This window comes from Sphingomonas sp. (assembly GCF_004799495.1).
Lineage (GTDB): Bacteria > Pseudomonadota > Alphaproteobacteria > Sphingomonadales > Sphingomonadaceae > Sphingomonas.
Map to the genome: position 1 here is coordinate 110,922 of NZ_SSMY01000011.1, position 55,699 is coordinate 166,620.

A 55,699-nucleotide genomic window follows, 5' to 3' on the forward strand; every position below is an offset into this window, starting at 1 on the left:
ACGCGGACATACCGTGACTTTCGTGACCTTCGGCGAGCGCCCCGCCCCTGTCCCCGGCTAGCATAGCGTGGGACCGCCGTGCTACGCCGCGCGGCGATAGAAAGGCCGCACGTCCCGCTATGCTGAAGAACCTGTTTTCGAAGGGCGCTCCCCCCGCCGAGGCCGAGTCGGAAGCCGCTGCGCCCGCCCCGGCCGAATCCCGCGCGATCACGATCGGCTGGCTGCTCAACACCGAACAGTCCAGCATCATCTGGGACACGCCTCGACCGGTGCGGATCGAATCGCAGTCCAGCGACCCGCGCTCGGTCGGGCAATGCCCCTCCGCGCTCGATTTCGACCGGCGGCATTACGCGATCAACTGCCCGATCGACGTCCACTTGCGGCTCGACATGTCGGGCGGCGCGATGGACGTGAAGAACATGCTCGCGGACAAGAGCCCGATCCGGTCGGACGCGCTGCAACGCTGGATCGTGTTCCAGCCGCGCCACGAATGGCGCCACCCGCAGCGCCCAGTGCTGCAGATGCTGACGCCGTTCGTGTTCGTCACGGACGACCCGGTGTACATCAACCAATATCCCCCGATCTTCCATTATTCGGGGGACAGCCGGCCGGGCATTCCGATCAGCGGGCGCTTCCCGATCGACATCTGGCCGCGCGCCTTGATGTGGGCGTTCGAATGGCACGACACGTCGAAGGATTTGATCCTGCGGCGCGGCGAGCCGCTGTTCTACGTCCGCTTCGAAGGGACCGACCCGGCGGCACCGATCCGGCTGATCGAGGCGAAGAAGACGCCCGAGCTGGAAAGCTTCATGGCGTCGATCTCGGGCGTGACCGAGTTCGTCGGGCAGACCTATTCGCTATTCAAGACCGCGCGCGAGCGCCGGCCGGCGAAGCTGCTCTTCCCGAAGGACTAGCGGCGGCGTATCGCCGGCACGATCATCGTCGATAGCGAAGGGAAGCATGCGTTGAAGTACATCCGGGTGGTCGAATGCGTGGTGATGGACGACCGCGTCCGCGTCGAACTGCTCCGCGAGGATCAGCAGACGCACCGGTTCGAAGTCGGCGCCGAATGCGCCGGGCTGCTCACCGCGTCGCTCGCGACCGAGGTGCAGAAGCTCAATGCCGAGACCAGGGCGCAGCAATTCATCCGGCCGACGGGCATGCAGACCGGGCGAACCGAACAGGGCGAGCCGATGCTCTTTCTGTCGCTCGAGGACGGCGTGGAACTGCCACTGGTGTTCAAACCCGAAAGCGTGCGCGTGCTCATCTCCGAACTGGAGAAATTGATGAACGCCGTTCAGCCGGAGCACGAAATCCGCTGGCAGTAATCGGGTAGTCCAGCATGGATAGGATTTAGCTTCGTTCACGCCGGATCAAATTGAGCAATACTTTCCCTCGCCGCGATGATACTTATGGTGTCACATCGCGGATCGGGAGGGGAATATGACCACCTTGTTTGCCTGGGTAACGCCCGCCTTCTGGAGCGGGTCGCCGCTCGATCACACCTGGGTCACCACCTACAACAGCAACCTGACCCCCTACCCCGCGATCGCCGACGTCGTCGCGGCGGGCGAGGATCTGTGGTATTGCTGGGGCAGCTTCCATCCCATCGGCAACCCGCCGGGGATGCTCGCGTCGCGCGCGGGCAATCGCGCGCTCGCCGAATGCCTGGTCCAGCCCAACGCCGATTCGTCGACCAGCGCGCCCGCGCGCGGCACGATCTTCACCTATGGCGTCGACGGCGTGTGCCACCAGCTCGCCAACCAGGTGCTGTACGCGACCGGCAGCCCGGGCAACCCGCCGCTGACCGTCAAGGGCGCGCGTGGCTATTCGCTCAGCAGCTTCCTATTTGGCACCTATGGGCTTCAGGCGTCGGCGTGGCACACCAAACTGCAAGGATGCCTGGGGCTGGGCGATCCGGTGTCCGGGTTGCCGCAGTGGAGCGAAAAGATCATGCCCGATGCGCCGCCGACCCCCGCCCTTCCCGACGATTTCCGCGACCATGCGCGCGAAGTGCTGGCGGACGATCCGGAGAAACTTCAAGCGCTGATGGCGCTGCGCGGCGAGATGCAGGCGTTCCTCGCGCGGCGCGTCCCCGGTTTCCTTCCGCCCGACGCGGAGATGCTCAACGCCCACCACCGACATATGCTCGAACAGGCCGCGCTGTTGCTGGGGCCGGAGAAGTTCACCCAGCTGTTCGGGATCGAGCCGGGCGAGCAGGTCGATCTCGTCGATCCGGCGATGGCCGCTGCGCAACGCGGGGACGAGCCGCAACCGTTGTGAGGCGACGGCGGCATGGGCCGCGCGCCACCTGTACCGCACCCGACCATCGCATTCAGGAACCATGTCGTTGCAGGGGCGTATCGTCCACGTCGCCCTATTCCGGGCACGAGAGGATGAACCCATGAAGAGCTTTTTGATCGCCGCCGCGATGGCGGGCATGATGATCGGCGCGGCCCCCGCCGCCGCCGCAGCGGCCGGCAACGCGCCCGCCGTCGCCGCGCCGCAGGACAGGGACTGGCGCGACGAGCGCCGGGATCGCCGCGACGACCGCCGCGATCGCCGCTGGGACAATGACCGCCGCCACCATGGCTGGGACCGCGGCCGCCACAACGGCTGGGGCAACGGCAACCGCTGGTGCCATAACGAGCGCCGTCACCATCGCTGGGTCCGCATCTGCCGCCGCTGACCCGCATGAAAAAGGGGGCGGCCCGCAAGCCGCCCCCGATTTTCTGGGACCGTCGATAGCCGTCGCGGTCAAACGGTCGCGTCGGTCATCGTCGTCAATTCGGGCTTGGGCAGGCCGTTCGCGGTATAATCGGCGACCAGCTCTTCCTTGCGCGCGCGCAACTGATCGCCGAGCGCGTCCATGTCGAGCCCGGCATGCCGCGCCTGGCTGAACATGCCCTCCATCCGCTTTTCCTCTTCCTCGACATGGTGCTCGATCTGTTCGGACAGCACCTTGACCTTGGCGTCGTAGAAATCGTCGCCGGGCCCGCCCGCTTCGATCTCGGCGATCAACACCTTCGCGCCGTCATGTTCGACATAAGCTTCCTTGATCAGGTCTTCCTCGACCTTGCCCTCACACGCCGGATAGAAAATTTCTTCTTCGATCTGCGCGTGCACGGTGAGCTCGAGGCAGATTTGTTTGGCGATCTTCTCCTTAGCGCCGTCGCCCGTCGCGCCCTCGAATTTCTCGAACAATTCCTCGACCGTGCGGTGGTCGGCTTTCAGCAATGCGATCGCATCCTGCTTGGTATCGGCCATGTTTTCCGTCCTCCTTCGGCCGATCAATCGCGGAGCGCGCGCGGAGTTCCCGAAAAAGGCGCAACCTTGATCGAGATTGGTCCGATCAGCGCTCGGTTCTTGCCCGAACCCAGCGGTTCGCCGCGAACACGGAAAGCGCCCAGGCCGTGCCGAAGCTCCACCCGCCGAGCACGTCGCTCGGCCAGTGCACTCCCAGGAAGACGCGGCTCATCCCGATCAGCAGCACCAGCAGCGCGAAGAACCCGACCAAGGCCACGCGAGGCGCCCAGCCCTTCTGCCCCTCGGCCAGCATCAGTCCGAGCGTGAGGTAGAGCGCGGCGGAGACGAGGCTGTGGCCGCTCGGGAAGCTGGAGTCGGTGACTTGCGCCAAGTGCGGGACGAGGCTCGGGCGCGGGCGGCCGATCGCATATTTGAGGCTGCTGCTGATCAGGCTGGCACCGATCAGCGACCCCGCGATCCATCCGGCTTCGGCGCGGCGGCGCTGGTACAGCAGCCAGACGAGACCCGAGACGCCGAACAGCCACATCAGCGTCGGTCCGCCCAGCGCGGAGATGTCCACCGCCGATTGCAGCAGCCAATGTGGCCCGATCGGCGTATCGAGATGACCGGAAACGCGCAGGCCCAGCAGGATGCGCGGGTCGATCGCCCAGCCCTCGCCCTCGATCAGCTCGTCGGCGAGGTACGCGCCGAGCCCCGCGAGCGATAGCACGAACAGCCCGAGCGCGGGCCACAGCCACGGGCGGAAGACTATCGGTTTGGGATTGTCCTCGGTCACTGCGGCGACCTTGGCACAAGTGCGGCGGCTTGGGCTAGCGCTCGACGGTCATCAGTGCGCCATCGGCGAAGCGCTCGTCGGCCGGGTCCCACAGCTCGCTGGTCTGGAACGGACGGTCGGTGATCGCGATCTCGCCCAAACCGTCGAGCTTGAACACGCCGAGCTTATATTCCTTGGGCACCACGCCGTCGCGCTCGAGCGTGACCGCGCCGACGTGCACCGCATCGTTCTTCATGAACAGCACATGCGGCGCGAGCACCACCACGCCGCGGTTGTACGTCGCGGCGACGCATTGCTTGATCACGATCGCCTGGAGGATCGTCGGCGTCGCGCCGGTCGGCGCCGCCTCGGGCTTGCTGCTCATATCCATGAACTTGATATATCATTCATGTTGCGGTGCAGCAAGAAACCTTAGTAACCGCTCATCGAATAAGGCCGCGCGGCGATGCTTGTCCCCCAGGTCTTGTTGGGCGTCGCGCTCATCGCGAAGCGCAACTCGCCGCCACGCTCGATCTCGTCGTGGGTGATGTAGACGCGGGTCAGCGGTTTGCCGTTCAGGGTGACCGCGCCGACATAGCGGTTCGCGTCGCTCATTCCGTCGGCGACGACCGTGAAGCGCTTGCCGTTGGGCAGCTTCATCGTCGCTTTGTCGACGAACGGCCGGCCGATCACATACTGCCCGCTGCCCGGCGCGACGGGGTAGAAACCGAGGCTCGTGAACACCAGCCACGCCGACATCTGGCCGATATCGTCGTTGCCCGACAGGCCCTGCGGCGTGTCGTTATACTGGCTGTCGACGATCTGCTTGAGCCGCGCCTGCGTCCGCCACGGCGCGCCGGCGAAGGCGTAGAGATAGGCGACGTGATGGCTCGGCTCGTTGCCGTGGATGTACTGACCGATGAGCCCGGCGATATCCTCGGACTTGGAATAATCGAGCTTGGAAGTGTCGAAATCGAACATCGCGTCGAGCTTCGCCACGGTCGCCGCGTCGCCGCCGAGCATGCGGAACAGCCCGCCCTGATCCTGCGGCACGAACCACGAATATTGCCAGGCATTGCCCTCGGTATAGTCCGATCCATAGTTGATCGCGGTCGGGTCGAACGGGACGCGGAAACTGCCGTCCGCCTTGCGCGCGCGCAGCCAGCCGGTCTTCGCATCGAACGAGTTCCGCCAATAGGCGGCGCGCTTCTCGAACGTCGCGGCGACGTCCATCCGCCCCATCGCCCGCGCCATCCGCGCGATCGTCCAGTCGTCGTACGCGTATTCGACCGTCTTCGACGCCGCCTCGGGCTCGCGGTCGATCGGCACGTAGCCGAGGCTCATATAATCGCCGAGCCCGCCGTATGGCGCGTAGGTGGCGCTCGCGACCATCGCGTCGAGGGCCTTGCTCGCGTCGAACCCGCGAATGCCTTTGAGATACGCGTCGGCAATGACCGGGACGGCGTGATAACCGATCATCGTCCACGTCTCTTGCCCCTGGAACTGCCAGACGGGGAGGATGCCGTACGGGCTCTCCTCGCGGCTGGCGACGAGCGAGCGGACGACGTCGGCGGTGGTCGACGGCGGCTGGATGATCGTCAGCAGCGGGTGTTCGGCGCGGAAGTGTCCCACAGCGAAAAGGTCGAGCGGAAGGTGAAGCCATCGGCGCGGTGGATCTGGTCGTCGGGCCCGCGATAGCGCCCGTCGGCGTCCGACAGCACACTCGGCGCCATCAGCGCATGATAGAGCGCGGTGTAGAGCGTGCGCTGCATCTTCGGAGCCGCCTGGATGTCGAGCGCGGACAGCGCCTTGTCCCAGGCGAGTTCGGTCTTGTGGCGGATGGCATCGAAATTGCCCGGTTCGCTGGCGAGGTTGGCGATCGCGCCGTCCTCGTCGACCGTCGAGAGGCCGACCTTGATTTCGAGCGGCGCGTCGATCCGCCCGAAGTCGAGCCGCGCGACGATTGCACGTCCCTTCAGCTCGGCGATGTCGCTGCCCGTACGCCCCGGCCCCTTGAACCCGCGATACGGCACGTCGGTCTCGGTATTGCGGAACTCGTGACCCGTCAGCGGCCGCGAGAAACGCATCGCGAAGAACAATTTGCGCCCCGGCGCCCAGCCGCGCGTCTCGCGCCCGCCGGTCAGCGTGCCGTCAGGCCGTAACCGGATCGACGACCACGACACCTTGCTGGGATAATTGTAGAGGCTGGTGCGCAGGTCGAACACGAGGTGCGCGGCCCTGTCTTTCGCGAAGGTATAGCGATGCACCCCGATCCGCGTCCCCGCGGTCATCTCCGCCCGCACGCCGGGGTCGGTCAGCGTGACCGCGTAATAGCCCGCGCTCGCGACCTCGCTGTCATGGCTGAAGCGCGAGCGGTACCCGCTCCCCGGCTTGGCAGCGTCGCCCGGTTCGAGCGGGACGACATCGCCCGACACCGGCATGACGAGGAAATCGCCAAGGTCCGAATGCCCCGCGCCTGAAAAGTGGGTATGGCTGAACCCTTGGATCGTCGGGTCCTCGTACCGATAGCCCGCCGCGTGTGAATAGCATTTGCGGATCTCGCACGTGGTATTGGTGTCGGGCGACAGCTGCACCATCCCGAACGGGGCCACCGCGCCGGGGAAAGTGTGCCCCTCCCCGCCAGTTCCGATGAACGGATCGACCGCGCCACGTGGGGTTGGCGTCCCAGCTTCGGCGATCGGTGACGCGACCAATCCCAATCCGGCGAGGACGGCGGGCAGGCGGCGAAGGGCGCGGGTCAGCATCCCCGCATCAAAGCATGCCCGCCGCTAGTGCTCAATGATGGAAGACGAACAGGTAGAGCAGGATGATGACCGGGATCGGCACGCCGAGTAGCCACAGAATGCAACCTTTGCCCACGGTCCAATCCTCTCATTGGTTTCGGTAGCGGTACAACCGCGACCGGCGCAATGGGTTCCGCGGACGCCGGGGCGTTGCGCGACGGCGCTAAATCGGCATGAGGGAGCGGATGAAGGACGGCCTGCCCCTTCCCCGCCGTTATGGCGCGATCGGCGCTCTGTGCTGCGGCACTGCGCTGATCATCATCGACGGCGGGATCGCCAACGTCGCCCTGCCCAGCATCGCGCGCGACCTGCACGTCGAGTCTAGCTCGGTCGTATCGATCGTCACGGTCTATCAGTTGATGCTGGTGATGCTGCTGCTGCCGTTCGCCGGGCTGGGCGAGCGCATCGGGCTCAAACGGATGTACCAAGTCGGCCAGGCGATCTTCACTATCGCAACATTGCTCTGCTTCTTCGCCAACAGCCTGCCGTTCCTGCTCGTCGTGCGCGCGGCGCAGGCGGTCGGCGCGGCGGGTGCGCTCAGCGTGTCGTCGGCGCTGATCCGCTCGACCTATCCGGCGAGCCAGCTCGGGCGCGGCCTGGGGATCAACTCGGTGATCGTGTCGAGCTCGGCCGCCGCCGCGCCGACGATCGGCGGGCTGGTGCTGGCGGTGGCGCCGTGGCCGTGGGTCTTCGCGTGCGCGGTGCCGTTCGCGGTGCTGAGCCTGATCCTCGGGCGTGCCTTGCCGAACCCGCCGGCGCGCGACCGCCATTTCGACCTGCTCGGCGCGATCATGTGCGCGGCGATGTTCGGGCTCGTGATCGGCGGCGCGGAGAGCGCGGTGCACGGCAACAGTCCCGTGGTGTCGGCGGCGATTATCCTGACGGGGGCGACGATCGGCTATTATTTCGTGCGGCGCGAACAGGGCGAAGCGAGCCCGATCCTGCCGATCGACCTGCTGGCGCGTCCCGTGCTCGCGCTGTCGGCGATCGGCGCGTACACCGCGTTCATCGCGTCGATGACCCTGCTGCTGTCGACCCCGTTCCGGCTGACGCAGGAGTTCGGGTTCTCGGCGGCGATGGTCGGCGCGTGCATCGCGCCATGGCCGCTCACCAACATGATCGTAGCCCCATTGTCGGGCTGGCTGTCGGATCGCATTCCCGCCGGGCTGCTCGGCGGAATCGGGATGGCGATCAGCATCATCGCGCTGCTCCTTCTCGCCTTCCTGCCGGCGCATCCGAGCTATTTCGACGTGGCGTGGCGGATGGCGCTGTGCGGGTCGGGGTTCGGCACCTTCATGCCGCCCAATGCGCGGCTGATCATCGGCAGCGCCCCGCGCAATCGCGCGGCCGCGGCGGGCGGTATGGTGTCGACCGTGCGCCTGGTGGGCCAGACCACCGGCGCCACCGTCGTTGCGATGCTGCTCGCGCTCGGCGTCGGCGCCGGTCGCGTTCCGCCGCTCGTGTCGGTCGGGTTCGCGGTGGTCGCCGGGCTGTGCAGCGTCGCGCGCCTGCGCCCGTCGATCCGCAACCCGGCGCGAATCGAGGTGCAGGAAGACGTGCCGACGCTTAAGACCACCCGATGAGCGACCCACAGCGCAGCATCGTCATCCTCGGCGGCGGCACCGCGGGGTGGATGGCGGCCAATCTGTTCGCGCATCATCTCGGGCCTACGGTGGCAGTGACCGTTGTAGAGTCGCCGGAGATCGGGATCGTCGGCGTGGGCGAAGGATCGACCCCGCAGCTGAAGGCATTCTTCGACACGCTCGGTATCGCCGAAGCCGAGTGGATGCCGCGCTGCAACGCGACCTACAAGACCGGGATCGGCTTTCGCGGCTGGTCGGAGGCATGGGGGTTCGAGGGCTATTTCCACCCCTTCGCGACCGACCTCGACGGGTTCACCGCGCCCGCGTTCTTCGTCAACGCCTATGCGCGGCGGCACAACGCCGATGTCTGGGCGCACCCCGACCGCTTCTTCCTGCCGACTGCCTTGGCCGGACACCGGCTGGCACCGCTCGTGCCCGACAATTTTCCGTTCAAGGTCGGCTACGGCTATCATTTCGACGCGCACCTGGTCGGCGCGTTCCTGCGCGATCACGCGGTCGGCCTCGGCGTTCGCCACCTGCAGCACCGCGTGGTCGACATCGCGGTCACCGACGGCGACGTGACGCACCTGATCGCCGAAGACGGTGTGACGATCGCCGGCGACTTCTTCGTCGATTGCAGCGGATTTCGCTCGGTCATCGCGCAGGGCGCGCTCGGCGTTCCGTTCCTCCCGTTCGCCAGCAACCTGTTCAACGACAGCGCGGTGGTGATGCCGACGCCGCGCGACCCGAGCGGCACCAACTGCCAGACGATCTCAACCGCGTTCCGCCATGGCTGGGCGTGGGATATCCCGCTCACCAGCCGCACCGGCAACGGCTATGTCTATGCCAGCAGCTATTGTTCGGCCGACGATGCGGAGACCGAATTGCGCGCGCATCTCGGCCTGCTCGATGCGCCGGTCGAGGCGCGGCATCTCAAGATGAAGGTCGGACGGATCGCCGATAGCTGGTCGGGCAATTGCCTCGCGCTCGGGCTGGCGCAGGGCTTCATCGAGCCGCTCGAAGCGACCGCGCTCCACATCGTCCAGGCGACGGTCGAGGGGTTCGTTGCGGCATGGCGCGACGGCGGCTTCGGCCCGCTGCACCGCACCGCCTTCAACCGCACGATCGCCGCGCGGTACGAGGGCATTCGCGACTATATCGTCGCGCACTATCGCATGAACCGGCGCACCGACACGTCCTATTGGCGCGATAATGCCGCCAATCAGGATCTGTCTGATTCTTTGAAGGGCATCATCACTTGCTGGTTCACCGGGCGAGACCTGGAGGAAGAGATCGCGCGGCAGGATATCGGCAAATATTACTCGGCGGCGTCGTGGCATTGCCTGCTCGCAGGGTACGGACAGTTCCCTGATCCCGCGCAGGTCGATCGCAACGCGCCACTACCCCCGACCGACATGACGGAGGTCGATGCATTCATTACCGGGTGCGCGCTGAACTTCGCGTCGCACGATGAGGCGTTGGCGGCGCTTGACGGCCCGACGCGAGAGTGAATCCCGCGTCGTCGGACGCGGCAGTGCCGCGCCGGCCGGCCGGCCGTTCGCGTCGCTGCGCGAGCGGCGATTAGCGAATGCTAATCGCCCCGCTCCGGCTAAAAGACGGCTTTGGCGTCGCCCCCCATCATCGCCGCTCGTACCAGCGGGATCGGTGGGCCGCCGAAGCTCAGGAACTCGTCGTGGAACGCCTTCCACGCTTTCCTGCCGCCACGCGTCGCGATCCAGTCGTCGCGCAGCTTGCGGATCATCAGCTTGCCCATCGTGTAGTTGAGGTACGCCGGATCGTACGTCCCGCGCGCCGCCTGCTGGTCGGCATTGCCCTCATCCTGATAGCATTGCTCACGGAACATCTTGAACGAATCCGCCTGGCTCATGCCGCGCGCGTGCATCCCGATCGCCGATAGGAAACGGCAATCGCGCAGCAAGGCATTGCTGATCTGGCCGATGTGCGTCTCGGCATCGCCGCGGCCGAGCCCGGCGTCCCACATCATTTCCTCGGCATAATGCGCCCAGCCTTCGGCGAAGGCGTAGCCCACGAACAGCTGACCGAAGAGTGATGGCGAGCGGTTGGCGTGGAGGAACTGGACGAAATGCCCCGGCATCACTTCGTGGACCGAAGTGAACAGCAGGTCCATCTTGCCCGGCACGAACCCAAGCTGCTTCGCCTTGGGCCAGCTCGGGTCGGGCGGCGAGATATAATAGACCGACGGGATGCCCTTATCGAACGGTCCGGGCGGGTCGATATAGGCCGAGTTCTGCCGGTTGTACGGCGGGCTTTCCTCGACCAGCGCCTGTTCGGTGCCGGGGATTGAGACGATGTCGTTGGCCAGCACGAACGCCTTGAGCGTCGGGATCTGGCGCCGCGCCTCGGCGACCGGATCGTTCCCGGCAGGCTTGTTCGCCGCCATCTTGTCCATGCATTGCTGGAGCGTCTTGCCGTGCGCGAAGCGATCGCATTCGCTCTTCAGCGCGTCCTGGTTCTTCTTGAGATCGGCGCGCCCCGCCGCCTCGAGCTGGTCGAGCGGGGTATCGACGCCCTCGGTCGCCAGCAGCATCCGCTGAAACTTGTCGGCGCCGAGCGCGAAGTCCTGCGTCGCCGATCCCTTCTGGCCGTCGAGCCACTTGGCGAGATCCGCCATCGCCTTCGACGCCGCACCCGCCGCGTCGTCGAAGTCCTTTTGCAGCGCCTTGTCGTGGACGCTCGCGAACGCCTTCTTCGCGTCGCCGGTGTAATAATCGGCGAAGCCCGAGAACCCGGCGACACCGTATTTAATGAAGCTCGCCGGCATCGGCGTTTTCAAATTGGTGCGGATGTTCGCGGCGGCCGACGGAATTTGGCGGAAGAACTTGATGATCGCCTTCATCCGCGTCGGCGCATCGGCATAGTGGCGCGCGATATAGACGTTGGGATCGAGCCCGCCGCCGACGTAATAAGCGGGGTTGGTGTGCGGCTGGTCGGCATCCTCCAGCCAGAACAGCTTACCCTTGGCGACCTGGATCAGGTAATCGCGTTCGAACGCATCCTGCTTCGACATTTTAGATTTGTCGTAGGCGCCGGCGTCGGTGATCGCCTTGTGGAAGAAATCGCTCTGCGCCTTCAGGCCGGCGGGGCTCCAGTCGGCGATCCCGCCGTCATACTCGTGCTTGCCCTCGTACACCGCGTTGGCGGGGTCGAGCTTGAACCAGCCGTCGATGAAGCCATCGCGGAACTGCGCCCAGGGCATTGCAGCCGCGGCGGTCGTCGTCGACGTGCTGGTGGTATTGCCCGTCGCCGTGTTGTTCGTCGTGGTCGACGATGTGCAGGCGGCCAGCGCCAGGATGGCGACCGCGCTCAACAGCTTTACCTTCATCGCTCTCTCCCGCGTCTTTTCTGGCACGCGTGCTGCCAGATTGCGCGGTTCGACGCCAGTGGTGGGCGCGCGAAAACGCGCGGCGCGCTCCGCTATTTCAGCGGAATGACAACCTCGTTGGGGTTGACCACGTTGAGCTGCTTGCGTGTCAGCTCGTCGGCCATGTCCGGATCGACCTTGCGGGGATCGAGCAACTGGACGCGGTTGGCGAGCACTGCCTGCTGTTGCTTGAGCTGCGCGAGGTGCTGCTGCTGGCGCGCGAGCATTCGCTGATAGTCGCCATACGCCAGCGCGCCGTTCGACCCGACCACCGCGTAGATGCCGAAAAACGCCATGATTCCGAGCGCGAGCGCAGGGAACGCGGCACGGCGAAAGACGTAGCGGAAGGTGGTTTGGGTGCGCGACATTGCGACTTCATCTGTCGCGCAAGCCGACTCATGGATCAAGCTGAAAATTAACCATGATTCGGTGAGTCGAGTCGGTTTAGCGGTAAAGCGAATCCGACGGTGGAACTTACCGCGCCGACCGCAAAACTCCGCGTCCGGCATAGACCGCGATATCGCCCAGTTCCTCTTCGATCCGGATCAGTTGGTTGTACTTCGCCAGCCGGTCCGAGCGCGCGAGGCTGCCGGTCTTGATCTGTCCGCAATTTGTCGCAACCGCGAGGTCGGCGATCGTCGCATCCTCGGTCTCGCCCGAGCGGTGCGACATCACTGCGGTGTACGAATGACGCTGCGCCATCGACACCGCGGCGAGCGTCTCGGTCAGCGTGCCGATCTGGTTGACCTTGATCAGGATCGAATTGCCCAGGCCCCGCTCGATCCCGTCGGCGAGCCGCTCAGGGTTGGTCACGAACAGATCGTCGCCGACCAGCTGCACCTTGTCGCCGACCAGATCGGTCAGTGCTTTCCATCCCTCGAAATCGTCCTCGGCCATGCCGTCCTCGATCGAGAAGATCGGGTAACGCGCGACGAGGTCGGCATAATAGCCGGCCATTTCCGCCGGGCTGAGCAGCTTATTCTCGGCCGAGATGTTGTACTTGCCGTCCTCGAAGAACTCGGTCGAGGCCGGGTCGAGCGCGAGCATCACGTCGTCGCCGGGCTTGTACCCCGCGCCCTCGATCGCGCGCATGATGAAGTCGAGCGCGTCGGTGGTGTTGGCGATGTCGGGCGCGAACCCGCCCTCGTCGCCCACGCCCGTGGAGAGGCCTTTGTCGTGGAGCATCTTCTTGAGCGTATGGAATATCTCCGACCCGTAGCGCACCGCCTCGAACAGACTCGACGCGCCGACCGGCACGATCATGAATTCCTGGAAATCGATCGGGTTGTCGGCATGCTCGCCGCCGTTGATGATGTTCATCATCGGCACCGGCAGCACGTGCGCATTGACCCCGCCGACATAGCGGTAGAGTGGCAGACCGCGCGCATCCGCTGCCGCCTTCGCGGTCGCCAAACTCACCCCCAGGATCGCGTTCGCCCCCAGCCGCGCCTTGTTCGGCGTTCCGTCGAGCGCGATCATTGCCTTGTCCACCTCGGCCTGATCCTCGGCGTCGAGTCCCAGGATCGTGTCGGCGATCTCGCCGTTGACCGCGTCGACCGCCTTCTGGACGCCCTTACCCGACCAGCGACTCTTGTCGCCGTCACGCAGTTCGACGGCCTCGTGCGCGCCCGTCGAGGCGCCCGACGGCACCGCCGCGCGGCCAAACGAACCGTCCTCCAGCATCACCTCGACCTCGACCGTCGGATTGCCTCGGCTGTCGATGATTTGACGGGCGTGCATGTCGATGATTGCGGTCATGGAACGGTCTTCCTAGATTGGTACCCGCAAGGGGTGTCGCGGCGGCGCTCTATCGGGTTCGACTGATGCGGGCAATTCGCTTGGGAGGACGGAACCGGCAGGGACCGCCTTGGTTGTCGCAAGAGGTAGAGTAAGGAACGATTTCATGGCCGACACTGCACCCACGACCCCGACTGGCACCGTCGTCGATAACGACACGGGCGCGACCGCCGGCACCGCGCCGGGCATCCAGACGCTCAAGGACAATGTCATCAAGTTCGCCAACGATGCGGGCGACAAGGCGAAGGCCGCGGCGGAAGACGGCAAGACCCGCGCGGGCGGTGCGCTCGACGAGCTCGCCGCGATGCTCCACGACGCGGTGGGGACGGTCGACGAGAAGGTCGGCGACCAATACGGGCAATACGCCCGCTCCGCCGCCGACGCGGTCGCGAACTTCTCCAAGTCGCTGCAGTCGAAGCAAGTCGACGACATCATCGAGGAAGCGCGCGATTTCGTGAAGAAGAGCCCGGCGGTCGCGATCGGTACCGCGGCGGCGATCGGCTTCGTGCTGGCGCGGCTGGTCAAGGCGGGGCTGGACGCCCCCGCCGACGACAAGAAGGCCTGACGGCGCAGCGCCCGCGTGGAGGAGGAGCCGGCACCCCAGAACGAAAGCATCCCTGCGTTGGTCAGCCGGCTGATCGACGACGGCGAGGAATTCGTCCGGGCGGAACTCAAGCTCTATCGGGCGCGGCTGTTTTCGCGGATCGATGAGGCACGCAACGCGATCATCCTCGCGGTCATAGCACTGGCGCTGGTCCAGGCGGTAATCGTCGCGGCGCTGGTCGGGCTGCTAATCGTGCTGACCCGGCTGATCGGCCCTGGCGGCGCGACCGGGATCGTGGTGGTCGTCGGGCTGGCGCTCGCCGGATTGCTGGCGTTCCTCGCCTACCGTCTGTTGCTCAAGGCGACCGACATCAAGGACAAGGACCGGCGGCGATGAGCTTGGCCGATGACGAACTCGCCCGCGCCGAGGCGCAGTCGGCGGAAAGCCGGCAGCAACTGGCCAACACGGTCGTCGCGCTGCAATCGCGGCTCAAGCCGAGCGCCCTGGCACGCGACGCGATCGACGAACTGAAGGAAATCGGTGGCGACATCGCACAGGCCGGCGTCGACACGATAAAGCGCAACCCGGTGCCGACGATGGGCGTTGTCGCCGCAGTGACCGCCTTCCTCGTCCGCAAGCCGCTTGCCCGCCTGTTCCGCCGCCGATCGACCAATACCTGAATCAACGTTTTCCAAGAGGACTACTCCGATGACCGAGCAGACCACCAAGAAGCCCGCAGGCCGCATGGAAACCGCGCTGACCAGCGCGCGTGGCGCGGCCAACGACGCGCTCCACGAAACGCGCAAGGCGGCGCAGCGCGTCGGCAAGGCCGCCGAGGCCAATCCGCTCGCGGTGGTTGTGGGCGGGATCGCGATCGGGCTGGCGGCGGGCGCGCTGCTGCCCAGGAGCAAGCGCGAAACCGAATTGCTTGGACCGGTCGGCAAGCGCCTGACCGGCGCGGCGGCGGGCGCTGCCGAAGCGGCGAAGGAGGCGGCCAAGGCCGAACTGGGCTCGCTTCCGCTCAGCAAGGGTGCGGCGCGCGCGCAAGTCAACAAACTGCTCGACCAGGTCGGCAAGGCGATGTCGGCGGGCGGCGACGCCGCACTTGCCAAGCGCATCGACGCCCCCATTCGGGCGCCGGCCAAGCGCACGCGCGCGAAAAAGGCCGATTAACCTTTACTTGGAGGTGGGGCGCGATATGGGGCCGCCATGAGCAAGCTCCATCTCGTGTTCGGCGGCCGCGTCAAGGATCCGCAGACGCTCGATTTTGACGAAGACACGATCGAAATCGTCGGCATCTTTCCCAATTTCGCGCTGGCCGAAAAAGCATGGCGCTCCGCCGCGCAGCGCACCGTCGACGATGCCGAGATGAAGTTCGTGGTTGTTCACCTCCACCGCCTGCTCGAGCCCGACCCCGACTTGCAGGCGCCGGCGGCCTAAGCCTTGCGGTAGCGCCAGCGCAGCAACGGGCGTGCCACCAGCAGCCCGGCGATCAATCCGCCGAGCGGATCGATCACGCCCAGCGACAGTTCGAACACGCCCGACGCCAGCATGAAGGCGACGGTGATCAGCATCCAGAACCCCGCCAGCGCGGCGATCTGCGCCAAGCGGCCATAGTGTCGCGGCACCGGCAGGATAGTAGGCACGCCATAGAGCGTGAGATAGGCGCCGACCAACGCGTACAGCCCGGCGCTCGCGCTTTGCGTGACCAAGATCGAGTGCGGCGTCAGCGCCAGCCGCGCCAGCGCGCCGCCATAGGCCCCCGCGACGAACGTCGCGATCAGTCCGACCGGCCCGACCGAGCGCTCGACGTAGCGCCCGGCGATCAGCAGGAAGATTGTGTTCAACAGCGTCGCGAAGATGCTCGCCATCAGGAATTGCGAGACGAGCGGCGAGAACAGCGTCCTGACCGGATCCTGCCGCCACGCGCCCGCCACGACGTCGAACGGCATGAACCCGTAGCGGGCCGCCGTCATCGCGATGACGACGACCAATTGCAGCATCGCGGTGACAAAGATGAACGCGACGAGCGCGTCGGTGACGCGCCCGCGCGGCAAGTCGATCCCGTTCAAATGAACTCGATCTTGCTGACGAGGTAATAGCGGTCTCCCGCGGGCACCGACACTTCGACTTCGTCGTCGACTTTGCGCCCGATCAGCGCGCGGCCGATCGGCGAATTGTACGAGATCCGCCCGGTCTTGGCGTCCGCCTCGGTCTGGCCGACGATCTGGTACCGTACCGGCTTGTCCTCGTCGTCGAGCAGCGTGACGGTCGCGCCGAACACGATCTTGTCGCCCGACAATTCCTTGGGATCGATGATCTGCGCGCGGCTCAGCCGATCCTCGATCTCGGAGATCGCGGCTTCGTTCTGGCCCTGCTGCTCCTTGGCGGCATGATATTCGGCGTTTTCCGACAGGTCGCCGTGCGCGCGCGCTTCCTCGATCGCATCGACGATCAGCGGGCGCTCCTCTTTGAGCCGGCGCAGATCCGCGTGGAGCTTTTCATAGCCCTCCTGCAGCATCGGCATCTTCTCGACGGTCGCCATCCCTTTGTTCCCCAAAAAAAGTCAGAACCACTCAAAATCTCTACCCCAAGCGGCCCAAAACGGACCGCCCGCACCTTTGTTTCTTATGTGGGGATCAATTGTGCGAGGGCGAATGATAAGATTGAAGCGGCCGGACTTCAAGGGATCGCGTGGCGAGCGCGACGATCGCCCTGGCCGCCTCGACCGACGCCGACGCGGTGGTGAAGTGCGGGATCTTCTGCGCAACCGCGGATTGGCGGATCGGTTGCGAGTCCTTCAGGCTTTGCCAACCCTCGGTGGTGTTGAAGATCATGTCGATCCCGCCGTCCTTGATGCGATCGACGATGTGCGGGCGGCCCTGTGCGACCTTGTTGACGCGCTCGACCACAACGCCGTGCTCGGTCAGATAATCGGCGGTGCCGCCGGTCGCGACGATCGTGAAGCCGTAGTCGGCGAGTGCGCGGACGCCCGGCAGAATGACCGGTTTGTCGGTGTCCTTGACGCTGACGAACACCGTGCCGCCCTCGGGCAGCACCGTCCCCGCGCCGAGCTCGGCCTTGCCGAACGCCGCGGTGAAATCCTGATCGATTCCCATGACTTCGCCGGTCGACTTCATTTCGGGTGAGAGGACCGGATCGATCCCCTGGAAGCGGTTGAACGGGAAGACAGCTTCCTTGACCGCGAAATAGCCGATGTCGCGATCGATCCTGGGCAGGCTCGCCAGCTTCTCCCCCGCCATCACGCGGCTGGCGATCTTGGCGATGGGTGCGCCGATTGCCTTGGCGACGAACGGCACGGTGCGCGACGCGCGCGGGTTGACCTCGATCAGATAGACCTGGCCGTCCTTGACCGCGAACTGGATGTTCATGAGGCCCACGACGTTGAGCGCGCGGGCGAGCGCGTCGGCCTGGCGCTCGATTTTGGCGACGATGTCGTCGTCCAGCGAATAAGGCGGGATCGAGCAGGCGCTGTCGCCCGAATGGACGCCGGCTTCCTCGATATGCTGGAGCACGCCCGCGACCACAACGTCGGTCCCGTCGCAGATCGCGTCGACATCGACCTCGATCGCGTCGCGCAGATATTGGTCGATCAGGACGGGAGAGTCGCCCGACACTTGCACCGCCGTTTGGATATATTCTTCAAGCTGCGGGCGGCCGTCGACGATCTCCATCGCGCGGCCGCCGAGGACGTAGCTCGGCCGCATGAGCACCGGGTAGCCGATCCGCTCGGCCACCGCGACCGCCTCTTCCGCGCTACGCGCGATGCCGTTCGACGGCTGCAGCAAGCCGAGCTTGTTGACGAGCGCCGCGAACCGCTCGCGATCCTCCGCCAGGTCGATTGCGTCGGGGCTGGTGCCGAGGATCGGAATCCCCGCCTTCTCCAGCGCGCGCGCCAGGTTGAGCGGGGTCTGCCCGCCGAACTGAACGATCACGCCGACCAACTCGCCCTTCGACTTCTCGACTTCGAGGATTTCGAGCACGTCCTCGGCGGTCAGCGGCTCGAAATAGAGCCGGTCCGACGTGTCGTAATCGGTCGACACCGTCTCCGGATTGCAATTGACCATGATCGTCTCGAACCCGGCGTCGGCCAGCGCAAAACAGGCGTGGCAGCAGCAATAGTCGAACTCGATCCCCTGCCCGATCCGGTTCGGCCCGCCGCCCAGGATGACGATCTTGCGCCGCGTCGAGGGGGCGCTCTCGCACTCGGGCTCGCCGAAGCTCGGCGCCTCGTAGGTCGAGTACATGTACGGCGTCTTCGCATCGAATTCCGCGGCGCAGGTATCGATCCGCTTGAACACCGGCCGCACGCCGAGCCGGTGGCGCAGTTCGCGCACCTCGTCCTCGTTGACCCCGCCGGTCATCGCCTTGACCGCCTCGTGGATCAGCCCCGAGCGCGCCTGATAGCGGTCGCGCAACCCCGCCGAGGCCAGCGCGAGATAGCCGAGCCGCTTGTCGCTGAACCCCATTGCCTTGAGCCGCCGCAACCCAACCGCATCCTGCGGCAGGCCGTTTTCGAGCACTTCGTTCTCCGCCGCGACGATCTCGGCGATGCGTTCGAGGAACCACGGATCGTATTTGGCGATCGCATGCACTTCGGCGACGCTGAACCCCTCGCGCAATGCCTGCGCCGCGACCAGCAACCGGTCGGGCGTCGGCAGCGCCAGCGCTGCTTCGATCTCGTCCTTGGGCGCGCCGACCAGCCGGTCGACGATGTTGAACCCCGACAGCCCGGTCTCCAACCCGCGCAGCGCCTTCTGGAGGCTCTCGTGAATGTTGCGCCCGATCGCCATGACTTCGCCGACCGACTTCATCGCGGTGCCGAGCAACGGTTCGGCGCCCTTGAACTTCTCGAACGCGAAGCGCGGGATCTTCGTGACGATGTAATCGATCGTCGGCTCGAAGCTCGCCGGCGTCGCGCCCGTAATATCGTTCTCGATCTCGTCGAGCGTGTAGCCCACCGCTAGCTTCGCCGCGACCTTGGCGATCGGAAAGCCTGTCGCCTTCGACGCCAACGCGGAGGAGCGCGACACGCGCGGGTTCATCTCGATCACGATCAGGCGGCCATCCTTCGGATTGACCGCGAACTGGACGTTCGAACCCCCTGTCTCGACACCGATTTCGCGCAGGCACGCGATGCTCGCGTTGCGCATGATCTGATATTCCTTGTCGGTCAGCGTCAGCGCCGGCGCGACGGTGATCGAATCGCCCGTATGGACACCCATCGGGTCGACATTCTCGATCGAGCAGATGATGATGGCATTGTCCGCGCGGTCGCGGACCACCTCCATCTCATATTCCTTCCAGCCGAGCAGCGATTCCTCGATCAGCACCTCGGTGGTCGGCGAGGCGTCGAGTCCCTTGCGGACGATCTCGATGAACTCGTCGCGATTGTACGCGACCCCACCCCCGGTCCCGCCAAGCGTGAAGCTGGGCCGGATGATCGCCGGCAGCCCGACCTTCTCCAGCCCCGCGAGCGCCTCCGCCTCGCTATGCGCGATCGCCGAGCGCGCGCTTTCGAGGCCGATCTTGGTCATCGCGTCCTTGAACTTCAGCCGATCCTCGGCCTTGTCGATCGCCTCGGCATCGGCGCCGATCATCACGCAGCCGAACTTCGCCAGCGTCCCGTCCTGCGCGAGCGCCAGCGCGGTGTTGAGCGCGGTCTGCCCACCCATCGTCGGCAGCACCGCGTCGGGGCGCTCCTTCTCGATGATCTTGGCGACCACCGCGGGCGTGATCGGCTCGACATAGGTCGCGTCGGCCAGCTCGGGATCGGTCATGATCGTCGCCGGGTTCGAATTGACCAGGACGATGCGATAGCCCTCTTCCTTGAGAGCCTTGATCGCCTGCGTGCCCGAATAATCGAACTCGCACGCCTGGCCGATGACGATGGGCCCTGCGCCGATGACGAGGATCGAGGATATGTCGGTGCGTTTGGGCATTAGCGTAGGGGCCGCTTAAACAGGTATTGAACTTCGTTCGTTGTGCCGTTTTCGTTTAGCGACACAGCGCTAACCAGCTCCCATCCCTCACGTCCCACCGCATCGAGCGCTTCGTAAACAGCCATTTGCTTGAGCTGCGGCTCTTCCCAGTCCCAACGCCCGGCCAACAGATAGCGAGTGGCCGTGTTATACTCCCACTGACTAGCCATTGGTCTTCCCCAACACGCCAACAAACCGCTCGAACAGATAGAAGCTGTCCTGCGGCCCCGGGCTCGCTTCGGGGTGGTATTGGACGCTGAACGCGGGCTTGTCGGTCAACTCCAGCCCGGCGTTCGAGCCGTCGAACAGCGACACGTGCGTCTCGCGGGCGTTGGCGGGCAGGCTGTCGCGCTCGACCGCGAAGCCGTGGTTCATGCTGGTGATCTCGACCGCGCCGTCTGCCAGCCGCTTGACCGGATGGTTGGCGCCGCGATGGCCCTGGAACATCTTGGTCGTCCGCGCGCCGACCGCGAGCCCGAGCAATTGATGGCCGAGGCAGATGCCGAACAGCGGCTTGCCCGTGTCGAGCAGCTGGCGGATCACCGGCACGGCATACTCCCCGGTCGCGGCGGGATCGCCCGGGCCATTCGACAGGAAGATGCCGTCGGGCTGGAGCGCCATGACCTGATCGAAGCTGGCGGTGGCGGGCACGACGCTGACCCGCGCGCCGGCCTTCACCAAATTGCGGTAGATGTTGCGCTTGGCGCCGTAATCGATCGCGACGACGTGGGGGCGGTCGGCCTCCGCGCCCTTGCCGTGATAGCCGAACCCCAGCCGCCAGACCCCGCCTTCCCAGCCGTAATCGGCCTCGGCGGTCACCGCCTTCGCCAGGTCCATGCCCTCGAGCCCGGGCCACGCCCGCGCCATCTCCAGCAGCAGCGGCACGTCGAACTGGCCGTCCGCCGCGTGCGCGATCACCCCGTTGGGCGCACCGCCCGCCCTGATCCGCCGCGTCAGCGCGCGCGTGTCGATCCCCGCCAGCCCGATCCGCGCGTGGCGCTTCATCCACGCATCGAGCCGCTCGGCCGAGCGAAAGTTCGACGGCGCGGTCACGTCCTCGCGCACGATCATGCCGAGCGCGTGGGGCAAATCCGCCTCCACATCGTCGGCGTTCGCCCCGACATTGCCGATATGCGGAAAGGTGAAGGTGATGATCTGTCCCGCGAACGACGGGTCGGTCATGATCTCCTGGTAGCCGGTCATCGCGGTGTGGAAGCACACCTCGCCGACTGCCTGCCCCTCCGCCCCGAACCCGCGGCCCCACAGCACGTCGCCCGACGCCAGCACGAGGCATCCGGTGGCGCCGGCGGGCACGTCATAGGGTTTCGCGTCGGCCATCGCGGGCGGGCACTCCTCTGGGGTTTCGCAACGATGTCGCTAAGCGGCGGTCGCTAAAGCCCCTCCCCCCGCGCGTCAACCGGCGCTAGGGAGCAAACATGATCAGAGACGATATCAAAGCCGCCCAGATCGCCGCCATGAAGGCCGGCGACAAGGAATCCCGCAACGCGATCAGCCTGATCCAGTCGGCGATCAAGAACCGCGACATCGAAGAACGCACCAAGGCGCAGCCGACCGACGACGACACGCTGGTGGTCGAAGTGCTCCAGAAGATGGTCAAGCAGCGCCGCGAATCGATCGAGATGTTTCGTAAAGGGGGTCGCGAGGAACTGGCTAAGGCGGAAGAGGCCGAGGTTGGGGTGATCGAACGCTTCTTGCCGGCGCAGATGAGCGACGCAGAGACCGCCGCTGCGATCGAGGCGATCAAGGCTGAGCTGGGCGCGAGCGGCATGAAGGACATGGGCCGCGTGATGGCCGAACTGAAGGCGCGGCATGCGAGTAGCCTCGATATGTCGAAGGCGAGCGCGGCGGTGAAGGCGGCTTTGAGCTAGCCCATCTCGCCCATCCCTTTGAAATACAATAGCTTTACTTAGTCCTATCCGAATCGATAGCACTCCTGCTAAGGGTTCGGGTATGGCGCGCCCACTTGACTTTTCTGAAATGTACTCATGCTGCTGCGCGCGAACGCTTGGTCGTCTGGGGCGCAAGCGATGAGCCTCACGCCCGCTTTTCTCGATGAGTTGAGATCGCGGACGTTGCTTTCTGGACTGATCGGAAAATCGGTAAAACTCCAGAAAGCTGGCCGCGAGTTCAAAGGCTGCTGCCCATTTCACAATGAGAAGACGCCGAGCTTCTACGTCAACGACGACAAGGCGTTTTATCATTGCTTCGGCTGCTCGGCGCATGGCGATGCGATCCGCTGGATGACCGAGCAGCGCGGGCTGCCGTTCATCGATGCTGTCAAGGAACTCGCGCAGGCCGCCGGGATGGAGATGCCCGCGCCCGACCCGCGCGCCGCCGAAAAGGCCGAACGGGCCAAGGGGCATCACGAGGCGATGGCCGATGCCGCAGCGTTCTTCACCGATCAGTTGAGCGGCATCGCGGGGGCGGAGGCGCGCGCGGTGCTGGAGAAGCGCGGGGTCACCGCGAAGACCGCGCAGGCGTTCGGGCTGGGCTATGCGCCCGACACGCGCGGGCGGCTGCGGGAGGCGCTGAAAAGCTATGGCGACCCGCTGCTGATCGAGAGCGGCATGCTGATCAAGGTCGACGAGAAGGAGCCGTACGACCGGTTCCGCGGGCGGCTGATGATCCCGATCCGCGACCCGCGCGGACGCGTCATTGCCTTTGGGGGCCGAGTGATCGGCGACGGCGAGCCCAAATATCTCAACTCCCCCGACACCCCGCTCTTCGACAAAGGGCGTACGCTCTACAATCTCGACAAAGCCGCGCCCGCGAGCCGCAAGGCGGGCCGGGTGATCGTGGTCGAGGGGTATATGGATGTTATCGCGCTGGCGCAGGCCGGGTTCGGCGAGGCGGTCGCGCCGCTCGGCACCGCGTTGACCGAAGCGCAGCTGGAACGGCTGTGGCGGCTGGTCGATGTACCGGTGCTGTGTTTCGACGGCGACGCGGCGGGGCAGAAAGCGGCGATCCGCGCGGCGTTGCGTGCGCTCCCCAGCCTCGCACCCGGCCGCAGCCTGTCGTTCGTCACGCTGCCCGAGGGCCAGGACCCTGACGACCTCGTCCGCACGCGCGGGCCGGCGGCGTTCGAGGCGCTGCTGCAGAAACCCGAGCCCCTCGTCGATCGCCTATGGGCGCATGAATACGCCGCGGAGCTGCTCGACACGCCCGAACAGCGCGCGGGGCTCAAGCGCCGTCTCGCCGACCACGCCAACACGATCGCCGACGGGAACGTGCGGCAAGAATATCTCGCCGAATTCCGCCGCCGCGTGGACGATTTGTTCGCCACCCCGCGGCGCGAATATCAGCCGCGCGCGTTCCAGCCACGCAAGTCCGGCGGCAAATGGACACCCCCCATTCCGCCCGCGACCGCACAGGCCAAGGCCGTCCGCGCTGCCGGGATCGACCGCGTGCTCGCCAAGGCCGTCCTTGCGGGCCTCATCCGCCACCCCGCCGAAATCGCGCGGCATATGGAGGTGCTCGGTGGCCTCAAAATGGTCGACGGTGCGCTCGGGCGGTTGTTTGAGGCGGTCGTCGATCTCGCGCTGGAGGACCGGGCGCTTGATAGCGCGCGCCTCGTCACCATATTGGGCACTTCCGGACTTGGTCAGATCACCACCGACCTGCTTCGCGCCGACGCCATGCCGTACTCGTTCACGCAGGACGGGGCCGATCCGAAACGCGCCAGCGCCGATCTGGACGAAGCGATCGCGATCATGGTGGCGCGGCCCGAAGTCGATGCGGCGCTGGCGACCGCGACGGCCGAGCTGGAAGCAACGACGTCCGACGCGGCGTTCGAGCGGCAAATGGAACTGCTCAGGGAGCAACGCGCTTTGGAAGAGCGGCTTGCAAATCTGATCCAGGCTAATAACGACGCAGACGAATTCGAGATTGAGGGCAATTGATGGCGAAGAATAACGGCGGCGAAGGCGACGACACCATCGAGGTGAGCGATGCGCCGCTGATCGACCTGAACGATGCGACGATCAAGAAGCTCGTCGCTCGCGCCAAGAAGCGTGGCTACATCACGGTCGATCAACTCAACGAGATGCTGCCGCAGGACCAGATGTCGTCCGAGCAGATCGAGGACGTCATGTCGGCGCTGAACGACATGGGCGTCAACGTCGTCGAGAACGACGAAGCCGGCGAGGACGGCGACGAAGCGGCGAAGGAGGAAGAGGACGATATCGATCCGGTCGATTCGCCCGACGACAACGCCCCCGCGCTCGAGACGAAGAAGAAGGAAACGGTCGATCGCACCGACGATCCCGTTCGCATGTATTTGCGCGAAATGGGCGCGGTGGAATTACTCAGCCGCGAGGGTGAGATCGCGATCGCCAAGCGGATCGAGGCCGGCCGCGACACGATGATCCTGGGCCTGTGCGAATCGCCGATCACCTTCAACGCGATCATCGACTGGTCGACCGCGCTCAACGAAGGCACGATGCAGTTGCGCGAGATCCTCGACCTCGACGCGATGCTCTCCAAGGGTCCGTCGGCCGAGCAGGTCGAGAATGCCGAGGAAGACGATTCGGGGGAGATCACCGAGTCGACCGCCGGCGCGAGCTTCAAGGAAGAGGAAGACGTCAAGGAAGAGGCCCCGGCCGACGAGGACGAGGACGACATGACCGAGCGTCGTGCGCCGCGCATCTCGGACGACGAGGAGGAGGACAACACGCTCAGCCTCGCGCAGATGGAGGAGCAACTCAAGCCGATGGCGCTTGAGCGGTTCGCCAACATCACCTCGATCTACAAGAAATTCTCCAAGATGCAGGCCAACCGCCTGGATCAGATGAGCGCGGGCGGCGAGCTGTCGGCGGCGGACGAGCGCAAGTACCAGAAATTGCGCGAGGAACTCACCGCCGAGGTCGAGAGCGTCCAGTTCCACCAGGCGAAGATCGAATACCTCGTCGACCAGCTCTACAGCTTCAACCGCCGCCTGACCGCGCTCGGCGGCCAGATGCTGCGCCTCGCCGAGCGGCACAAGGTGAGCCGGACCGACTTCCTGGCGCGCTATGTCGGGCATGAGCTCGACGAAAGCTGGCTGTCGACGGTCGAGGGCGTCGACAAGAAATGGGCGGCGTTCGCGGGCAGCGAGGTCGCCGCGGTCGACCGCGTGCGCACCGAAATCGCCGAGATCAGCCAGCAGACCGGCATGGCGCTCGGCGAGTTCCGCCGCATCGTCAACATGGTGCAGAAGGGCGAGCGCGAGGCGCGGATCGCCAAGAAGGAGATGGTCGAAGCGAACCTGCGCCTCGTCATCTCGATCGCTAAGAAATACACCAACCGCGGGCTGCAATTCCTCGACCTGATTCAGGAGGGGAACATCGGTCTGATGAAGGCGGTCGACAAGTTCGAGTATCGCCGCGGCTACAAATTCTCGACCTACGCCACGTGGTGGATCCGCCAGGCGATCACGCGCTCGATCGCCGACCAGGCGCGCACGATCCGCATCCCAGTCCACATGATCGAGACGATCAACAAGCTGGTCCGGACCTCCCGCCAGTTCCTCCACGAGCAGGGCCGCGAGCCCACGCCCGAGGAAATGGCCGAGCGCCTGTCGATGCCGCTCGAGAAGGTCCGCAAGGTGATGAAGATCGCCAAGGAGCCGATCAGCCTCGAAACGCCGATCGGCGACGAGGAGGATTCGCACCTCGGCGACTTCATCGAGGACAAGAATGCGGTGATCCCGGTCGATGCCGCGATCCAGGCGAACCTCAAGGAAACCGTGACCCGCGTGCTCGCGTCGCTGACCCCGCGCGAGGAACGCGTGCTGCGCATGCGCTTCGGGATCGGCATGAACACCGATCACACGCTGGAGGAAGTCGGGCAGCAGTTTTCGGTCACGCGCGAACGCATCCGGCAGATCGAGGCGAAGGCGCTGAGGAAGCTCAAGCATCCGAGCCGCAGCCGCAAGATGCGGTCGTTCCTCGACCAGTAAGTTTCGACGACCGAATGAATGGGCCGCGCCGGGAAACCGGCGCGGCCTTTTCGATGGGATCAATGATCGCTGCTATACACCGCGACGCTCGGCGCGAGCGGGTCGAGCAGGACCCACAACGCGATGCCGACCGCGCAGGCGAGTAGCAGGGCACTCGCCATTGTCGCGCGGCGGCGCTCGACCGCAGGCATTAGCGGGAGCAGCAGGACCGTGCTGATCGCGAGCGGCACCGCGGCGATGATCGGCATGCCCGGCCCCACCGCCTGCAACAGGAAGAAACCGAAGCCGAGCATATAGCCGACCCCCAGGATCGCGGCGATCATCGTTGCGATCAGCCCGGCCCGGCGCCCCGCCACGCGATCGAGCGCGAGCGCCAGCCCGCCGAGCATCAGCGGCACCGCGAACGGATAGGCCGCGGTCGGCGCCGCCGCCTGCGCGAACGTTCCCAGCGCCAGGAGCGGCACCGCCGCTCCGGCAATCGTTCCGACGTTCGACGGCAACCAGCGGCGCAATGTGACAAGCACCGCGAGGCACACCAACAGCGCTTGCACCTGGAGCCGCGGGATCGCCGCGAGCCGGTCGTAGTAATTGGTGTGGCCTCCAGCCCCCGACACGAGGTTGACGAGATACAGCGCCAATCCCGACGCGACGATCAGACCGAGCAACACACCCGCGCCGTTGGCCACCTCACCGACCGTTCCACGCCGCCAAGCCGCGACCGCGTAGCCGCCCGCGCCGAGCAGCAGGATCAGCCAGCCCAACGCGGGCGCATAGCTCACGAAGAACAGCCCGAACGCGTCGAAGAACACACGGTCCGGCGCTTTCCCGGGTAAAGCAGGTGCCGCGAGCAGCCCGCGTGTCAGGTCGAGCACTTGCCGCCCCATGTCCTGCAACGCGCCCTGGTCGAGCCGGTCGGGCGTCGCGAGCGGTGAATGATAGAGTTCGGGTCGCCCGATGAACGCGAAGTTGAACCCCGGCACGCCGAGATTCTTGGCGATGGTGTAATCGGTCGAATTCGGCAGCTTCTTGTAGATGAACACGCTGAGCGAGGTGCCGACCGGGCGGCTGACGCTCCGTCCGAACAGGTCCATCATAGCGCCATTGTCGCTGCCCGTTTCGAACATCGACGCGCGACCGCCGCCGCCGCGCGTTTCGAGGTTGACGATCACGCCGACGTGGCCGCGCCGCGGATCGCCCGCGAAGAACGCCTTCGCGCCCTCCAGCCCCAATTCCTCGCCGTCGGTGAGCAGCACCATCAAATCTCGCTGCGGCTGCTGCCCACTCGCCTTGATCGCACGCACCGTCTCCAGGATCGACGCGACTCCCGCCCCGTCGTCGGCGGCGGCCGGCGAGCCCCATACGCTGTCGTGATGCGCCATCAGCAGCACCGCGGGCGCAGCGCGGTCGCGCCCCGGCAGCACCGCGACGATATTGGTCAGCGGCGGCGTCGCGTTTGATTTGCTCCAGTTTGCGAGCCGCTCGGCACCCGCCGCATCCATCGCGCCGGCCGCTGTCGCGACCTCCAGCCCCATGCCCTGCAGCCGCGTGACCAGATACGCGCGTAGCGCCGCGTCCTCTTGGCTCCCGGTCGGGTGCGGCGCGCGGCCGATCTCCCGGATGTCGGCCATCGCGCGCGTCGCGGAGAAAGCGGTCGCCGCCGCGCCGCTGCCCGCCGGTCCCGGCGGCGTGGTCGCGACGATCGCCAGCACGATGGCGCCGACCATCGCCACCAGCAAAGCCCACCAGTTCCGCATCGCACCCCTCCCCGAATTTTTTCCTACGCTAGGGGTTGCACCGGCGCGGAGCAACAAACGCCTCCGCTTCGGTCGCAAGGGCTTGCCCGATTCCCGTCCGCTGTCGAATAAGCGTGCATGGACATGCCCGCCATCCCGGCGTCGGAGTGCGACGACCCCGAGCGGCGCGACGTCGTCACCGCTTCCGCTCTGGTGCGCAATTTCGGCACGTGGCGCGAGCGAGCGCTACGCGCGCCGATCTATATCCTGCATCGCGGGCGACCGCGGCTGATTCTCGCGTCGGTCGAGCTGATGGACATGCTGTGCCGGCCACAGGACGACGGGCGGCGCCTCACCGCCTTGCTCGACGGATCGCCCGACATGATCGTGATCGTCGACCGCGCGCTCGATATCGTCGGCACCAGCCGATCGGTCCGCGCCCGCTTTGGCGGCGGCGATCTGCACGGCGCACCCGCAACCATGCTCGTCGCGCCCGACGGGGCCGCGGCGCTCACGGCAGCGATCCAGCGGGTGATAGATCTGGCCGTACCCGAAGCGATCGACCTGCCGTTGGCGGGCGAGCCTGGCGCCCGCCTATCGCTCGCGATCGAACCATATCCCGACGGCGCTGCACTGTTTGCACGCGAGACGGGCGGCGCGACCAACGACGACCGCGCCTCGCTCGACGAGACCTTCGCACTGTCGCGCGGCGCCGCCGTGGCGCGGATCGACCGCTACGGCTTTCTCGACGGCCCGCATACTGCGCTCGCCGCATTGACCGGGATCGGCGCCGCCATGCTGTCGAGCCTCCGTCTCGTATCGCTGTTCACCGTTGCGACGCGCGGCGCGATCGCCGACATGATCGCCGCGGTCGCCGCCGACGGCGAGCCGCGATCGGGTCCCGCCCTGCTGCTGATCGACAGCGCCAACCCGCGCCCCGTCACCGTCGCCCTCGCACCTCGCCGTCACAGAAATGGGATCGATGGTGTCGTCGCGCTGATTCTGGCGACCGACTGAATTTGCATCCCAACCCGTTGCGACATGCTTAAACGCGCATAAACCGCGTCTTTACGTGCTTCGGTATATCCCTTGGCTCCACAGCGTTCGAAATTACTGGGCCATTGGGGAAACATGTCAGTCGAATCCGTCCCGTTCGATCGCCAAAGCGGCAGCTGGAGCGTGCTTGCGGCGCTGGCCGAAGCCGATGGTAGTGCACACCACCCGTTCGTCCAGGCGATGAGTGCTCGTGGCGCGGCGACGCGCGACCTGGCCGATGCGATCCACCTGCTCTGCGCGCTTCACGGGCGCCAACCCGGCGTGATCGATCATGCGCTGGCGCACGGTCCCAACGCGATCGCCGAATCGTGGCTCGACGAGGCGGCGTATGCCTTTGCCGACGAACGCGCGCTGCTCGCCCGGCTGACCGCCGCCGCCGGCCCGATTCCCTCGACCCCCGGCCAGGCCGAATCCGAAGCCGCGGTCACCCACCAGCTCCACGCGCTCGACATGCTCGCCCAGTCCGACCGGACCGGCTGCGCGGTGGGCGCGGCGATCGCACTGGTGCTCGACTGGCGTGCGATCCGGCATGTGCTCGAGGCGGCCGCCGACCGCGCCGGATTCGCCCCGCTCCCCTCGACGCTGCCGATCGACGCCGACACCGCGACGCTCGCCGCGACGATCGCCGCCGACCCCGCGATCGAGCGCGCGATGAGCTTCGGCGCGCAGCAGCTGCTCGCGCAACACCGCGCGTTGTGGGATCTCGCCGACGCGCGCAAGTCGGCACGCGACCGGCACTAAGTTACGGCGACGAAAGTTGTCGCGGCACGCTCGCCTGACGCGTGCCGTGCGCGGCGGATGTAGAACTCGACGAACGCCAGGTTGGTGATCCAGCCGAGCCACGCGATGACGCGATACGCGGGGTAGAACGGATAGCCGAGCAGCGCCGAGGCCGGGAGCATCAGGCGCAACGTGATCGCCGTTGCGGTGATCGCATAAGACCGCAGCATCCATTCGCGATGATCGCCGAATCGCCGTTCGACGGCGGCTCGCCATCCGAGCCCGGTGAACACTGGCCAAAGCAGCGCCGGGATCGCGAATCCGACTACGGCTACCGGCCCCGCCGTGGTGCCCAGCGCCAGCATGAAGCCGGCAGGGGCGCCGATCGCGCAGGCGATCACGTAAAGGCGGCCGGTCACGCGATGGAACCCCGGCCAGCGGGTCCGCACGAACCGCACGAACTGGAGCGGCCCGAGCAGTAATGCGGTGACTCCGCCCACGACATGGAGGATGAGAAACGGGTGCGCGAAGGCGTTCTCGACGATCGGCGGCGGCGGCGGCATGTGCTCGGTGAGGTAGCGCAGCACCGAAACCGTCGCGATCTCAACGGTGAACAAGGCAATGAGGCTGCGCCAGGCTATGGCGTAGAATACGGCAAGTTTTTCGGTCATCCTCGGCTCCTGTTAGCAATGCGGGAGGGGTCTTCCCGGATGATCGGCCGTCGAAAAGGTGGTTTTGCGTGAACGGTGCGACTGGTTCGCGAGTGGTGCGGCCGCGGGCGTGGCGGCGGCTCGCGATCGATCTGCTGCTGCTCGTCGGCCTCGGCGCATTGATGGCGGTCCTCGGCCCCTATCGCACGCTCGACACCCCGGCACCGGTGCGGACGGTGTACTGGCTGATCGCGGTGATCGGCGCGGGGACTGTCGGCATTCTGATCGACGAGACGCTGGGCGCGCGGATCGCGCGCTTCTGGCCCCGGATCGTCGCGGTCTCATTGGCGATGACGATCCCGGTGACGCCGTTCATCTACACGCTCAACGCGGTGATGCTGGGGCTGCCGCGGCGGGCGTGGCTGATGCCGCAGCTCGGATGGCAGGTGTTCGTCGTTTCGCTGCTGGTGATGACGTTGCGGGCGCTAGCGTGGCGGCGCACAGTCGAAACGCGCACGATAATCGCGCCGCCGCTTCCGGAAGCCGAGCGAACCTTTCGTCTGCGCCTGTCGGCGCGGCGGCGCGGTGCCAGACTGGTCGCCGTCGAAGCGGAGGATCATTATGTCCGGGTCCATACCGACGCCGGCTCTGAACTGCTCGCGATGCGATTTTCAGAGGCGCTCGACGAACTGGCCGACGCCTATGGCTATCGGCTGCATCGATCGTGGTGGGCGGCTGCCGAAGCGATCGAGGCGGTCCGATGGAAACGCGGCAGCGGTGAAGCGCGGCTGGCCGGCGGGATCGTGGCGCCGGTGAGTCGCAGCTGTGCAGCGGACCTGCGGCGCGCCGGTTGGCGGTGACCGCGGCGGAGGACGGACTTGCGCGCGCTCGGCCTGCTGCCTAACCAAACCCGACATTCGAAAAGTTAGGCGCATCATGATTCGCTTTGCCGGCACCGAAAGCTATGTCGCGACCGACGATCTCAAAGTCGCGGTCAATGCGGCGGTGACCTTGCGCCGGCCGCTCCTCGTCAAGGGCGAGCCCGGCACCGGCAAGACCGTCCTCGCCCACGAAATAGCGAAAGCGGTGTCCGCCCCGCTGATCGAGTGGAACGTCAAGTCTACGACCAAGGCGCAACAGGGACTGTACGAATATGACGCGGTCGCCCGGCTGCGCGACGGCCAGCTCGGCGATGAGCGCGTCCACGACATTTCCAACTACATCCGCAAGGGGAAGCTATGGGAGGCGTTCACCAGCCCCCAGGTCCCTGTCCTGCTGATCGATGAGATCGACAAGGCCGATATCGAATTCCCCAACGACCTGCTCCAGGAGCTCGATCGCATGGAATTCCATGTCTACGAGACCAAGGAGACGGTCCGCGCCGCCGAGCGGCCGATCGTCGTCATCACCTCGAACAACGAGAAGGAATTGCCCGACGCGTTCCTGCGCCGCTGCTTCTTCCACTATATCAAATTCCCCGACCGCGATACGATGCAGGCGATCGTCGACGTCCACTTCCCCGGCATCCAGAAGATCCTGGTCTCAAAGGCGATGGACATTTTCTACGATGTCCGCGAGGTGCCCGGTCTCAAGAAGAAGCCGTCGACCAGCGAATTGCTCGACTGGCTCAAGCTGCTGCTCCACGAGGATATGCCGCTCGACGTGCTGCAGAACCGCGACCCGACCAAGGCGATCCCTCCCTTGCACGGCGCATTGCTCAAGAACGAGCAGGACGTGATGCTGTTCGAACGCCTCGCGTTCATGGCGAAGCGGCAACAGGGCGGCGCGCCGCGGTGACGGCCGGCGCCGGCTGCCGCTGCGGCCAGGTCCGTATCGCGATCGCCGGGGACCCGGTTCGCGTGCGCACGTGTTGGTGTCGCGACTGCCAATATTGGGGATCGGGCAATGGCACGACCAACGCCGCCTATCGCCGGGAAGACCTGACGATAGACGGGCAAGTGACGTGGTTCGACGGCGTCGCCGACAGCGGCAATCCGATGTCGCGCGGCTTTTGCCCGGTATGCGGAACGCCGCTGTTTACCGGTAACGGCCCCGACGCGCCGTTTCTGGCAATCCGCGTCGGCGCGCTCGACGACCCCAACGCCGTACGACCGACCGAGACGATCTGGGTCGCCTCGGCGCCCGATTGGGCGAGCATCGATACCGACCTGCCGCAATCCGCCGGTCAGCCGCCGTCGATCAAATGATGTCCAGCCCCTTTTGATACCGATACGCACAGCCATGGCGGGCAGATGAGCGACGTCCCCCAGCATTATGGCGCGACCCGCTTCGCCCGTGTCCGCGCGGCGCTCGAAGCGCGGACGCCCCGCGCTGGGTGGCGGCTGTGGCTGTATGAATTCCTGCTGTTCGGGTTCAAGCAGGGCTGGGCCTGCCTGTTCGGGGCGCTGATGCTCGCGCTGCTGCTCGGCACGCATTATTTCTACCCCGCCGATGCGGGCCTCGCGCGCAACGATTTCCTGACGATCATGGCAGTGCTGATCCAGGCCGGGATGCTCGCGTTCCGGTTGGAGAGCTGGGAAGAGGCGAAGGTCATCCTCGCCTTCCACGTCACTGGCACGATCATGGAACAGTTCAAGACGCAGGCCGGATCGTGGAACTATGCCGATGGCGGATACCTGCACATCGGCATGGTGCCGCTCTATTCGGGGTTCATGTACGCCGCGGTGGGCAGCTATATCGCGCGCGTGTGGCGGATCTTCCGCTTCCGGTTCGATCCATATCCGCCGCGCTGGACGACGATCGCGCTGGCGGTCGCGATCTACGTCAATTTCTTCGCGCACCATTGGCTGCCCGACATCCGGCTCGGCCTGTTCGCGGCGACCGCGCTCCTGTTCTGGCGCACACGCGTGTACTTCACGCCGTTCCGGCGCGAGCGATGGATGCCGCTACTGCTCGGCTGGTTCCTGGTTGCGGCGTTCATCTGGTTCGCGGAGAATATCGGCACGTTCGCGCATGCCTGGTCCTATCCCAACCAGCGCCACGGCTGGGAAATGGTCAGCCCGACCAAGCTTGGCGCGTGGTATCTGCTGATGATCATCTCGTTCGTGATGGTGTCATTGATCCACCGCGAAAGTTCCGAAAAAACTGGGTTACCGGCGCGTTAGGGATATTCGCGAACCAAGCCGTCAACCATGCTGCCCTACCCCTTCGACCGCGTGAGCGGTGCGTAAGGGGTTTGCGGGATGACGATCAAGTTTCGGCTGTGCGCCGCCGCCCTTGGCCTGATGGGTCTCGCCGGAACCGCCCAAGCTTCCTCCTTGCTTGATTATGTCGGCCAATGCGTGCCGTTCGCGCGCGCCGCCTCGGGCATCCAGATCTACGGCGATGCGTGGACATGGTGGGATCAAGCCGAGGGCCGCTACCAGCGCGGCTATACCCCCCGCCCCGGCGCCGTTATCGCCTTCGCCAAGCAAGCCCGTTTGCCGCTCGGCCATGTCGCGGTGGTCAGCCGCGTCGTCGATAATCGCGTGCTGATGCTGACCCACGCCAATTGGTCGCGCCAGAACGGCGAGCGCGGCCACGCCGAGCAGGACGTGACGGTGTACGACGTCAGCCGCGACAACGATTGGAGCGAAGTCCGCGTGTGGTACCGCGACAATGACGGGCTGGGCAGCACGATCTACCGCGTCAACGGCTTCATCTATCCCGGCCGCCAGACCAAGGCCGTACCCGAACTGACCGGCAAGAACCCGGATTATGTCGGCGCGCTGATCGACGCCTATCGCTGAGTCCGAACGCGCGCTACGCTGGCGCGATGTTCTTCAACTTCCTCGACGAGCTCCGTGCCGCGGGCATTCCGGCTAGCCTGAAAGAGCACCTCCTCCTGCTCGAGGCGCTCGACAAGGACGTGATCGGACGGACGCCGGAGGATTTCTACTACCTCTCCCGCGCGGTGTACGTGAAGGACGAGGGGCTGCTCGACCGCTTCGACCAGGTCTTCGCCAAGGTCTTCAAGGGCATCGCCACGACCTACGGCACCGCGCAGGCCGAGATTCCTGCCGACTGGCTGAAGGCGATCGCCGAGAAATATCTGACCCCCGAAGAGATGGAGGCGATCCAGTCGCTCGGCTCGTGGGACGAGATCATGGAGACGCTCAAGAAGCGCCTCGAGGAACAGGAAAAACGCCACCAGGGCGGCAACAAGTGGATCGGCACCGGCGGCACCTCGCCCTACGGCAATGGCGGCTACAATCCCGAAGGCGTGCGGATCGGCGGCGAGTCGAAGCACGGCAAGGCGCTGAAGGTCTGGGACCAGCGCGAGTTCAAGAACCTCGACAACACGCGCGAACTCGGCACGCGCAACATCAAGATCGCGCTGCGCCGCCTGCGCCGCTTCGCGCGCGAGGGATCGGCCGATGAGCTCGACATGGACGCGACGATCGAGGGCACCGCGCGGCAGGGCTGGCTCGACATCCATATGCGGCCCGAGCGGCACAATGCGGTCAAGCTGCTCCTCTTTCTCGACGTCGGCGGGTCGATGGATCCCTGGGTCAAGCTGTGCGAGGAATTGTTCTCCGCCGCGACGTCCGAGTTCAAGAACATGGAATTCTTCTACTTCCACAATTGCCCGTACGAGGGCGTGTGGAAGGACAACCGCCGCCGCTTCGCCGAGCGCACGCCGATGTGGGACGTGCTCCACAAATACGGCCACGATTACAAGCTGGTGATCGTCGGCGACGCATCGATGAGCCCGTATGAGATCACCCACCCCGGCGGGTCGGTCGAGCATTTCAACGAGGAATCGGGCGCGGTGTGGATGCACCGGCTGACCACGACCTACCCCGCGGCGACCTGGCTCAACCCGATCAAGGAAGAGCAATGGGGCTATTCGCAGTCGATCAAGATCATGCGCGAATTGATGAACGACCGCATGTATCCGTTGACGCTGGCGGGGCTGGACGACGCGATGCGCGAGTTGACGCGGAAGCGGTGAACCTCAGGCGCTGAGCGATGCCAGCTTCGCCTCGAACTTGGCGGCCAGCGCCAGCCGGCGCGCGCGCGCCTCGACGGTCAGCGCGTTGCGCGCCGCGACCTGCTCCTGCGCCAGACGGCGAGCGTAAAAACGAATGTCCGATTCCATTGGGCTGTGTCCCCGCCCCGCGATTCCCGAAGACTGATTCGTATCAATTTCGGCGGCGAATACATCCGCTTTGGGACTAAGCGACAGCGACTCGCGGCAAAGCGTTGGATTACCGCGAATTTCGCTATTTGCCCTTGGCGATGCGCCGCGCGATTGCGTTGCGCTCGGCCACCGCGCTATCGAGTCCGTCCCGCGCATAAAGCGCGCGGAGATACGCCGAGTCGCTCGCGGTCAGCTCGCGCGGGCGAGTCGCGGCGCCGTCGAGCACCGACAAGATCGTGTCGACCGGCCCACCGGATGCGGGCGGCCGGGTGTGGGCGAGGCCACGCATCGCGGCGTAGTCCGCGACCTGGCGCAACGAGAGCCCGACCGTCGCCGCTCGGTCGATGACGACGAACGACGCCTCGACGTCCTGCCGGTTGGGTTGGCGCACGATCGAGGCCGAGCGCACGCGAAACGCCGGCGCGTCGCCCAGCGGATCGCGCTGCGAACTGCCGCGCGGTTGGCCGATGCCCTCGCCGTCCTCGTTGCGTAACGAGGTGATGCTCCATGCCCGCGCCGGTCCCTCTGCCGTCAGCGCATCGATATCCGCAATGCTCAGGCCGGTCAGCCAGCCGGGACGGCTCGTTTTCATGTCGCTGACCAGATCACGCCCGCTGGTCGCAATGATGACGATCAGATTGGGCGTGCATGGCAGCTTCTTGGTCACCGGCGCCTTCGCCGCCGTTGCATCGGCCAGAATGCGCCGCTCGACGATCGCAGCATGCTCCGCCGGGAGGCCCACGACGCTCGGGCAGACAGGCTGATGAAACCGCGCGAGCTGGCCGTCGCTGCGTAGCGAGATGTTCGCGACGTACGCCTCGGCCGCCTTGCGGTCGGGCAGCGCGCGATCCCGGATGACGATGTCGTTTTGATCCGCCGCGGTCTGCGCGAACGCCGTGCCGGGGACGATCGCCAACAGGGCGGAAAGCAAAAAACGCATGACGATCATTGACTCAATATAGCAAATGCGGCCGGCGAACGTCTGCCCAGGCGATTTCGTCGGGCGCAGTCGCCGCATCGAGATCGCCCGGTTCCGCGCCCGCGTCGTCGACCCAGGCGCGCAAGCCCGGCCCGGCGTTGATGACGTCGACAGCCAGCTTGTCGAACTCATATTCGTACGGGAAATCGCGCCATAGATCGTAATCGGGATAGAGCAACCGGATCGCCTTGAACCCCAACGCCTGGAGCCGCCACGGCTTGAACGCTGCATGGTCGTAGGCCGAGCCCTCGGCGTGGATGAAGACACCCGAGCAGAGCTGGCCGGCGTGCTTGTGAAAGGTCGGCTGGAACCAGATGTCGCGCAAGGTGCACCCGTCGAGCCAGCGCGGCGCGATCCGGCGCATCTCGGCGATCACCGCCTTCGCGTCGATATCGGGCGCGCCGAATAGCTCGAGCGGGCGCGTCGTGCCCCGTCCTTCGCTCAGGTTGGTGCCCTCGAGCATCACCGTGCCGGCATAGGCGCGCGCCATGTTGACGTTGGCGGCGTTGGGGCTCGGGTTGATCCACACGCGTTCGGGCGGCCAGCCGAAACCGGGCGCAGCGTCGGGTACCCAGCTGTCCATCGCGATCACGCGATACTCGACGTCGAGCTTGAAGTGATCGACGAACCAATGCCCAAGCTCACCCAGCGTCATGCCGTGCCGCATCGGCATCGGTCCCGCGCCGACGAAGCTCTCCCAGCCGGGGAGCAGCGTCAGGCCTTCAACCGGCCGTCCCGCCGGGTTGGGGCGGTCGAGCACCCACACCGCCTTGCCCTTCTCCGCCGCGGCTTCGAGCACGTAGAGCAGTGTGGTCACAAAGGTATAGATCCGGCACCCGACGTCCTGCAGGTCGATCAGGATCGTGTCGAACGTCCCCATCGACTGCCCCGACGGCCGCCGCACCTCGCCATAGAGACTGAACACCGGGATATTGTAGGTCGGGTCGGTGTAATCGGGCGACTCCATCATATTGTCCTGGAGGTCGCCGCGCACGCCATGCTGCGGCCCGAACATCGCCGAGACGTTGAGGCCGCTCGCCACCAGCGCGTCGAGCGAATGCGTCAGGTCGGCGGTCACCGAGGCGGGGTGCGCGAGCAACGCCACGCGCTTGCCCTCGAGCGGCTTGCGCAGTTCGGGGTCGGCGAGCAGGCGATCGATACCGAAGTTCATGTCCGCCCCGGTGCCGGGAGCGTCGCGATAAAGCAATCCGGGTTGTGGAAATCGGGCGGGCCGGGCGCGTGCGCGAGCGCCCAATAGGATTTTGTGCCGTCGGTTTCTTCGATGATGGCTGTGAGATTCACCCGCCATCGTTCACGATCCGATTTCAAGTCATCGAACAAGAAGTCGCCGCTAATATTGTAATGGTTCGGACGGCGAGAATCGGACCGAAACCACCGATGTGATGCTGCGGCATCCCGCATAGCCGCGCGGTAACCGTCGAATTGATATGCCGCCCAATGGCCGGCCGGACTGAGATTGGTCTCAAAATATGTAGAATCGCCACTCGGGCGGACAAACGCCTCGAAGCAAGTCGACCGCCACAATGCGTCTCGGCGGAACTGATCTGACGGATGTTCCGGTGCGGGAATTTCTAGCTCGCGAATGTCCCCTTCAATAAAGAACCGAAATCCAAGCTCATTCCTGGCAGGACGGTTCGCGATCACGCTCACGCCCTTGACGTAGGGCGTGGGGAAATCGGGATGCGGGACGAGACGATATTCGGTCATTCGCACACCCTATGAAAATTGCGCGACAATCGCTATGTGCCGCGCCTTCCCATGGCAACAAAACTCCCCTCCCCGCCGCGCGTCGGCATGGTGTCGCTCGGCTGTCCCAAGAACCTGGTCGACAGCGAGCGCATCCTCACCAAGCTGCGTTCCGACGGCTATCAGATGTCGCCCGATTATGCCGGCGCCGACGTCGTGCTGGTCAATACCTGCGGCTTCCTCGACTCCGCCAAGGAGGAGAGCCTGGAGGCGATCGGCGAGGCGATTGCGGAGAATGGCCGCGTCATCGTCACCGGCTGCATGGGCAAAGAGGCCGAGGTTATTCGCACGCGCTTTCCCGACGTGCTCGCAATCACCGGCGCGCATGAGTATGAGCAAGTCGTCGGCGCGGTCCATGACGCGGCGCCGATGCCGCCCAACGCGTTCCTCAACCTCGTGCCCGAAAGCGGGCTGAAGCTCACCCCGCGCCATTACAGCTATCTCAAGATTTCGGAGGGCTGCAACCACCGCTGCGCCTTCTGCATCATCCCGAGCCTGCGCGGCGACCTGGTGTCGCGCCGTCCGGACGCGATCCTGCGCGAGGCGGAGAAGCTGGTCGAGGCGGGGACCAAGGAGTTGCTGGTCATCAGCCAGGACACCTCGGCCTACGGCGTCGACATCAAGCATTTCCCGCGGATGTGGCACGGCCATGAAGTCCGCGCCCACATGACCGACCTGGCGCGCGAGCTGGGCAAGATCGCGCCGTGGGTGCGGCTGCACTACGTCTATCCCTATCCGCACGTGGACCACGTCATCCCGCTGATGGCCGAAGGGCTGATCCTCCCGTATCTCGACATTCCGTTCCAGCATGCCAGCCGCAACGTGCTCAAGCTGATGCGCCGCCCCGCGAACGAAGCGAAGGTGCTCGAACGTATCCGCAACTGGCGCGAGGTCGTCCCCGACGTCGCGATCCGATCGACCTTCGTGGTCGGCTTCCCCGGCGAGACCGAGGAGGATTTCCAGTATTTGCTCGACTGGCTCGACGAGGCGCAGCTCGACCGCGTCGGCGCGTTCCGCTTCGAGCCGGTCGAGGGTGCCGCGGCCAACGCGCTGCCCGACCATGTGCCCGAAGAGGTCAAGGAAGAGCGCTACGCCCGGATCATGGAAAAGACCGCCGCGATCAGCGCGGCCAAGCTCGCTGCCAAGGTCGGGCGCACGTTCGACGTGATCGTCGATGCGGTCGATGCGGATGGCGGCGCGACGGGGCGGTCCTATGCCGACGCGCCGGAGATCGACGGCGAAGTGTTCCTGCGCGATGCGGGGCGCCTCACGGTCGGCGACATCGCGCCGGTGCTGATCGAGGATGCCGACGACCACGATTTGTACGGTGTGCCGGCCTGAAGTCCCTCTCCCTCCGGGAGAGGGAGGGAGCGCGCTCAGCGCGGCGGAAGGGTGAGGGTTAAGTCGAAACGTTTTCGACCCTGCCCTCACCCCTTCGCCGCTTCGCGGCTCGCCCCTCTCCCGGATGGGAGAGGTTGGTTTGTCCCATTCCCGGACTCGGCGGATTTGGTCATACTCCGCCGCTGAATTACGCTGCTCGCGATGGTGAGGTTGCTGGCAATCCTGTTCGGCTTGACGATCGCGACTGCGGCGGGCGCGCAGGTCGCGCAGCGCATCGTGACCCAGGTCGATCCGCTGACAATGGGCACCGACGATTTCATCCGCCTTGCCGACCCGGCCTTGTGGGACGGCCTGATCGTCACGCGGATCGAGTTCCGCGACGACCGCGCCTTCTGGCGGCTCTACAAGATCGACAATGCGCGCAAGCCCGTCGGCCCGCTGTGGTTCGTCCCGCACGACAACGAGAATGCCGCGTTCCAGGCGGCAGTGTACGCGGTGCGCGCCTATGGCGGCCAGGTAATCGCGATCGAGGAGGCACGCTCGCTCACCGGTCCAGACAGCCGGATGAACGGCGACGTCGCGTACGGCAGGCCGATCGACCCCAACCGCAATTTCCGCGACGATACACCCGATTATGCCCGCACGATCCTCGCGGGCTTACGCCAGACATCGGGGCTGATCGTCGCGCTCCACACCAACGAGCCCGGCTACGACGCGTCCGAATCGACCTGCGGCCCGCCGCCGCAGGGCTACACCGGCAAAGGCGAGATTTCGGTGCTACTGTGCAACGACCTCTATACGCCGCGCCGGTCGGCGAGTGGGCGCTGGCCGTTCGACGATACCGACAGCGTCGCGATCGTCTCCTATCCCGCGACCGGCGTGCCCGCCGACGGCTTTTGCGCGCGGCCCCTGGTCGATGCCGACATGAACATCATGTTCGAACGCGTCGCGACCAGCGACGGGTCGCTGTCCAACTTCGCGCTGTTTCGCGGGCTGTCCTACGTCAATCTGGAGACGCAGGACCGCGGCGTTACGCCCGACGGCCTGAGCGACGCGCGCGGGCGATTGCTCGCAATGATCGGCACCGTGATGGACCGCTGCGCGCCGATCGAGGGGCTCGGCCTCCGCCCACCGCCGCCCGAACCGCTCCGCCCGGGCAAGCGCAAGAAAAGGCGCTAGCGCAAGAGCCGCGCGTGGCTATGGTGCGCGGCCATGAAAAAACTCCACCTGCTCGCCCTTCCGCTCGTCCTGCTCGCCGCGCCCGCGCTGGCGCAGGACCTGACTCCCGCCGAAACCGTCAAGGTGGACAGCATCGTCACCGACACGCTGGCTAAAACGGGCGTGCCCTCGGCCTCGATCGCGATCGTCCGCGGCGGGCGGATCGTCTATGCCAAGGCGTACGGCAAGCAATCCGAGACGCTGAAGGATGCCGACGCCAACCGCCCGTACCAGATCGCGTCGATCTCCAAGCAATTCACCGCCGCCGCGCTGTTGCTGCTCGAGGACGAAGGCAAGCTGAGCCTCGACGACACGGTGGCGAAATGGCTCCCCGGGATCACCGGTGGCGACAGGATCAAGCTGCGCCAGTTGCTCAGTCACACCTCCGGCCTGCAGGACTACTGGCCGCAGGATTACAGCTTCGCCGCGATGGCCAAGCCGACCACGCCGCAGGGCATCGTCGACCGCTGGGCCAAGAAGCCGCTCGATTTCGAGCCCGGCGCGCAGTGGCAATACTCCAACACCGGCTACGTCGTCGCCGGGCTGATCGCGGAGAAGGCAGCGGGCAAGCCGCTGCTCGCCTACCTCCAGGACAAGATCTTCAAGCCGCTCGGGATCAAGGCGATCGACCAGGACAAGGCGATCGGGCCGGCCTTCCCGCAAGGCTATGGCCGGTTCGCGCTGGGCCCTGTCCGGCCGGAAACGCCCTCGGCCGCGGGCTGGCTGTACGCGGCGGGCGAATTGTCGATGAGCGCCGCCGACCTCGCCAAATGGGATATCGCGCGGATCGACCGCTCGCTGCTCCCGGCCGACGATTGGCAAGAGCAGGAAACGCCGGTCAAGCTGACCGACGGCAAGGACACCGGGTACGGCCTCGGCGTGTTCGCCGCGGTGCGCGACGGGCGGCTGCGGATCGAGCATAGCGGCGAAGCGGTCGGGTTCATTTCCGAGAATGTCGTCTACCCCAACGACAAGGCGGCGTTCGTCGTGCTGACCAATTCCTGGTCGGCGGGCGCGGCAAGCGCAATCGCCAATCAGCTTTCCGCGACGTTCGTTCCTGCACCGAAGAGCGCGGCTTCAGCTGAAGACGAGGCGGCGGCGGCGAAGGCCCGCCAGGTGTTCGACCAATTACGCGACGGGACGCTCGACCGCACGATGCTGACCGAGGACGCAAATTATTATTTCACCCCGACCGCGATCGCCGACTACCGCGCCAGCCTCGGTCCGCTCGGCGATCCGCAGAGCTTTACCGCATCGGGTAAGCCCGCATTGCGTGGCGGGTTCGTGATCCGCGGCTATACGATCAAATACCCCGACCGCACGCTGCGGCTCAGCACCTTCTTCGATCCGGCGAGCGGTAAGATCGAGCAGTTCCTGGTCACGCCGACCGGCCAATGACCGACTTCGCCGCCCTGCTCCAGCCCGACCGCGGCCAGCCCGCGCGCACGATCGAGGTCGTTCATCCCGACGCGTACGAGGAATGGCTCAAGGGCCAACCCAAGCGCACGCGCGCGCTGCTCGCCGCCAACAAGGTGACAGGCAAGGCGGGCAACAAGGCGATCCTGCCCCGCGACGGTGAGGAATGGTCGGCGCTGCTGGTCTGCGACGAGGACGTGTCGTCGCCGTGGCGAATCGCGTCGCAGCCGGGATTCCTGTCCGAAGGCACGTATCGGTTGAAGGAAGGCGAGGTCGGCGCGGCGGGACTCGGCTGGCTGCTCGCGCAATATCGGTTCGATCGGTACACGAAGGCGGACAAGGACAGCGGCCCGCGCGTCCTGCTGTCGAACGACCCTGCCGGGATCGACGAGACGGTACGGCTGGCAGAGGCGACCGCGTTGGTCCGCGATCTGGTCAACACCGGATCGTCCGACATGGGCCCGGCCGAGCTCGAGGCGGAGGCGGAGAAGCTCGCCAAGAAGCACCACGCGACCGTCACGGTCACGCGCGGCGATGCGCTGACCAAGGGTTATCCGATGATCGACGCGGTCGGCCGCGCCGCCGCCAAGCACCGCGCGCCGCGCCTGATCGAGCTCGAATGGGGCAACCCCAAGCACCCGCGCATCGCGGTGATCGGCAAGGGCGTGTGCTTCGATTCGGGCGGGCTCGACATCAAGCCGGCGAGCGGCATGCGGCTGATGAAGAAGGACATGGGCGGCGCGGCGCACGCGCTGGCGCTCGCGCAACTGGTGATCGCCGCACGACTACCGTTGCGGCTGCACCTGCTTATCCCCGCGGTCGAGAATGCGATTTCGGCGGACGCCTTCCGCCCCGGCGACGTGCTCAACACGCGCAAGGGCCTGACGGTCGAGAACACCAACACCGACGCCGAGGGCCGCCTCGTGCTCGGCGACGCGCTGACCAAGGCCGGTGAGGACAAGCCCGAGCTTGTGATCGATTTCGCCACACTGACCGGCGCCGCACGCGTCGCGCTCGGGCCCGATCTGCCCGCGACCTTCGTCAACGACGAAACGCTCGCGACCGACCTGCTCGCGGCGGGCACCGCAGTCCACGATCCCCTGTGGCGGCTGCCGCTCTGGGACGGCTATGACGAGTATCTCAAGTCCGACATCGCCGACCTGATCAACGCCCCCGACAACGGCTATGCCGGCGCGGTCACCGCCGCGCTGTTCCTCCGCCGCTTCGCCCCCGAAGGCGTGCCATGGGCACACCTCGACACCTTCGCCTGGCGCCCGACCGCGAAGAACGCGCGGCCCAAGGGGGGAGAGTCATATGGCTTGCGCGCGTGCTGGGCGATGCTGAAGGGGCGGTACGGGTAGCCCGCTGCGCTATTGTCTACGTGCCTTCAGGCGCGCGGCAGCTGCCGCGATCAATGCATCCTGCGCGGTGACGACGTCTAGAACATCGCAGTCCGCCAACGGCACGGTGAAGGATAGGCCAAAGCGCCGCTCCTTGTTCCACGCGACCCGCGCGCAAAGATGGCGATGCCCGCACTGCAATCGAACCAGCGTACCGGGCAAAGGTGGATCACTGGCGTAGATCATCGCGCCACCGGTCGACAGATCGAGGATATGAACGCGTTTCGCCGCGTCGCCGGTGCTCATTTCGGTCGGTTGGAACAGTTTATGCCGCGTGGCCGTGCGCAAATGCCGCACGCTCTTCGAATCGACCATCGCTGTTGCCCCCATCACGCCAACTATCGCAGCAAAAAGACATCTCAAGCGATCCGGTTCCGCAAAGAACGACGTTAAAGGCGCGTCAATCGTCTTCCGTTCGTCTCGCCGAACAGCGCCTTGCCATCGTTTGAAGTTAACCGGTGCTCTGGATCTTGGCCGCCGCCGCGATGATCGGCAAGAACTTCGCCGCGGTCAGGCTCGCCCCGCCGACCAGCGCGCCATCGACATCGCTCGCGCCGAGCAATTCTTGCGCATTGTCGGGCGTCACTGACCCGCCGTAGAGCAAGCGCATCGCGTCCGCCTCCGCGCCAATTATCGAGCGCAATTTTGTTCGGATCGCACCGTGCATCGCGGCGATATCGGCGACTGTCGGCGTCCGTCCGGTGCCGATCGCCCAGACCGGTTCGTAGGCGATCGAGAGCCAGTCCGCCGCCGCGCCGTCGGGGAGCGACCCGGCGATCTGCGCGGTGACCACCGCTTCGGCATCGCCAACATCGCGCTCTCCCAGCGTCTCACCCACACACAGGATCGCGGCGATGCCGTTGCGCCGCGCCGCCGCCGCCTTGCCCTTCACGTCGGCGTCGGTCTCGTGCTGGTCGGCGCGGCGCTCGCTGTGGCCGACGAGCGTGAAGCTCGCCCCCGCTTCCTTGACCATCGCCGCCGAGACGCAGCCGGTATGCGCGCCCTTGTCGGCGGCGTGGATATCCTCGGCGCCGATGCTCAACCCCGGTACCCGCGCATGCGCCGGCGCGATCAGCGTCGCGGGGACCGCTACCGCAACATCGACGTCCGGGTTGGCCGCCGCCGCCGCCGCGATGCCGTCAAGCTCGGTCAGCGCCGCCAGGTCGCCGTTCATTTTCCAATTGCCCGCGATCAGCTTGCGCCGTGCCACTCGATCCTCCCTGGCTTTCGCTGCTCCCGATAGCGCGCACGGGGCGTCAGGCAACCCGCTTGATGCACGCGACACTGCATCCTAAAGCGAGCGCACATTCTTCCCAATCGATCGGCCATCATGCTCGGTATCATTCGTCGTTTCCTCAACTCTCGCATCGGCGTGCCGCTGACGTTGGGCATCCTGGTGTTGATTGGGCTGGCCTTCGCGCTCGGCGACGTCACGGGGCTGCGCTCCACCGCGCTGAGCGGCGGGACGACCAGTTCGACGTTGGCCACGGTGGGCAAGCAGACGGTCAGCGCCGGCGAGGTCAAGGCCGACACTGAACGCATGGTCGCGATGTACCGCCAGCAATATCCGTCGCTGACGATGGAGGAATACATCACCAAGGGCGGGTTCGATCAGCCGTTCGAGAACAAGATCAACACGCTGGCGATGGAACAGTTCGGCGAGAGCCAGGGGATGCGCGTGGGCAAGGCGCTGGCCGATAGCGAGCTGACTTCGCAGCCGCAGTTCAAGGGGATCGACGGCAAGTTCGACCCCAATGCCTACAAGGCATTCCTCGCGCAGCAGCGGATGAGCGACAGCGAGTTGCGTACGGAGATCGCGCGCAACGTGATGGCGCGCTTGCTGATCGGGCCGCTCGCGCCGGAATCGCTCGGCCGTCCGCTCGCGCCGGTTTCGATCGCGACGCCGTACGCGTCGATGCTGCTCGAAAAGCGCACCGGGACGGTCGCGTTCATCGACACGAGCAAGATCCCGGCAGGCGCGCCCGCGACCGACGCGGAGGCCATGGATTACTACAAGCGCAACATCGCGCGCTACACCGTGCCGGAACGCCGGTCGGTGCGTTACGCGACCGTCTCGATCGCCGATCTGCGCGCCAAGTCGGCGCCGACCGACGCCGAAATCGCCAAGGCCTATCAGGAAAACGCGGCGAAGTTCGCGCCGACTGAGACTCGGTCGGTGCGCCAGGTCGTGCTACTCGACCAGCAGAGCGCCAATGCACTCGCCGCGAAGGTGCGCGGCGGCACCGCGATCGAGGCCGCGGCCAAGGCGGCCGGGCTCGACGCCGGGCTGCTCGCCGACCAGACCAAGGCAGGTTATGCCGGCCAAACCTCACCGGCGATCGCCGACCAAGTATTCTCGGCGACGAGCGGCGCCGTGATCGGCCCGGTCAAGACATCGCTCGGCTGGACCGTCATCCATCTCGAAAAGATCACCAAGGTTCCGGGCAAGTCGCTCGACCAGGCCAAGCCCGATCTGGTCAAGGCAATCACCGAGCAGAAGACCGTGATGGCCGCCTCCGCGATGCGCGCGCAGATCAGCGATGCGATCTCCAACAGCGCGACGATCGACGAAATCGCGCAGAAGCTGGGGCTGAAGCTGCAATCCTCGCCGCCGCTCGACGCGCAGGGGCTTGATCCCGACGCCAAGGCACCAGCCCCGGCCAAGCCCGACCCGCTCAACATCGCACTGAGCGCGACGGCGTTTCAGGCCGAGCCCGACGACAACCCGCAGCTCGCCCCGATCGACAAGGACGGCAGCTTCGCGCTGGTCAAGCTCGACAAGGTGCTGCCCGCCGCGCCGCGCCCGCTTGCGACCATAATGGACGAGGTGAAGAAGAACTTCACCGTCGACCGCCAGTTGCGCCAGGCGCGGACGATCGCCGACGGCATCATGAACAAGGTCAACAAGGGCGTGCCGCTGGCCAAGGCGATGGCCGACACCGGTATCCGCTTCGACGCGACCAAGCCGATTTCCGCCAATCGCGGCCAATTGTTCACCTCGAAGCAGAACCCGCCGACGATTCTGATGTTCAGCATGGCGCAGGGCACCGCGAAGATCCTGCAGGCGCCGTTCAAGGGCGGCTGGTTCGTGGTGGTCGCCGACACGATCGTGCGCGGCGACGCGCGCGGCCAGAAGGACCTGATCGCCAAGATGCGCGGTGACTTGGCCGCGACGGTCGGCGACGAATATACGCAGCAATTCGTCCACGCGATCCGCGACCAGGTCGGGGTGAAGCGCAACGAAGCCGCGATCGCTGCGTTGCGCGCGCAATTGCTGGGCCAGGGCGACTCGGCCGACGGCAGCCAATAAACCGGCGGTGGTCGAAGGGGCCGCCCCGGCGCTGACAGCGCTTGCCACCGGGCGCCCCGCTTTGGTGTGGCGGCGCCAGGTCGCCGATACCGAGACCCCGGTCGCCGCCGCGCTCAAGCTGATCGAGCCGGAGCGCGGCGACTTTCTGCTCGAATCGGTCGAGGGCGGCGCGGTGCGCGGGCGGCACAGCCTGTTGGGGCTGGCGCCCGACCTGGTGTTCCGCGCGACCGGCGATCAAGCCGAGATCAATCGCCGCTGGCTGACGGATCGCGCGGCGTTCGCGCCGGCGGGCCAGCCAACACTGGCGGCATTCCGCGATCTCGTCGCAAGCTGCCGAATGGACGCGGTGCCGCCCGAACTGCCGCGTGCGCTCGCCTGTCTGGTCGGCTATTTCGGGTACGAGACGGTCGGACTGGTCGAGGATCTGCCGCGCGCCGAAAGCGAAGGCCTCGCGCTGCCCGACATAGTGTTCGTGCGCCCGACCGTCGTGCTGATCTTCGACCGGCTGGCGGATCAGTTGTTCCTCGTCGCGCCGCTCTGGCCGGATTCGGGGCTGACGCCGGAGCGCGCAGTCGCCTCGGCGGAAGAGCGGATCGACGCGGTTGCCGCCCGGCTGGCGAGCGCCGCTGCACCCGCGCCGCGTGCCGACCTGCCCGAACCGACGCTCACCCCTGTTCTGCCCGATGGCGCCTATCGGTCGATGGTGCTCAAGGCGAAGGACTATATCGCGGCGGGTGACGTATTTCAGGTCGTCCTCGCGCAGCGCTTCACCGCGCCGTTCGCGCTGCCGCCGTTCGAACTGTACCGCGCACTGCGGCGGATCAACCCCTCACCGTTCCTCTATTTCCTCGATCTGCCCGATTTCGCGCTGTCGGGATCGAGCCCCGAAATCCTCGTCCGCGTCCGCGGCGGTGAGGTGACGATCCGTCCGATCGCCGGCACGCGCCCGCGCGGCGCCACCGCGAGCGAGGACGAGGCCAACCGCGCCTCCTTGCTCGCCGACCCCAAGGAGCGCGCGGAGCATCTGATGCTGCTCGATCTTGGCCGCAACGACGCGGGCCGCGTCGCCGTGCCGGGAAGCGTGCGCGTGACCGACAGCTACACGGTCGAAATGTACAGCCATGTCATGCACATCGTCTCGAACGTCGTGGCGCGGCTCGACGAAGGAAAGGACGCGCTCGACGCACTGTTCGGCGGCTTTCCCGCGGGCACCGTCTCCGGCGCGCCCAAGGTCCGCGCATGCGAAATCATCGCCGAGCTCGAGCCCGAAGCGCGCGGCGCCTATGCCGGCGGGGTCGGCTATTTCTCCCCCGACGGGTCGATGGATTCGTGCATCGTGCTCAGGACCGCGGTGGTGAAGGACGGCGTCATGCACGTCCAGGCCGGCGCCGGGATCGTGGCGGATTCGACCCCGGAATACGAGCAGCGCGAATGCGAGGCTAAAGCAGGAGCATTATTGGCGGCGGCGCGCGAGGCAGTGGCGCGCGCAAAGGACCCGCGCTTCGGTCAGTAATTACTGCCCGTCGGGCGGCGCGTTGGGGTCCTGACCGTTGGCGCGGGCGCGCTTTTCCGCCTTAAACTGCTGAGCCAACGCCCGGGCACAGCCGGTCTGACCGCCCGTCCCGACCGGCGAGCACGTGTCGGGCAACCCCGCCGCCACGCGACTGGTCTGTTCGTCGGCCGCGACACGATTGGTCCACGCCTGATTCTTGGCGGGGATCGGCCCGCTGTCGCGCAATTCCTTCGGAATGCGATAGGGATTGTCGACCGTGGTGCAGACGACGATCTCGTCCCCGGTCGAGGGCGGACATTTTTCGGTCGCGGAAATCGTCACCGACTTGATCCGCTTGGGGGGCTGGCCGGTTTCCCCCTGCTTGTCCTGCGCGATCGCGCCGACGGGCAATGCGAGCAGGGTCAGGGCGGCGAACGCGGTACGAATCATGACTGCGACCTTTCGTTGAACGCTATCAACGCCCCCGAGATAGGATCGATCCCGTATCAATCCAGCGGGAAACGGCCCGAAACGCGGCGAAACGAAGGCGTTGTGTCGATTGTCGCGGCGCCGCGGACACGCTAGCGCGACCGCGATGATCCTGGTTATCGACAATTACGACAGCTTCACCTGGAACCTAGTCCATTATTTGATGGAGCTCGGGCAGGAAGTGCAGGTCGTGCGCAACGACGCGCTGACCTCGCGCGAAGCCTTGGCGAGCGCGGCGGACGCGTTTCTGATCTCCCCCGGGCCGTGCACGCCGAACGAAGCCGGGGTCAGCCTCGATCTGGTCGCGGCGTGCGCCGATGCGGCGCGGCCGTTGCTCGGCGTGTGTCTGGGGCATCAGGCGATCGGCCAGCATTTCGGCGGGCGCGTGGTTCGCGGCGGGCTGATGCACGGCAAGACGTCGGCGATTTCGCATGACGGGAGCGGCGTGTTCGCCGGCCTCCCCTCGCCGTTCCGCGCGACGCGGTACCATTCGCTGGTGGTGGAGGACGTGCCCGAAGCGCTGGTCGTCAACGCGACCACCGATGACGGCTTCACGATGGGGTTCCGGCACCGCGACCTGCCGATCCACGGGGTGCAGTTCCACCCGGAGAGCATCGCGACCGAGCATGGCCATCAATTGCTCGCCAATTTCCTGGAAATTGCTGGTCTAAAAGCGAAGGAAATCGCGTGACCAGTTTGGCGCCCCTGCCCGACCCATCGACTCCGCTGAGCCACGAGTCCGCGCGCCAGGCGTTCGCCGACATCCTCGACGCGAAGACCAGCGAGGACGCGATCGCCGACTTCCTGATCGCGCTCAGCGACCGCGGCGAGACGAGCATCGAGATCGCCGAAGCCGCGCGCGCGCTGCGCGAACGCCTGATCCCGATCGACGCGCCCGCCGGAGCGATCGACGTGTGCGGCACCGGGGGCGACGGGCACCATACGCTCAACGTCTCGACCGCGGTGTCGCTGGTCGTCGCCGCATCGGGCGTGCCCGTCGCCAAGCACGGGAACCGCGCTGCCTCGTCCAAGGCCGGCGCCGCCGACACGCTCGAAGCGCTCGGGCTCGACATGGAACGCGCCGGAGCACTCGCGCAGGCGACGCTCAACGACCTCGGCATCTGCTTCCTGTTCGCCGCCAACCACCACCCGGCGATGAAGCGAATCACCCCGATCCGCCGCCACATCGGCAAGCGCACGATCTTCAACCTGATGGGGCCACTCGCTAACCCCGCGCACGTCAGGCGCCAGCTGATCGGCATCGCGCGGCCCGATTATGTCGGGACCTATGCCGAAGCGCTCGGCGCGCTGGGGACCGAGGCCGGGCTGATCGTGTCGGGCGAGGAAGGGCTCGACGAGGTCTCGGGCGCCGGGCCGACGGTCGCGATGGCGGTCGGGCAATTGTCGATTCCCGATCGTATCAAACCCGAGGATGCCGGCCTGCCGCGCCATCCGATCGCCGCGATCCACGGCGGCGACCCGGAATACAACGCCGCCGCGCTGCGCCGCCTGCTGCAGGGCGAGCACGGCGCGTATCGCGATGCGGTGCTGCTCAACGCCGCCGCCGCGTTCGTCGTCGCGGGCCATGTCGACAGCCTGAGCGAGGGCGCGCAGGAAGCCGCCGAAACGCTCGACCGCGGGCTCGCCAACGCGCTGCTCGACTGCTGGATCGCGTACAAGTGACCACGATCCTCGACCGCATCCTCGAAACCAAGCGCGCCGAGGTCGCCGCGAAGAAGGCGACCACCTCGCTCGCCAGCCTCGAGGCGATGATCGCGCGCCGCGACACCCCGCGCGGGTTCCGGAAAGCGCTTGACAAGAAGGTGAAGACCGGTCCCGCGCTGATCGCGGAGGTCAAGAAAGCCAGCCCGTCCAAGGGCGTCATCCGCGAGGATTTCGATCCCGCCGCGCACGCCCGCGCGTACCAGCGCGGCGGCGCCGCATGCCTGTCGGTGCTGACCGACGAGCAATATTTCCAGGGCGACGATTCCTATCTCGCGCTGCTCCACGACACCGTCCCGCTCCCGCTGCTGCGCAAGGATTTCATGATCGACCCGTGGCAAGCGCACGAAAGCCGCGCGCTCGGCGCCGACGCAATCCTGATCATCGTCGCCGCGCTCGACGATGCGCGGATGGCGGAGATCGAGGCGGCGGCGATCGACTGCCGGCTGGACGTGCTGGTCGAGGTGCACGATGAGCGCGAGATGGAGCGCGCGCTTCGCCTCAAATCGCGACTGATCGGGGTCAACAACCGCGACTTGCGCGATTTCACCGTCAGCTTCGATCGCACCTATGAACTGGTCAGCAAGGCGCCCGCGGGCTGCACCTTCGTCGCCGAGAGCGGCCTGTCCAGCCGCGCCGATCTGGATGCGATGCGCGCACATGGAGTCGACTGCTTCCTGATCGGCGAGGCGCTGATGCGCGCTACCGATATTGAAGCGGCGACGAGGGAGTTACTCGGTGACTGAGCTCACGCACCTCGACGACAAAGGCGCGGCGCGGATGGTCGATGTCTCCGCCAAGCCCGACACGCAACGCATTGCCGTTGCGATCGGCCGGGTCGCGATGTCCGCGGAGGCCGCCGCCGCGATCCACAACGCAAAGGTGGTGAAGGGCGACGTGCTCGCCGTCGCGCGCGTCGCCGGGATCATGGCGGCAAAGCGCACCGGCGAGTTGATCCCGCTGTGCCATCCGCTGCCGATCACCAGCGTCGTGATCGATCTGGCGATCGACGACACCGGCGTCGCCGCGACCGCGACCGTGACGACGACGGGCAAAACCGGCGTTGAGATGGAGGCGATGACCGCGGTCTCGGTCGCGCTGCTGACGATCTACGACATGGCCAAGGCGGTCGATAAGGGCATGGTGATCGGCGAGGTGCGGCTCATCGAAAAGAGCGGCGGCAAGTCGGGCGACTGGCGGCGGCCCTGATCCGGCGTCAGTACCGCGCCGTCACTCCCATCCACGCGAACCAGCCGATCACCAGCGCCACGAGGATGCCGAGGCTGCGCCGGACGACATGCGGCTGGCCGTCGTCCAAATCGTCGTCGTCCTTCTTGCGATGCTTGACGTCGATGACATTGGCCAGCGCGGGCGCGCGCATCGCATCGACCAGCGTCCAGATCGTCAGCCCGCACATCGCCAGCACGAAGCCGAAAAAGATGCGGAACAGGATATCGCCGATATGGTCGAACAGGCCGGCGCGCGCGTTGAGCCAGCGGTCGACCGCCTCGAGATCGAACCCCATGACGACCAGCACGATCGCCGCGACGAAGAAGAGCAGCCACAAAAAGGTGAACAGCGCCGCCTGTCCGCTGCCCCAGCGGAGCCCGACGTCGGAACCCAGGACACCGTGGCGCGACATTCGCCACAAAAAGCCGAAAAAACCGGTGATGAAGCGCAAGCCTTGCCCCTCCCGCCGCAGTGCCACGCACCATAGGCGCCCCGAACGGCAAAATCACCTCGCACCGTGCGATGGAGCGAGGGACACGCGAGAAAGCTAGCGTTTCGTCACCTTGCGGAACCGAATCGACCGCCCGTAGCGGTTGAGCAACAAGTCAGGTCCCGACCGCACCAGCGGCGTGCTCCGGAAATCGACCTTGCCGATGTCGTTCGGCTCGAACCGGAAATCGAACGCATAGCCCTTCGCCGGGTCGATCGCGATCGGATCGCCGGCCAGTTCGTATATATCGAGCGACAAGGCGATCCTGACCGGCGGGTTATCGGGTTCGAAGTGAACCAGCGTGGCGTCCTCGGCCAATTGACGCTCATCCTCGCTCCCGTTCTTGAACAGGATATGGAGGTCGAACATTTGCTGGTCGATTCCCGAAGGGCCGGCGAGCGTGACGCGCAGCATGCCCGGCACGGCTGTCTTCTGGCCGACGAGGCTGAACCGCGGCGCCTTCACCGGGTCGCTGGTCAGCAACACCTGGCGAGCATCGGCGGTCCAGCGCCCCGCCGCTTCCTCGTCGAGCGCGCCGTATGACAGACCGTATTCGAACCGGCCGTTTGCCTTGAGCGTGATTCCCGCCGCCATCTCCATCTGGCCGCCGTCGTAGGTGCCGACCAGGGTGGCGGGGTGCGGATTGCCACGCCCCGCCGGCGCAGCCGCGAGCAAACATAGTGCAAGCGATACCCGGAGCATGGACGCCCTCCCCATCGTCATGGCGGCGCCAGTCTAGGGCAACGTCGGGCGGTACGAAATACGATCGGCCTAAACCTCTCTCGCCCCGGGGCTTTTCGCGCTCGTCCCCGCAATCTAGGGGAGGTGGATGGATCGCGCTTCGTTGCTTTCGGTTGCCGACGCCCGAACGCGTCTCTTTGCGATGACGCGACAGGTCACCACCGAAACCGTGCCGCTGGCGAGCGCGGCCGGTCGTTGGCTGGCCAATCCGGTGATCGCGCGCCGCTCGCAACCCGCCGCGGATCTGTCGGCGATGGATGGCTATGCGATCCGTTTCGCCGATATGCCCGGGCCCTGGCGGGTGGTCGGCGAGAGCGCGGCAGGGCGCCCGTTCGCTGGGCAGGTCGGCGCGCGCGAGGCGGCACGGATCTTTACCGGCGCGGCGATGCCGGCGGGCGCCGACACCGTGCTCGTGCAGGAAGAGGCCGCGCGCAAGCCCGCCCCGGCGGAGGCCGGGGGCGACGCCTTGGCGCTCGCCGGCGAAGGTCCCGCGCACCAGGGCCGCAACGTTCGTCGCAAGGGGCTGGATTTCGACGCCGGCGACGTCCTGATCGAAGCCGGGACGCGGCTAACCCCGGCGCGGATCGCGCTGGCGGCGACCGGCGGGCACGGCGCGCTGACCGTCAACCGGCGGCTGCGTGTCGCTGTGTTGGCGACCGGTGACGAATTGATAGCGCCGGGCACACCGTCCGCCGATCCGCTCGCCTTGCCCGAGGGCAACAGCGCGATGCTGGCGGCAATGCTCGCCGATCTGCCGGTCGATGTGACGATGTTGGGGATCATCCCCGACAGGCTCGACGCACTGACCGCAGCCTTCGCCAACACGCAGGCCGACATCGTCGTGACCACCGGCGGCGCGTCGGTCGGCGACCATGACCTCGTCCGCCCTGCGCTCGAGGCGGCGGGCGGGACGATCGATTTCTGGCGGATCGCGCTCCGCCCGGGCAAGCCGATGCTCGCGGGGACACTACGCGAGGCGGTAGTACTGGGCCTGCCCGGCAACCCGGTGTCGGCATTCGTTACCGCGACGCTGTTCCTGCGCCCGCTGGTCGCCGCGATGGCGGGCGCGCGCGATCCGCTGCCGCGCACCGTGACCGCCATCCTCGCCGAACCGCTTCCCGCCAACGACCATCGCGAGGATTATCTGCGCGGCACCTCCGCCGGCGGGCGTGTCGCGATGGCGCCGATCCAGGACAGTTCGATGCTCGCCACGCTGGCCCGCGCCGACTGTCTGATCGCACGCGCGCCGCACGCCCCGCCCGCCGAAATCGGCGATCCGGTGGAGATCGTTACGCTCGCTTGACTTGGATCGCGATGTTCCATATTGGTTCCATATCTGTTCTGGACGGAGGAACATCATGCTCACGAAGAAGCAGCACGAACTCATCTGCTTCATCAACGACCGCCTCGCCGAAACCGGGGTGTCGCCGTCGTTCGAGGAAATGAAGGAGGCGCTCGACCTCAAGTCGAAGTCGGGCGTGCACCGCCTGATCTCGGCGCTCGAGGAACGCCAGTTCCTGCGTCGCCTGCCCAACCGTGCGCGCGCGCTCGAAGTGCTCAAGATGCCCGAACGCGCGGAGAAACGCGGCACGGCGAGCCCCAAGCCCAACAATTTCCGCCCGCTGCCCGAGCCCGCCAACGACGTGATCGAAATCCCGTTGCACGGCCGCATCGCCGCGGGTGTCCCGATCGAGGCGTTCGAAGGCTCATCGATGCTCGCGGTCCCCGCCGCGTTGCTCGGCAATGGCGAGCATTATGCACTCGAAGTGTCGGGGGACTCGATGGTCGAGGCCGGCATTCTCGACGGCGATTACGCGCTGATCCGCCGCACCGAGGTGGCACGCGACGGCGAGATCGTCGTGGCGCTGATCGAGGAAAACGAAGCGACGCTCAAATATTTCCGCCGCGAGGGCGCGATGGTCCGGCTCGACCCGGCCAACCGCGCCTACGACCCGCAACGTTACGCGCCCGCGCAAGTGCGCGTGCAGGGCCGGCTGGCGGGGCTGTTGCGGCGTTACGACTGAGCGGCGGCGGGCGCGGCGGGCTTCTTCGACCGCGCCCAGCAATTGATCGAGAAGCGCGAATCCGCGAATGAGCCCGATGGACAGGCAATCGGGCGAACCTCGTGCGGCGCCCAGGATGGAAACGCGACCAGCCGGTTCTGCTGCGGCTCGATATCGGCGAACGTCGCTTTCGACGCGAGTGCGAACATGCGCAGCGCACCGCCGCTGAACGCCTTGGGCTCGGCGTGGAAATAATAGACCATGCTGACCAGCCGCGTCCCCCGCCCCTCGCGCGGCCCCATTTTGGTGTCGATGTGCGTCCGGTAGAAATCGCCGTCGTTGTGCGCGGCGAGTTCGAGCTCGAAGCGCGAGACCGGAAACGGCGCCATTCCCATCTCGACCAGCATCCCGGGCAACAGCGCGGTGACATAGCCCTCGATCCGCTCGCGCCACGGGTCGAACATCCGCCGCGGCAGCGCGCGCGACGTGCGAAAGTCGGGCGTTACCCCCGCCCCGCCGACCTTCGTCGACGCGAAATCGGCCTCGTGTACCAAGGTGAAAGCGAGCAGGTCGGCAAGGTCGTCGGGCCGCAGCACATCGTCGCGGATCGCATAGGGTGAAACGCGGTCGAGTGGATTGGCGGGCACGGTCATCGGGCCTTCTCGCCAATCGGGCGGCGATTTGCCAGT

At 66.2% G+C, this 55,699-nt stretch carries 58 protein-coding genes and 1 pseudogene (2 of these 59 only partly in view); 35 read left to right on the plus strand and 24 right to left on the minus strand.

All coding sequences use genetic code 11. The features are described from left to right. From E7773_RS11860 to E7773_RS11880, 5 genes are all read left to right on the plus strand, one after another. Window positions 1–17 carry the final stretch of a hypothetical protein gene (locus E7773_RS11860; protein ID WP_293991471.1) on the plus strand. Its footprint begins 436 nt before the window's first position, so the window shows 17 of its 453 coding nt (coding positions 437–453); its start codon lies beyond the left edge, outside the window; the stop codon is at window positions 15–17. A 102-nt stretch (window positions 18–119) separates the two neighbouring features. Continuing rightward, window positions 120–914 (plus strand): hypothetical protein, encoded by a 795-nt coding sequence (locus tag E7773_RS11865; RefSeq protein ID WP_293991472.1) that lies wholly within the window; start codon window positions 120–122, stop codon window positions 912–914. Window positions 915–965: 51 nt separating this feature from the next. Further along, complete coding sequence (locus E7773_RS11870; RefSeq protein WP_293991474.1) at window positions 966–1,328, plus strand: hypothetical protein; 363 nt, start codon at window positions 966–968, stop codon at window positions 1,326–1,328. A gap of 115 nt (window positions 1,329–1,443) precedes the next feature. Next, window positions 1,444–2,283, plus strand: coding sequence for a hypothetical protein (locus tag E7773_RS11875; protein WP_293991477.1), 840 nt, complete (start codon window positions 1,444–1,446; stop codon window positions 2,281–2,283). Window positions 2,284–2,404: 121 nt separating this feature from the next. Next, window positions 2,405–2,689, plus strand: coding sequence for a hypothetical protein (locus E7773_RS11880; protein ID WP_293991479.1), 285 nt, complete (start codon window positions 2,405–2,407; stop codon window positions 2,687–2,689). Between the two features lie 68 nt (window positions 2,690–2,757). Here the strand turns inward: E7773_RS11880 and E7773_RS11885 are convergent, their stop codons facing one another. The 4 genes and pseudogenes from E7773_RS11885 to E7773_RS11900 form a co-directional block, all read right to left on the minus strand. Beyond that, on the minus strand, window positions 2,758–3,267 hold the full coding sequence (locus tag E7773_RS11885; protein WP_293991481.1) for a hemerythrin domain-containing protein: 510 nt from the start codon (window positions 3,265–3,267) through the stop codon (window positions 2,758–2,760). A gap of 85 nt (window positions 3,268–3,352) precedes the next feature. Next, the gene (locus tag E7773_RS11890; protein ID WP_293991484.1) at window positions 3,353–4,042 is read right to left on the minus strand and encodes a phosphatase PAP2 family protein; all 690 of its coding nucleotides are present in this window, start codon (window positions 4,040–4,042) and stop codon (window positions 3,353–3,355) included. Between the two features lie 34 nt (window positions 4,043–4,076). Next, window positions 4,077–4,412, minus strand: coding sequence for a hypothetical protein (locus E7773_RS11895; protein WP_293991487.1), 336 nt, complete (start codon window positions 4,410–4,412; stop codon window positions 4,077–4,079). Between the two features lie 41 nt (window positions 4,413–4,453). Then, a pseudogene (locus tag E7773_RS11900) lies at window positions 4,454–6,786 on the minus strand (GH92 family glycosyl hydrolase). Between the two features lie 224 nt (window positions 6,787–7,010). On the opposite strand from E7773_RS11900, the gene E7773_RS11905 reads away from it, so the two are divergent. Together E7773_RS11905 and E7773_RS11910 are read left to right on the plus strand one after the other, a co-directional pair. Continuing rightward, a complete protein-coding gene (locus E7773_RS11905) occupies window positions 7,011–8,408 on the plus strand; it encodes an MFS transporter (RefSeq protein WP_293992293.1) in 1,398 nt (465 codons plus the stop codon). Continuing rightward, window positions 8,405–9,919, plus strand: coding sequence for a tryptophan halogenase family protein (locus tag E7773_RS11910; protein ID WP_293991489.1), 1,515 nt, complete (start codon window positions 8,405–8,407; stop codon window positions 9,917–9,919). Before E7773_RS11905 ends, E7773_RS11910 begins: the two co-directional genes overlap by 4 nt. Window positions 9,920–10,017: 98 nt before the next feature. Here the strand turns inward: E7773_RS11910 and E7773_RS11915 are convergent, their stop codons facing one another. From E7773_RS11915 to eno, 3 genes are all read right to left on the minus strand, one after another. After that, entirely contained in the window at window positions 10,018–11,772 is a 1,755-nt protein-coding gene (locus E7773_RS11915) for a DUF885 domain-containing protein (protein WP_293991493.1), read from the minus strand. Window positions 11,773–11,864: 92 nt separating this feature from the next. Beyond that, the gene (locus tag E7773_RS11920; RefSeq protein WP_293991495.1) at window positions 11,865–12,179 is read right to left on the minus strand and encodes a septum formation initiator family protein; all 315 of its coding nucleotides are present in this window, start codon (window positions 12,177–12,179) and stop codon (window positions 11,865–11,867) included. Between the two features lie 106 nt (window positions 12,180–12,285). Next, on the minus strand, window positions 12,286–13,569 hold the full coding sequence (gene eno, locus E7773_RS11925; RefSeq protein WP_293991498.1) for a phosphopyruvate hydratase: 1,284 nt from the start codon (window positions 13,567–13,569) through the stop codon (window positions 12,286–12,288). A gap of 145 nt (window positions 13,570–13,714) precedes the next feature. On the opposite strand from eno, the gene E7773_RS11930 reads away from it, so the two are divergent. From E7773_RS11930 to E7773_RS11950, 5 genes are read left to right on the plus strand one after another with little or no spacing between them, the layout of a single operon-like run. After that, window positions 13,715–14,173: a hypothetical protein gene (locus E7773_RS11930; protein WP_293991501.1), complete on the plus strand. Its 459-nt coding sequence runs from the start codon at window positions 13,715–13,717 to the stop codon at window positions 14,171–14,173. 15 nt (window positions 14,174–14,188) lie between these two features. After that, entirely contained in the window at window positions 14,189–14,548 is a 360-nt protein-coding gene (locus E7773_RS11935) for a phage holin family protein (protein ID WP_293991504.1), read from the plus strand. Further along, complete coding sequence (locus tag E7773_RS11940) at window positions 14,545–14,832, plus strand: DUF3618 domain-containing protein (protein ID WP_293991507.1); 288 nt, start codon at window positions 14,545–14,547, stop codon at window positions 14,830–14,832. Before E7773_RS11935 ends, E7773_RS11940 begins: the two co-directional genes overlap by 4 nt. Window positions 14,833–14,860: 28 nt before the next feature. After that, window positions 14,861–15,325: a hypothetical protein gene (locus tag E7773_RS11945; RefSeq protein WP_293991509.1), complete on the plus strand. Its 465-nt coding sequence runs from the start codon at window positions 14,861–14,863 to the stop codon at window positions 15,323–15,325. Between the two features lie 36 nt (window positions 15,326–15,361). Next, window positions 15,362–15,592, plus strand: coding sequence for a DUF4170 domain-containing protein (locus E7773_RS11950; RefSeq protein WP_293991511.1), 231 nt, complete (start codon window positions 15,362–15,364; stop codon window positions 15,590–15,592). Here E7773_RS11950 and E7773_RS11955 read toward each other — a convergent pair. The 4 genes from E7773_RS11955 to carA all read right to left on the minus strand — a co-directional run bounded on the left by E7773_RS11955 (window position 15,589) and on the right by carA (window position 21,492). Then, the gene (locus E7773_RS11955; protein WP_293991513.1) at window positions 15,589–16,224 is read right to left on the minus strand and encodes a rhomboid family intramembrane serine protease; all 636 of its coding nucleotides are present in this window, start codon (window positions 16,222–16,224) and stop codon (window positions 15,589–15,591) included. The genes E7773_RS11950 and E7773_RS11955 overlap by 4 nt on opposite strands. Further along, complete coding sequence (gene greA, locus E7773_RS11960; protein ID WP_293991515.1) at window positions 16,221–16,697, minus strand: transcription elongation factor GreA; 477 nt, start codon at window positions 16,695–16,697, stop codon at window positions 16,221–16,223. The genes E7773_RS11955 and greA overlap by 4 nt, the downstream gene beginning before the upstream one ends. A 94-nt stretch (window positions 16,698–16,791) precedes the next feature. Next, window positions 16,792–20,115 carry a carbamoyl-phosphate synthase large subunit gene (gene carB / locus E7773_RS11965; protein WP_293991517.1) on the minus strand — a complete coding sequence of 1,108 codons (3,324 nt, stop codon included), beginning with the start codon at window positions 20,113–20,115 and terminating at the stop codon, window positions 16,792–16,794. A gap of 201 nt (window positions 20,116–20,316) precedes the next feature. Next, window positions 20,317–21,492, minus strand: coding sequence for a glutamine-hydrolyzing carbamoyl-phosphate synthase small subunit (gene carA / locus E7773_RS11970; protein WP_293991520.1), 1,176 nt, complete (start codon window positions 21,490–21,492; stop codon window positions 20,317–20,319). A gap of 98 nt (window positions 21,493–21,590) precedes the next feature. Here carA and E7773_RS11975 point away from each other — a divergent pair, with 98 nt between their 5' ends. The 3 genes from E7773_RS11975 to rpoD all read left to right on the plus strand — a co-directional run bounded on the left by E7773_RS11975 (window position 21,591) and on the right by rpoD (window position 26,110). Beyond that, entirely contained in the window at window positions 21,591–22,043 is a 453-nt protein-coding gene (locus E7773_RS11975; protein WP_293991523.1) for a GatB/YqeY domain-containing protein, read from the plus strand. Between the two features lie 159 nt (window positions 22,044–22,202). Continuing rightward, entirely contained in the window at window positions 22,203–24,074 is a 1,872-nt protein-coding gene (gene dnaG, locus E7773_RS11980; protein WP_293991525.1) for a DNA primase, read from the plus strand. Then, the gene (gene rpoD / locus E7773_RS11985) at window positions 24,074–26,110 is read left to right on the plus strand and encodes an RNA polymerase sigma factor RpoD (RefSeq protein WP_293991527.1); all 2,037 of its coding nucleotides are present in this window, start codon (window positions 24,074–24,076) and stop codon (window positions 26,108–26,110) included. Before dnaG ends, rpoD begins: the two co-directional genes overlap by 1 nt. A 59-nt stretch (window positions 26,111–26,169) precedes the next feature. Here rpoD and E7773_RS11990 read toward each other — a convergent pair whose 3' ends face one another. Continuing rightward, entirely contained in the window at window positions 26,170–27,864 is a 1,695-nt protein-coding gene (locus E7773_RS11990; RefSeq protein ID WP_293991530.1) for a M20/M25/M40 family metallo-hydrolase, read from the minus strand. Between the two features lie 117 nt (window positions 27,865–27,981). On the opposite strand from E7773_RS11990, the gene E7773_RS11995 reads away from it, so the two are divergent. Both E7773_RS11995 and E7773_RS12000 read left to right on the plus strand, forming a co-directional pair. After that, window positions 27,982–28,860: a PAS domain-containing protein gene (locus tag E7773_RS11995; RefSeq protein WP_293991532.1), complete on the plus strand. Its 879-nt coding sequence runs from the start codon at window positions 27,982–27,984 to the stop codon at window positions 28,858–28,860. A 114-nt stretch (window positions 28,861–28,974) separates the two neighbouring features. Further along, window positions 28,975–29,640: a hypothetical protein gene (locus E7773_RS12000; protein ID WP_293991534.1), complete on the plus strand. Its 666-nt coding sequence runs from the start codon at window positions 28,975–28,977 to the stop codon at window positions 29,638–29,640. Here the strand turns inward: E7773_RS12000 and E7773_RS12005 are convergent. Further along, window positions 29,637–30,290, minus strand: a complete 654-nt coding sequence (locus tag E7773_RS12005) for a DUF2306 domain-containing protein (RefSeq protein WP_293991536.1) — start codon at window positions 30,288–30,290, stop codon at window positions 29,637–29,639. The genes E7773_RS12000 and E7773_RS12005 overlap by 4 nt on opposite strands. A 68-nt stretch (window positions 30,291–30,358) precedes the next feature. On the opposite strand from E7773_RS12005, the gene E7773_RS12010 reads away from it, so the two are divergent. The 6 genes from E7773_RS12010 to E7773_RS12035 all read left to right on the plus strand — a co-directional run bounded on the left by E7773_RS12010 (window position 30,359) and on the right by E7773_RS12035 (window position 35,223). Continuing rightward, window positions 30,359–31,129: a LytTR family DNA-binding domain-containing protein gene (locus tag E7773_RS12010; protein WP_293991539.1), complete on the plus strand. Its 771-nt coding sequence runs from the start codon at window positions 30,359–30,361 to the stop codon at window positions 31,127–31,129. A gap of 79 nt (window positions 31,130–31,208) precedes the next feature. After that, window positions 31,209–32,066, plus strand: a complete 858-nt coding sequence (locus E7773_RS12015) for a MoxR family ATPase (RefSeq protein ID WP_293992296.1) — start codon at window positions 31,209–31,211, stop codon at window positions 32,064–32,066. After that, entirely contained in the window at window positions 32,063–32,476 is a 414-nt protein-coding gene (locus E7773_RS12020; protein ID WP_293991541.1) for a GFA family protein, read from the plus strand. The genes E7773_RS12015 and E7773_RS12020 overlap by 4 nt, the downstream gene beginning before the upstream one ends. A gap of 45 nt (window positions 32,477–32,521) precedes the next feature. Further along, window positions 32,522–33,394, plus strand: coding sequence for a DUF817 domain-containing protein (locus tag E7773_RS12025; protein ID WP_293991543.1), 873 nt, complete (start codon window positions 32,522–32,524; stop codon window positions 33,392–33,394). A 120-nt stretch (window positions 33,395–33,514) separates the two neighbouring features. Then, the gene (locus E7773_RS12030; protein WP_293992298.1) at window positions 33,515–34,018 is read left to right on the plus strand and encodes a CHAP domain-containing protein; all 504 of its coding nucleotides are present in this window, start codon (window positions 33,515–33,517) and stop codon (window positions 34,016–34,018) included. Between the two features lie 26 nt (window positions 34,019–34,044). Then, a complete protein-coding gene (locus E7773_RS12035; RefSeq protein WP_293991546.1) occupies window positions 34,045–35,223 on the plus strand; it encodes a VWA domain-containing protein in 1,179 nt (392 codons plus the stop codon). Between the two features lie 3 nt (window positions 35,224–35,226). On the opposite strand, the gene E7773_RS12040 is transcribed toward E7773_RS12035, so the two are convergent. The 4 genes from E7773_RS12040 to E7773_RS12055 all read right to left on the minus strand — a co-directional run bounded on the left by E7773_RS12040 (window position 35,227) and on the right by E7773_RS12055 (window position 38,119). Next, window positions 35,227–35,370, minus strand: a complete 144-nt coding sequence (locus tag E7773_RS12040; protein WP_293991547.1) for a hypothetical protein — start codon at window positions 35,368–35,370, stop codon at window positions 35,227–35,229. Between the two features lie 124 nt (window positions 35,371–35,494). After that, window positions 35,495–36,361 (minus strand): hypothetical protein, encoded by an 867-nt coding sequence (locus E7773_RS12045; RefSeq protein ID WP_293991549.1) that lies wholly within the window; start codon window positions 36,359–36,361, stop codon window positions 35,495–35,497. A 4-nt stretch (window positions 36,362–36,365) separates the two neighbouring features. Further along, window positions 36,366–37,562, minus strand: coding sequence for a DUF1343 domain-containing protein (locus E7773_RS12050; protein WP_293991550.1), 1,197 nt, complete (start codon window positions 37,560–37,562; stop codon window positions 36,366–36,368). Then, the gene (locus E7773_RS12055; RefSeq protein ID WP_293991551.1) at window positions 37,559–38,119 is read right to left on the minus strand and encodes a DOMON-like domain-containing protein; all 561 of its coding nucleotides are present in this window, start codon (window positions 38,117–38,119) and stop codon (window positions 37,559–37,561) included. The genes E7773_RS12050 and E7773_RS12055 overlap by 4 nt, the downstream gene beginning before the upstream one ends. Window positions 38,120–38,170: 51 nt before the next feature. On the opposite strand from E7773_RS12055, the gene rimO reads away from it, so the two are divergent. From rimO to E7773_RS12075, 4 genes are all read left to right on the plus strand, one after another. Continuing rightward, complete coding sequence (gene rimO / locus E7773_RS12060; protein WP_293991552.1) at window positions 38,171–39,499, plus strand: 30S ribosomal protein S12 methylthiotransferase RimO; 1,329 nt, start codon at window positions 38,171–38,173, stop codon at window positions 39,497–39,499. Window positions 39,500–39,700: 201 nt separating this feature from the next. Beyond that, complete coding sequence (locus E7773_RS12065; RefSeq protein WP_293991553.1) at window positions 39,701–40,678, plus strand: hypothetical protein; 978 nt, start codon at window positions 39,701–39,703, stop codon at window positions 40,676–40,678. A gap of 33 nt (window positions 40,679–40,711) precedes the next feature. Then, the gene (locus E7773_RS12070; RefSeq protein WP_293991556.1) at window positions 40,712–42,115 is read left to right on the plus strand and encodes a serine hydrolase domain-containing protein; all 1,404 of its coding nucleotides are present in this window, start codon (window positions 40,712–40,714) and stop codon (window positions 42,113–42,115) included. Continuing rightward, window positions 42,112–43,494, plus strand: coding sequence for a leucyl aminopeptidase family protein (locus E7773_RS12075; protein WP_293991558.1), 1,383 nt, complete (start codon window positions 42,112–42,114; stop codon window positions 43,492–43,494). The genes E7773_RS12070 and E7773_RS12075 overlap by 4 nt, the downstream gene beginning before the upstream one ends. A gap of 9 nt (window positions 43,495–43,503) precedes the next feature. Here the strand turns inward: E7773_RS12075 and E7773_RS12080 are convergent, their stop codons facing one another. After that, on the minus strand, window positions 43,504–43,848 hold the full coding sequence (locus E7773_RS12080) for a PilZ domain-containing protein (protein ID WP_293991561.1): 345 nt from the start codon (window positions 43,846–43,848) through the stop codon (window positions 43,504–43,506). A gap of 136 nt (window positions 43,849–43,984) precedes the next feature. Beyond that, a complete protein-coding gene (gene tpiA, locus E7773_RS12085) occupies window positions 43,985–44,743 on the minus strand; it encodes a triose-phosphate isomerase (RefSeq protein WP_293991563.1) in 759 nt (252 codons plus the stop codon). A gap of 120 nt (window positions 44,744–44,863) precedes the next feature. Between tpiA and E7773_RS12090 the strand changes: the two genes are divergently transcribed. Then, window positions 44,864–46,843 (plus strand): peptidylprolyl isomerase, encoded by a 1,980-nt coding sequence (locus E7773_RS12090; protein WP_293991566.1) that lies wholly within the window; start codon window positions 44,864–44,866, stop codon window positions 46,841–46,843. A gap of 7 nt (window positions 46,844–46,850) precedes the next feature. Beyond that, window positions 46,851–48,356, plus strand: a complete 1,506-nt coding sequence (locus E7773_RS12095) for a chorismate-binding protein (RefSeq protein ID WP_293991568.1) — start codon at window positions 46,851–46,853, stop codon at window positions 48,354–48,356. Here E7773_RS12095 and E7773_RS12100 read toward each other — a convergent pair whose 3' ends face one another. Next, on the minus strand, window positions 48,357–48,785 hold the full coding sequence (locus E7773_RS12100; protein WP_293991571.1) for a hypothetical protein: 429 nt from the start codon (window positions 48,783–48,785) through the stop codon (window positions 48,357–48,359). It abuts the gene before it with no gap. 145 nt (window positions 48,786–48,930) lie between these two features. Here E7773_RS12100 and E7773_RS12105 point away from each other — a divergent pair, with 145 nt between their 5' ends. From E7773_RS12105 to moaC, 4 genes are read left to right on the plus strand one after another with little or no spacing between them, the layout of a single operon-like run. Further along, window positions 48,931–49,515, plus strand: coding sequence for an aminodeoxychorismate/anthranilate synthase component II (locus E7773_RS12105; RefSeq protein ID WP_293991573.1), 585 nt, complete (start codon window positions 48,931–48,933; stop codon window positions 49,513–49,515). After that, entirely contained in the window at window positions 49,512–50,507 is a 996-nt protein-coding gene (trpD, locus tag E7773_RS12110) for an anthranilate phosphoribosyltransferase (protein ID WP_293991575.1), read from the plus strand. The genes E7773_RS12105 and trpD overlap by 4 nt, the downstream gene beginning before the upstream one ends. Next, on the plus strand, window positions 50,504–51,292 hold the full coding sequence (trpC, locus tag E7773_RS12115; protein WP_293991577.1) for an indole-3-glycerol phosphate synthase TrpC: 789 nt from the start codon (window positions 50,504–50,506) through the stop codon (window positions 51,290–51,292). Before trpD ends, trpC begins: the two co-directional genes overlap by 4 nt. Continuing rightward, complete coding sequence (gene moaC, locus E7773_RS12120) at window positions 51,285–51,755, plus strand: cyclic pyranopterin monophosphate synthase MoaC (protein ID WP_293991579.1); 471 nt, start codon at window positions 51,285–51,287, stop codon at window positions 51,753–51,755. Before trpC ends, moaC begins: the two co-directional genes overlap by 8 nt. Before the next feature lie 7 nt (window positions 51,756–51,762). On the opposite strand, the gene E7773_RS12125 is transcribed toward moaC, so the two are convergent. Beyond that, complete coding sequence (locus tag E7773_RS12125) at window positions 51,763–52,188, minus strand: hypothetical protein (protein ID WP_293991582.1); 426 nt, start codon at window positions 52,186–52,188, stop codon at window positions 51,763–51,765. Between the two features lie 135 nt (window positions 52,189–52,323). Continuing rightward, on the minus strand, window positions 52,324–52,968 hold the full coding sequence (locus tag E7773_RS12130) for a hypothetical protein (protein WP_293991584.1): 645 nt from the start codon (window positions 52,966–52,968) through the stop codon (window positions 52,324–52,326). A 127-nt stretch (window positions 52,969–53,095) separates the two neighbouring features. On the opposite strand from E7773_RS12130, the gene glp reads away from it, so the two are divergent. Further along, window positions 53,096–54,310 (plus strand): gephyrin-like molybdotransferase Glp, encoded by a 1,215-nt coding sequence (gene glp, locus E7773_RS12135; protein ID WP_293991587.1) that lies wholly within the window; start codon window positions 53,096–53,098, stop codon window positions 54,308–54,310. Between the two features lie 55 nt (window positions 54,311–54,365). Beyond that, window positions 54,366–55,031, plus strand: coding sequence for a transcriptional repressor LexA (lexA, locus tag E7773_RS12140; RefSeq protein ID WP_293991590.1), 666 nt, complete (start codon window positions 54,366–54,368; stop codon window positions 55,029–55,031). Here the strand turns inward: lexA and E7773_RS12145 are convergent. Continuing rightward, a complete protein-coding gene (locus E7773_RS12145) occupies window positions 55,022–55,663 on the minus strand; it encodes a 2OG-Fe(II) oxygenase (protein WP_293991592.1) in 642 nt (213 codons plus the stop codon). The two genes, lexA and E7773_RS12145, sit on opposite strands and share 10 nt — an antisense overlap. Further along, window positions 55,660–55,699, minus strand: partial view of a ComEC/Rec2 family competence protein gene (locus E7773_RS12150; RefSeq protein WP_363130370.1) — the 3' portion only. It continues 2,147 nt past the right edge of the window; 40 of the gene's 2,187 nt are visible here — the last part of the coding sequence; its start codon lies beyond the right edge, outside the window — the gene reads right to left on this strand; the stop codon is at window positions 55,660–55,662. The genes E7773_RS12145 and E7773_RS12150 overlap by 4 nt, the downstream gene beginning before the upstream one ends.

What these genes read in the sequence shown, in the direction of transcription:
- carA (WP_293991520.1), bottom strand. Translation starts at nt 21,492, where the DNA reads ATGGCCGACGCGAAACCCTATGACGTGCCCGCCGGCGCCACCGGATGC.
- E7773_RS12090 (WP_293991566.1), top strand. Translation starts at nt 44,864, where the DNA reads ATGCTCGGTATCATTCGTCGTTTCCTCAACTCTCGCATCGGCGTGCCG.
- E7773_RS11885 (WP_293991481.1), bottom strand. Translation starts at nt 3,267, where the DNA reads ATGGCCGATACCAAGCAGGATGCGATCGCATTGCTGAAAGCCGACCAC.
- E7773_RS12130 (WP_293991584.1), bottom strand. Translation starts at nt 52,968, where the DNA reads ATGCTCCGGGTATCGCTTGCACTATGTTTGCTCGCGGCTGCGCCGGCG.
- E7773_RS12100 (WP_293991571.1), bottom strand. Translation starts at nt 48,785, where the DNA reads ATGATTCGTACCGCGTTCGCCGCCCTGACCCTGCTCGCATTGCCCGTC.
- E7773_RS12005 (WP_293991536.1), bottom strand. Translation starts at nt 30,290, where the DNA reads ATGACCGAAAAACTTGCCGTATTCTACGCCATAGCCTGGCGCAGCCTC.
- E7773_RS12055 (WP_293991551.1), bottom strand. Translation starts at nt 38,119, where the DNA reads ATGACCGAATATCGTCTCGTCCCGCATCCCGATTTCCCCACGCCCTAC.
- dnaG (WP_293991525.1), top strand. Translation starts at nt 22,203, where the DNA reads ATGAGCCTCACGCCCGCTTTTCTCGATGAGTTGAGATCGCGGACGTTG.
- carB (WP_293991517.1), bottom strand. Translation starts at nt 20,115, where the DNA reads ATGCCCAAACGCACCGACATATCCTCGATCCTCGTCATCGGCGCAGGG.
- rpoD (WP_293991527.1), top strand. Translation starts at nt 24,074, where the DNA reads ATGGCGAAGAATAACGGCGGCGAAGGCGACGACACCATCGAGGTGAGC.
- E7773_RS11945 (WP_293991509.1), top strand. Translation starts at nt 14,861, where the DNA reads ATGACCGAGCAGACCACCAAGAAGCCCGCAGGCCGCATGGAAACCGCG.
- E7773_RS11905 (WP_293992293.1), top strand. Translation starts at nt 7,011, where the DNA reads ATGAAGGACGGCCTGCCCCTTCCCCGCCGTTATGGCGCGATCGGCGCT.
- rimO (WP_293991552.1), top strand. Translation starts at nt 38,171, where the DNA reads ATGGCAACAAAACTCCCCTCCCCGCCGCGCGTCGGCATGGTGTCGCTC.
- glp (WP_293991587.1), top strand. Translation starts at nt 53,096, where the DNA reads ATGGATCGCGCTTCGTTGCTTTCGGTTGCCGACGCCCGAACGCGTCTC.
- greA (WP_293991515.1), bottom strand. Translation starts at nt 16,697, where the DNA reads ATGGCGACCGTCGAGAAGATGCCGATGCTGCAGGAGGGCTATGAAAAG.
- E7773_RS12105 (WP_293991573.1), top strand. Translation starts at nt 48,931, where the DNA reads ATGATCCTGGTTATCGACAATTACGACAGCTTCACCTGGAACCTAGTC.
- E7773_RS12040 (WP_293991547.1), bottom strand. Translation starts at nt 35,370, where the DNA reads ATGGAATCGGACATTCGTTTTTACGCTCGCCGTCTGGCGCAGGAGCAG.
- E7773_RS12035 (WP_293991546.1), top strand. Translation starts at nt 34,045, where the DNA reads ATGTTCTTCAACTTCCTCGACGAGCTCCGTGCCGCGGGCATTCCGGCT.
- E7773_RS11975 (WP_293991523.1), top strand. Translation starts at nt 21,591, where the DNA reads ATGATCAGAGACGATATCAAAGCCGCCCAGATCGCCGCCATGAAGGCC.
- E7773_RS11950 (WP_293991511.1), top strand. Translation starts at nt 15,362, where the DNA reads ATGAGCAAGCTCCATCTCGTGTTCGGCGGCCGCGTCAAGGATCCGCAG.
- E7773_RS11910 (WP_293991489.1), top strand. Translation starts at nt 8,405, where the DNA reads ATGAGCGACCCACAGCGCAGCATCGTCATCCTCGGCGGCGGCACCGCG.
- E7773_RS11930 (WP_293991501.1), top strand. Translation starts at nt 13,715, where the DNA reads ATGGCCGACACTGCACCCACGACCCCGACTGGCACCGTCGTCGATAAC.
- E7773_RS11995 (WP_293991532.1), top strand. Translation starts at nt 27,982, where the DNA reads ATGGACATGCCCGCCATCCCGGCGTCGGAGTGCGACGACCCCGAGCGG.
- E7773_RS12050 (WP_293991550.1), bottom strand. Translation starts at nt 37,562, where the DNA reads ATGAACTTCGGTATCGATCGCCTGCTCGCCGACCCCGAACTGCGCAAG.
- E7773_RS12145 (WP_293991592.1), bottom strand. Translation starts at nt 55,663, where the DNA reads ATGACCGTGCCCGCCAATCCACTCGACCGCGTTTCACCCTATGCGATC.
- E7773_RS12075 (WP_293991558.1), top strand. Translation starts at nt 42,112, where the DNA reads ATGACCGACTTCGCCGCCCTGCTCCAGCCCGACCGCGGCCAGCCCGCG.
- eno (WP_293991498.1), bottom strand. Translation starts at nt 13,569, where the DNA reads ATGACCGCAATCATCGACATGCACGCCCGTCAAATCATCGACAGCCGA.
- E7773_RS12025 (WP_293991543.1), top strand. Translation starts at nt 32,522, where the DNA reads ATGAGCGACGTCCCCCAGCATTATGGCGCGACCCGCTTCGCCCGTGTC.
- E7773_RS11865 (WP_293991472.1), top strand. Translation starts at nt 120, where the DNA reads ATGCTGAAGAACCTGTTTTCGAAGGGCGCTCCCCCCGCCGAGGCCGAG.
- E7773_RS12065 (WP_293991553.1), top strand. Translation starts at nt 39,701, where the DNA reads ATGGTGAGGTTGCTGGCAATCCTGTTCGGCTTGACGATCGCGACTGCG.
- E7773_RS11880 (WP_293991479.1), top strand. Translation starts at nt 2,405, where the DNA reads ATGAAGAGCTTTTTGATCGCCGCCGCGATGGCGGGCATGATGATCGGC.
- E7773_RS11990 (WP_293991530.1), bottom strand. Translation starts at nt 27,864, where the DNA reads ATGCGGAACTGGTGGGCTTTGCTGGTGGCGATGGTCGGCGCCATCGTG.
- E7773_RS12000 (WP_293991534.1), top strand. Translation starts at nt 28,975, where the DNA reads ATGTCAGTCGAATCCGTCCCGTTCGATCGCCAAAGCGGCAGCTGGAGC.
- E7773_RS12045 (WP_293991549.1), bottom strand. Translation starts at nt 36,361, where the DNA reads ATGATCGTCATGCGTTTTTTGCTTTCCGCCCTGTTGGCGATCGTCCCC.
- E7773_RS11875 (WP_293991477.1), top strand. Translation starts at nt 1,444, where the DNA reads ATGACCACCTTGTTTGCCTGGGTAACGCCCGCCTTCTGGAGCGGGTCG.
- E7773_RS12030 (WP_293992298.1), top strand. Translation starts at nt 33,515, where the DNA reads ATGGGTCTCGCCGGAACCGCCCAAGCTTCCTCCTTGCTTGATTATGTC.
- lexA (WP_293991590.1), top strand. Translation starts at nt 54,366, where the DNA reads ATGCTCACGAAGAAGCAGCACGAACTCATCTGCTTCATCAACGACCGC.
- E7773_RS12070 (WP_293991556.1), top strand. Translation starts at nt 40,712, where the DNA reads ATGAAAAAACTCCACCTGCTCGCCCTTCCGCTCGTCCTGCTCGCCGCG.
- E7773_RS11940 (WP_293991507.1), top strand. Translation starts at nt 14,545, where the DNA reads ATGAGCTTGGCCGATGACGAACTCGCCCGCGCCGAGGCGCAGTCGGCG.
- E7773_RS12125 (WP_293991582.1), bottom strand. Translation starts at nt 52,188, where the DNA reads ATGTCGCGCCACGGTGTCCTGGGTTCCGACGTCGGGCTCCGCTGGGGC.
- E7773_RS11895 (WP_293991487.1), bottom strand. Translation starts at nt 4,412, where the DNA reads ATGGATATGAGCAGCAAGCCCGAGGCGGCGCCGACCGGCGCGACGCCG.
- E7773_RS12080 (WP_293991561.1), bottom strand. Translation starts at nt 43,848, where the DNA reads ATGGTCGATTCGAAGAGCGTGCGGCATTTGCGCACGGCCACGCGGCAT.
- E7773_RS11915 (WP_293991493.1), bottom strand. Translation starts at nt 11,772, where the DNA reads ATGAAGGTAAAGCTGTTGAGCGCGGTCGCCATCCTGGCGCTGGCCGCC.
- E7773_RS11920 (WP_293991495.1), bottom strand. Translation starts at nt 12,179, where the DNA reads ATGTCGCGCACCCAAACCACCTTCCGCTACGTCTTTCGCCGTGCCGCG.